The following is a 56,419-nucleotide window of genomic DNA, read 5'->3' as shown; positions in this document are numbered from 1 at the left end:
GGCGTTGATCTTCATGGCGAAGAGCAGCGTGATCATGAGCAGCCTGGTGCAGGCCCAGTAGCCGAGCGGCGCCAGCAGTTCGAGGGGCCAGGTCCGTGGGGCCCACAGCCAGGTCCGTGGGGCCCACGGGGAGAAGCCGGATGACCGGTGGTCCAACTCCGCCGCCCTCTCCGCGCCCGCGGGACCTGTCCCGACCTCGACGAACGAGTCCGACACCATGCTCCGCCCACCTCCCGAGCCTTGCATTCGAGACCGCTAGGAACCGGCGCCGCGCGGGTCGGCCGCCGGCTCGCACGTCAACGCGGCGGCCTTCGACCAGATCTGCTCCGGCTCCCCCGCGTCGATCCGGCGGGCCCGCTCCAGCGCCGCGGTCAACCGCCGCTTCAGCACGCCGGCGAGCGGCCGCTCGACCAGTCGGTGGACCAGCCAGGACGCCAGCAGCATCACCCCCACGAGTGACAGCACCAGCAGGTAGGGATTCATCCGGGTGTGCAGCTCGGAGATGACCAACCAGCCGATCTCCTCGTGCAGGAGGTAGAGCGGATAGGTGAGCGCGCCGGCAGCCACGATCCAGCGACCGCGGATCCGGTCGAGCCGGCCCAGTGCGGCCGCGATCATCACCAGGAAGCTCGCCGAGACGATGCCGAAGCAGAGCGTGAAGCTGAGCCGGTGACCCGCGTCGGTCTGATAGCCGGACACGATCTGCAGCATCCGGTGCTGGGCGAGGAGCCAGTTGAGGCCGACGACGCCCCAGAGCAGCAGGTCGGGCCCGAAGCGGTGGATCAGGTACATCGCGATGCCCGCGATGAAGAGCGGCGCGTACTCCGGATCGAAGACCAGGTCGAGCACGGCCCAGCCGGACACCGCCGCCGCCACCGCACCGAGGGTCCAGACCGCGCAGAACATGACGACCCGACGGTAGGTCAGCTGCCCCAGCGCCACCAGCACGGCGAACAGGACGTAGAACCGCAGCTCGATCCAGAGGGTCCAGTAGACCGGGTCGATGTCCATCGCCCCGCCCACGCCGTTCTGCAGCATGGTCAGGTTGGTCAGCACGTCCGTGTAGTGGAACCTGTCGATGTTCCACATCCAGGTCGGCCGCGTGGTCAGGACCACCGCCGAGGTGATCAGCAGGCAGACCCAGTACGCCGGGAAGAGCCGCACCACCCGGGAGACGAAGAACTCGCCGACCGTCCTGCCCCAGGCGGACATGCAGATGACGAAGCCGCTGATCAGGAAGAACAGCTCCACGCCGGACCACCCGTAGGCGGCCCAGGAGCTGAACTCCGGCACGATCCGGCTGGAGTCACCGCCCCACATGGCCGGATGCCGCTGGTAGCCGGTGTAGTGCCAGAAGACCACCGCGAGCGCGGCGAGCAACCGCAGACCGTCGAGCACGTAGAGACGGGGCTTCGCGCCCCGCTTCTCCGCCGCACGGCCGCCTCCGGCCGCAGGGCCGAGGCGCACCGTGGACAACTCGACACCAACCTGCTGCGTCGATAGTGGCGTTGGGCGCATGCGGACTCTCGCAAGGGGTGATCGACGGCGCCCGCGCGAGACCGCAGGACCCGGTGTGCATCAGGCACATTACCGTAGGTGTCGGCCTGATTACTCCCACGCGAGCCGCTGGCGCCGCCTCAGATCAGCCGTCGCGCCGTCGCCCAGCGGGTCAACTCGTGCCGGTTGCTCAGCTGGAGCTTGCGCAGCACCGCCGAGACGTGGCTCTCCACGGTCTTCACCGAGATGAAGAGCTGCTTGGCGATCTCCTTGTAGGCGTAGCCGCGTGCGATCAGCCGCAGCACCTCGCGCTCGCGCTGGGTGAGGCGGTCGAGGTCCTCGTCCACCGGCGGGGTGTCGGTGGCGGCGAAGGCGTCCAGCACGAAGCCGGCCAGCCGCGGTGAGAAGACCGCGTCGCCGTCGGCGATCCGGAAGACGGCGTTGACCAGGTCGGCGCCGGTGATGGTCTTGGTGACGTAGCCGCGGGCACCACCGCGGATCACGCCGATCACGTCCTCGGCGGCGTCGGAGACGGAGAGCGCGAGGAACTTCACCCCGCCCGGCTCGCCCATCACGGCGGCCGAGCGGCGCAGCACCTCGACCCCGCCGCCACCGGGCAGGTGGACGTCGAGCAGCACCACGTCGGGGCGGGTCTCGGCGACCACCTTGACCGCCGACTCGACGTCGTCGGCCTCCCCCACCACGTCGATGCCGGTGGTCTCGGTGCGGCCGATCTCGGCCCGCACACCGGTGCGGAACATCCGGTGGTCGTCCACCAGCACCACCCGGGCCACCCGGACGGGCCCGTCCGCCCCGGCTCCTGTCGACACGGCCTCAGTCATCAGCAGCTCTCTCCATCTCCAGTTCGACCTCGGTGCCGCCGTCCGGCGCCGGGCGCACCCGTGCGGTGCCGCCGTGGCGCTTCATCCGGCCGATGATCGACTCGCGGACGCCCATCCGGTCCCCCGGCACGGTCTCCGGGTCGAATCCGGGGCCGTGGTCGCGTACGAACACCGACACCGTCCTCCCCTCCACCTCGGCGTAGACCTGCACCGGTCCTCCGCCACCGTACTTGGCGGCGTTGACCATCGCTTCACGCGCTGCCTGCATCTGCGCCGCGACCTTCTCGTCCATCGGGCAGTCGCCCACGCAGACCAGCTCGACCGGGACGCCGTGCCGGTCCTCGACCTCGGCGACCACCTCGCGCAGCCGCTCGGCCAAGGTGTCGGGCGCGGCCTCGGCGGCCGCCTCCGGGCGGTAGAGCCAGAGCCGCAACTCGCGCTCCTGGGCCCGGGCCAGGCGCTGCACCTCCTTGGGGTCCTCGGACCTGCGCTGGATCAGGGTCAGCGTGTGCAGGACCGAGTCGTGGATGTGGGCGGCGATCTCGGCCCGCTCCTGGGCCCTGATCCGGGCGGTCCGCTCGGCACCCAGGTCCTGCCACATCCGCAGCGCGTACGGCCCGGTCAGCACCAGCACCCCGGCCAGCACCGCGAGCGAGGCCTCGATCACCGAGGCGACGGTGGAGCCGGTGCCCTGCAGGATCAGGAAGCCGATGATGCCCACCGTCACCAGCAGCACGCCCGCGCCGACCCGGGCGAACGCGCCGCGCCGCTTGCCGCCGCCCTCCAGCCCGAACCAGCGCTGCCAGCGGGAGTCGTCGGCCTGCCGCCAGACCAGCGCGACGCCGACGCCGATCGCCAGCAGCGGCCAGGTGTAGGGCTGCGAGGACTGGATGTTGAGCACGTTGAGCAGGGCCATCACGCCGACGACCAGCATCAGCAGCGCGGCGAGCTGACCGAGGTTCTGCCGGCTGGTCGCGCCGCTCTGGCCCCTCTCGGCGGAGGCCTGCTCGGGGACCACCGGCTCGCCCTGGAAGGTGCCCTGCAGCAGGTCGCGCAGCCGGCCGAGCCGGCCCGGCTGCCCCTTGCGCAGCGGCTGCGGCCTGGCCCCGACCGTGTCGGCGGGAACGAACTGCCCGTTCAGCCAGACATAGGTGGGGCCCAGGCCGCCGCGGGCCGGCTCGCCGATGCCGATCGGCACCACGAACCAGAAGGCCGCGTACAGCAGCACGCCGATGCCGTTGGCGAAGAAGAGCAGGACGAAGGCGGCCCGCACCCAGGTGACCGGCAGGCCCAGGTGCACGGCGAGCCCGTGCGCCACCCCGCCCAGCATCCGCGAGTGCGGGCTGCGGTAGAGCTTGCGGTAGGGCGGCGCGGCCGGACCCGGGGTCGGCTCGGCTCCCCCGGACGGCGGGCCGTCGGGGGTGGTCGTGCTCGGTTCGGGTTCGGTACCGGGGGCTGCCACGCCACCGATGGTCACACGCGCGCGGTTGCCGGCGCATCAGGGTCCGTCCCCTAGGTGGCGAAGATCGTCAGGCGACGGAGCCCGTCCGGTGACGAGGACCGTCCAGGCGGCGAAGACCGTCGGCTGCCGTCCGGAGGAGAGCTGGGCGTGTCGTGGCCAGGCTGATTGATCTTATGAACTTCCTATCTCACGGTAGCTGACACCACGTCACCTACCGGGAGGTACCTCTTGAAACGGATCATCTCCACGCTCGTGGCCGCGGCGCTCTGCGCGGGCGCCGTGCTGGCCGCCGGCCCGACCTCCAGTGCCGCCTCCACCCGCGCCGGCCGGCCGGCGCTGCGGATCATGCCGCTCGGCGACTCGATCACCGTGGGGGTGGGCAGCCTGCACGACACCGGCTACCGGCTGCCGCTCTGGCGACTGGTGAGCCTGCGCCCCGACGTCGCCGCCGAATTCGTCGGCTCGCAGCGCGACGGCGCCTTCGCGCAGCCGTGGCACGAGGGCCACAGCGGCTGGATGATCAACGACCTGCGGGGCCGGGTGGACGGCTGGCTCCAGGCCTCCCGGCCGGACGTGGTGCTGCTCCACATCGGCATCAACGACCTGGACCGAGGGGCGGACAAGGCGCACGCGGTGGACCGCCTCCAGCTGCTGCTGGACCGGATCTTCACCGACCGGCCCGGCGTAGCCGTGGTACTGCTCGGCCTGATCCCGACCACCGGCGGCCTCCAGCCGCTGGTGGCCGGCTTCAACGAGCGGGCCCAACTGCTCCAAGGGGTCGAGCGGCGACTCGGCCGGCGGCTGACCTACATCGGGCCGCCCGCCCTGACCAGCGACGAGTTCGCCGACCGGCTGCACCCCGACGACCTGGGCTACACCCGGATCGCGCAGGCCTTCTACACCGGCCTGCTCGGCAGCATCGAGCAGGCCGCCGCCACGGACCGTCCAGGGGACCGCCCGGCCGGCCGCCCCTGACCGGGCTCTCAGGGAGAGATCAGGGTCCGGGCAGGGACCGACCCGCTCCCGCCCGGCCCCTGGAACCCGCAGGATGGAGCCATGACGGAGGAGCAGAGCGCGGCCGCGGACGAGCGGATCGCCGAGGAACAGCCAGGGGACGGCCGGCCACCACTCACCCGGGACCAGGACCACCGGGTGGTGGCCGGGGTCTGCGGGGGGCTCGGCCGCCACCTGGACATCGACCCGGTGGTCTTCCGGGTGGTCACCGCGGTGCTCTGCCTGACCGGCGGCCTGGGACTGTTCCTCTACGGACTGGCCTGGCTGATCGTGCCGCTCCAGGTGCGGCCGGAGGGCGAGGAGGGCGGCCTCGGACGCACCGAGCTGCAGCGGGTGCTCACCGGCCGGGTGGACGGGCAGTCGATCGGCGCGGTGCTGCTCACCGTGATCGGCACCGGGGTGTTCTTCTCCTGGATGGGCAGCGGCGACTCGGTCCTGCCATTGCTGCTGCTGGGCGCGATGGTCTTCTTCGCGGTGCGGCACGACCCTGAGCGGCGCCGCCGGGCCCGCGGGCTCGGACGCCCGCCGCGGCCCGGCGGTCCGTACGACCGGCCGACCGGGCCGACCGGGCCGGCCGCCGCACCGGGCCGGGGCAGCGCCTCGCCGTTGAGCGACTGGAAGACCTGGCGCCAGGACTTCCACGAGGAGTGGGCCTCCCGCAAGGCCGAGCTGCGCGGGGAGTGGGCCGAGCACGCGGCGCAGCTGCGCGAGGGCTTGGCCACCGCCGCCGAAGAGCTGCACGAGCGGGTCGACCCGACCAGGGGCCAGCGCCCCCGGGACGCCGCCGAGCGCGCTGACGCCCCGTCGGAGAGCGCCGCGGACGCACCGCAGAACCGCACCGGCTACCTCTGGGACCCGCGCCACCCCGAGCGCGACCCGTACGGCGCGCCCCCGCCACCCGGTGCGCCGGCCCAGGCCTGGTGGCAGCGGACCGACCTGCCCGCGGGCGACCCGCTGCGCAAGAACGCGGCCACCCCGCCGCCACCGCCGCCACCGGAGCGCCGCGAGCGCCGGGCGCGCTCGGTGCTCGCCCCGTTCGGCCTGCTGCTCTCGGTGGGCGTGGCCTGGCTCGTCTGGTCGCTCAACGGGCACCTGGCCGGCACGGTGCTGCTCTCCACCACGCTCGCCACCGGCCTGCTCGGGCTCGGAGTGACCATCCTGGTGGGCGCGAGGTTCGGCCGGGCCCGGGTGCTGGTCGTCCCGGCGCTGCTGGTCACCCTGCTGCTGACCGCGGTCGGCAGCACGGCGGGCACGGCCGGCGCGGGCCTGGGCAACCGCAGCTGGGCCCCGGCCGGCGCGAGCGAGGTGCGGCACAGCTACGGTCTCGGGGCCGGCGACGCACGGCTCGACCTCTCCGCGGTCGACCCGGCGGGCCGCACCGTGGCCACCACGCTCCGCCTCGGCGCGGGCGACGCGACCCTGAGGCTGCCGGCCGACGTCACCGTCGAGTTGGACGCGCGCACCACGGTCGGCAACATCCAGCTGCCCGACCGGGTCCAGGAGGGCAACGTGGGCGCGCATGTCATCACCCGCCTGGACCCGGTCCAGGGCACGGCGAACAAGGGAACCATCGAGCTGACCCTGCAGGTCGGCCTCGGCGACATTCAGGTGGTGCAGGGATGAAGCGGCATCGGTTCGACCTCTTCTCGCTGCTGGCCGGCGGCCTCTTCACGGCGATCGCCGTGCTCTACCTGGTCGCCTCGCTGAACGGCGTCTCGGTGAACGGACGGATCGTCATGCCGGTCGCCTTCATCGTGCTCGGCGCGGCCGGCCTGGCCGGCGCGGTGGCGGCGATGTCCCGCCGCGGCCGCGGCCCGGACGCCTGAGCCCGAGACCGACCGGCGGTCGGCCCGAGCCTTGACGCGGCGTCGGCCCCGCTCCCCCCGGTGCGCCGGGGAAGCGGGGCCGACGGTGCGTCAGGACTGCAGCGGGCCCAGGTCGAGCCGGTCGCCCGCCTTGGTGACCGTGTACTTGGGCAGCGGCTTGACGGCCGGGCCGGTCAGCACCGCACCGGTCGCCGCGTCGAAGACCGAGCCGTGGCAGGGGCAGCTGAGCTGACCGTTCTTCGGCGGGTTCACGGTGCAGCCGGCGTGCGTGCAGATCGAGGAGAGGCCGCAGTACTGGCCGGCCTTGGGCTGCACGATGTAGATCGCGTCGCCGCTGCCCGGGTCGGTGACGGTGGCCGAGCCGCCGACCGGGACGGCGGCGACGGCGACCGAGGGCGCCGCCGCACCGCTCGCGGGCTGCGGCGCGGCGGGCGCGGCGGCGACCGGCTTCGGCTTCTTCCGGATGAAGGTGGCGGTCAGCGAGCCGACCAGCAGCCCGGCCCCGCCCAGCGCGACCGCCGCGATCGAGCCGTCCAGGACGGTGCGGCGGCGCACCGCCTCCTCCGTCAGACCGTGTCGGCGGTCCCGCGCGGCCCGGGAGGCCAGCAGGCCGTCGACCGACAGGTACGGCGTCCCGGCCAGCACCAGCGCGGTCCAGGCCATCAGGTAGGGCAGGTCGTTGCCCAGGTAGTAGGGCGAGACGTTGAAGCTGACGGTGAGGAAGAGGGTCAGGCTGAGCACCGCGCCGCCCAGCGCGGCGATCCGGCCCCAGAGGCCGAACAGGATGCCCAGTCCGACCGCCAGCTCACCGAAGGCGATCAGCAGGCCGAAGAAGGTGGGCGCGTGCAGCGCCGGAGCCAGCGCCCAGCCGACGGGGCTGTGCGGCTTGGCGGCCACGGTCTGCGCGTAGAAGGACTGCGGATCGCCGGCCCCCGCCAGGAAGTGGCTGTCCGCCAGCTTGTCCAGGCCCGCGTAGCTGAAGGTGACGCCGAGGAACAGGCGCAGCGGCAGCAGCGCGAACCGGCCGGCGAAGGCCTTGCGCCGGCCGGCGCGCTCGGCCCGGCCCGCCTTGCCCGGGGGCACCGGCCCGGCGACCGGCGGTGGCTCGGAGCCGGAGCCGGCTGCCTCGACCGAGTCCCTGGTGCCCTCCATCATCGCGTCACCCTCCATCGGTTCCCGCTCGGTTCTCGCACCGGTGCGCGGCCGGACCGCGACTGGTTCGATCGGCATTCTGCCCGTTTTTGACGGTAACCCGATCGCTGGGTGTCAGATCCGACCGCACCCGCGACCTGGCCGGATCTGACGCGAACGGCCGCACCGCCACCCACTGGTACGCGGATGGCGGTGCGGCCGTTCAAAGCCCGGGAGAGCGATTCCCGAGGCCTACTCCCATTCGATGGTGCCCGGCGGCTTGCTGGTCACGTCCAGCACCACGCGGTTGACGTCGCGCACCTCGTTGGTGATCCGGGTGGAGATCTTGGCCAGCACCTCGTAGGGCAGCCGCGACCAGTCGGCGGTCATGGCGTCCTCGGAGGAGACCGGGCGCAGCACGATCGGGTGACCGTAGGTGCGGCCGTCGCCCTGCACGCCGACGCTGCGCACGTCCGCGAGCAGCACCACCGGGCACTGCCAGATCTCGCGGTCCAGGCCGGCCGCGGTCAGCTCCTCGCGGGCGATCGCGTCGGCCTCGCGCAGCAGGTCCAGGCGGTCCTTGGTGACCTCGCCGACGATCCGGATGCCCAGGCCGGGGCCGGGGAACGGCTGGCGCTGGACGATCTCCTCGGGCAGGCCGAGCTCCTGGCCGACCATCCGGACCTCGTCCTTGAACAGCTGGCGCAGCGGCTCGACCAGCGAGAACTGCAGGTCCTCGGGCAGGCCGCCGACGTTGTGGTGCGACTTGATGTTCGCGGTGCCGGTGCCGCCGCCGGACTCCACCACGTCCGGGTAGAGGGTGCCCTGCACCAGGAAGTCGACCGACTCGCCGTGCTCGCCGGCCTCGGCGACGATCTCGGCCTGCGCCTGCTCGAAGACCCGGATGAACTCCCGGCCGATGATCTTGCGCTTCTCCTCCGGGTCGCTGACGCCCTTGAGCGCGCTCAGGAACCGCTCCTCGGCGTCCACCACCTTGAGCTTGACCCCGGTGGCGGCCACGAAGTCCTTCTCGACCTGCTCGGTCTCGCCCTTGCGCATCAGACCATGGTCGACGTAGACGCAGGTGAGCTGGTCACCGATGGCCTTGGCCACCAGCGCGGCGGCCACCGCGGAGTCCACGCCGCCGGACAGGCCGCAGATCGCGCGCTTGTCGCCGACCTGCGCCTTGATCAGCGCGATCTGCTCGTCCACCACGTTGTGGGTGGTCCAGGTCGGGGCGATGCCCGCGCCGCGGTAGAGGAAGTGTTCGAGGATCTGCTGGCCGTGGGTGGAGTGCAGGACCTCGGGGTGGTACTGGACGCCGTAGAGCCTGGCCTCGTCGTTCTCGAAGGCGGCGACCGGGACCACGTCGGTGGCGGCCGTGACGGTGAAGCCCTCGGGCGCGGCGGAGCAGGCGTCGCCGTGCGACATCCACACCGACTGCTCGTCCGGGGTGCCCTCGAACAGGGTCGAGCCGGACCGGGAGACGTGCAGCGGGGTGCGGCCGTACTCGCGCGCACCGCTGTTGTCGACGGTGCCGCCGAGGGTGATCGCCATCAGCTGGAAGCCGTAGCACATGCCGAAGACCGGCACCCCGGCCTCGAAGATCGCTCGGTCGAGCCGCGGCGCGCCCTCCTCGTAGACCGAGGACGGGCCGCCGGAGAGGATGATCGCCTTCGGGTTCTTGGCGAGCATCTCGGCGACCGGCATGGTGCTCGGCACGATCTCGCTGTAGACCCGCGCCTCACGCACCCGGCGGGCGATGAGCTGGGCGTACTGGGCGCCGAAGTCGACCACCAGGACGGTGTCGACCGAGGCGGCGGACTGTTCGGGGGTTGCTGAGGACACAGACGGCCTTCCGGCAGCGATGTGGGGGTGTCATCCCCGAGTCTACCGGGCACCCCGTTCACCCCCGTTCACCCCTTTGCCGACCGCCCGTGTCCGGGCCGGGCGCGGGCTCGTTCTCCTGGCGGCCGTACGACCGCGCCGCACCCCCCAGGTGCGCCGCACCTGGCGCCCGGGCCCGCGCCTGTGCGGCCGGCAGGACCACGCGTGGCAGTACCAGTCCGCCCGCGCGCGTGGCGCTCCACCACCGGTGGCATCGGTGGGCCGGAGCGCCGTGGGACCGCGCGCGGGTGGGGTGAACCGGCAGCAGGGGACAGCGGCCGGCTCACGACTGCGCCAGGAGGCGCGGCGGCGGCGCCGGGGACGCCCGGACCGTCGCCGCGCCACCCGGTGGCGATCGATTCAACTACTGAACGTCACCACGATGCCGCAGGTCGCCATGTTCGCGACAGGTATGGACCAAGCTGTTGACAGGGTGTCAGGGACGGTCGGCGCGGGGCCGTGGGGACGTCGCGAGGAAAACGGACTGTGCCGAAGTCGGCCGAATCGGTTGCAGAGCATGGCCTGTGTCCACCACGATGCTGGGTAGGGGGTTTCCGCCGGCCGATTCCGGCCGATGGGTCGCCTGCTTCGCTGCTCCTGCCCATCGGCGGTGACAGCGAGTATCACCTCACGCTCCGTGAGGACAGTGCCGTCGCCCGGCCGACCCCGGCCGGGGACCCGCACGAGGTGGCGCGCGACCCGCGCTCGCGCCCCGCGCGACTCGATGCCAACCGAATGGACGGCGCTCATCCCCCGGCGCCGTCACCCCAGCACCGGCGCTGCCCTGACGCCGCGTGCTGAGCGACAAAGGGCCCCGTTCCCCCGCGGGGCCCTTTGCCTTGCCCCCTGGCTGTCCTGCCCCCGGCTGCCCCGGCTGTCCTGTCCCCGGGCCCGCGCCACCGGGCGGCTACGGCGGAAAGGTCAGTTCGGCCGCCGCGCCCCCCTGCGGGTGGTTGGCCAGCCGCAGCCCGACCCCGAGCGCCGCCGCGTGCCCCTGGGCGATGGTCAGCCCCAGGCCGTGCCCGTGGCCACGCTCCCTGGCGCCGGTGCGGAACCGCTGCGGCCCGTGCTCCAGCAGGTCCGCGGGGTAGCCGGGGCCGTGGTCGCGAACGGTGACCACCGCCCCCGCCACCACCACCTCGACGGGGGCCGCGCCGTGCCGCTGGGCATTGGCCACCAGATTGGCCACCACCCGGTCGAGCCGGCGCGGATCGGTGGTCACCCGGGCGTCCGCCTCGATCCGCAGCTCGACGGCGCCGCCGACCGCCGCCAGGATCCGCCCCAGCAGCGGCCCCAGGGCAACCGGTGCCAGCTCCGGTGTCTCGGCGCCGGCGTCCAGCCGGGAGACCTCCAGCAGGTCCTCGGTGAGCCGGCACAGCACCCGCACCCGGTCCCTGACCAGCTCGGTCGGACGTCCCGGCGGCAGCAGCTCGGCGGCGGTGAGCAGGCCGGTGAGCGGGGTGCGCAGCTCGTGCGCGACATCGGCGGTGAACCGCTGCTCGCCCGCCAGCTTGCTGCTCAGCACCGCCGACATCGAATCGACTGCGGCGGCCAGCTCGGCGACCTCGTCGCGCTGGCGGCCCAGCGGACCGATCCGGGCGCTCAGGTCGCCCTGGGCGATGGTGCGGGCGGTGCGGGCCGCGGTGCGCAGCCGGCGGCTGATCCGGTGCGCCACCAGCACCCCGGCGAGCACGGTCACCGCCACCGACAGGGCGGCCGAGACCATGATGGTGCGGTCCAGCGAGGCGATGTCGCGCGCGTCGGCGGAGTAGTCGATCGAGACGGCGATCACGTGACCGTCGAAGCCGGCCGCCGCCCACATCCGGGGGCCGCTGGAGCTCGGGCCGAGCATCGAGCCCTGCCGGTCCTGCCGGGCCAGTCGGCGCAGCGGGTCGGGCAACTGCTGCGGCTGGTCCAGCTCGGCGTTCCAGGCCTGGGTCAGGAAGCCGGTGCGGCCGTAGCCGTCCAGGACGGCGGCCAGCGCGGCCTCGGCGGAGCCGCGCTCCTGGTCGACGTGCTGGCGGACCGAGGCCTGGTGGACCAGCAGGCCCACGGTCAGCGCCACCAGGCAGGAGACCAGCGCGACGGTGACGGCGATCTGGCGGCGCAGGTTCATCCGGCGCCGCCGCCCGCGACCCGCCGGTGCCGGAGCTTGTAGCCGAAGCCGCGCACGGTCTCGATCCGGTCCGCGCCGATCTTCGCCCGCAGCCGCTGCACATGGACGTCGACCACCCGGGTGTCGGCGCCCCAGGCGTAGTCCCAGACCCGCTCCAGCAGGGTCTGCCGCTCCAGCAGGATCCCGGGCGCGGCGGTGAACTCCAGCAGCAGCCGCAGTTCGGTGGGCGTGAGCGGGATCGGACGGCCGTCGACCCGCACGTCCATCGCGTCGGTGTCCACCTCCAGGCCGTCGACCACGCGCAGCGAGCGGTCGGGCACCGGGTCGGCGGCGGGCACCGGGTCCGCGGCCGGGCCGGGCACGGGAGCAGCGGCGGGCACCGGCGCGGGCGGCAGGCCGGTGCGGCGCAGCACGGTGCGGATCCGGGCCACCAGGACGGCCGTCTCGAAGGGCTTGACCAGGTAGTCGTCGGCGCCGGCCTCCAGGCCCGAGACCACGTCGATCGGGTCGGTGCGGGCCGACATCATCAGGATCGGCAGCTGGCTCTCCTCGCGGATCCGGCGGCACAGGCCGACGCCGTCCAGCAGCGGCAGCATCACGTCGAGCAGCAGCAGGTCGGGCCGGCCGGCCCGGAACCGCTCCAGGCCCTCCAGCCCGTCGGCGGCGGTGTCCACCGGGAAGCCGTAGCGCTCCAGCGCCATCCTGGTCGCCTCGCGGATCACCTCGTCGTCCTCGACCAGCAGGATCCGCGGCGTGGCCGGGGCGGAGGCGGGCGTGGGAGCGGTCATGACGTGCTCTCCGGTCCGTTGGGCGCGGGCGTGGGCACGACCGCCGCGGCGGTGGGGGCGGTCGGCGCGGGGGCCGTCGGCGCGGGGGCCGTCGCCGGGGCGACCGGACCGGCCGACGGGTGGGCCTTGGAGCCCGCCGTGGCGCTCGGCGAGGGGATCACCAGGGGGAGCTGGAACTTGCCGCCCGGGTACGGAGTGGGCGCCGGGCAGTCGTTCGGTCCGGGCGCCGGCGTCGTGTCGGGGCCGGTCGCGGTGGTGCGGACCAGTTGGGCACCGTTCCAGTGGTAGGTGCTGGTGGTGCGGGTCGCGGAGCTGGTCGGCTCGTGGACGACCAGGTCGGTGCCGAGCGTGTCTGCGGTGAAGCCGGGCAGCACGGAGAGGGTCAGCACCGCGAAGACCTGCTGGCCCCTGAGCTGGTACACGTGCAGGTAGGCGTGGTGGTCGGCGGTCACCACGGCGGTGATCAGCTCCGCCCCGCCGTCGCCGACCAGGTCGCGGTACTGCGAGGGGAGCAGCTGGCAACCGGTGCAGCCGCTGAGCGCGGTCCGCTCGCCCGGCTCGGTCTGCGGGTCCTGCCGGAGCAGTTGCTTGACGTCCACCGCCTGGAGGTCGCCGCCGGTCACCGTGACCCCGGGCAGCGCGGTCGGCGCCGCCTGCGGGGCCGCGGTGCCGGCCGGCGTGGGGGTGCCGACCGACGCGGCCCACACGGCCACCGGAGTGGGCTGCAGGGTCACCCTGGTCATCCCGTCGTCGTGCAGCTGACCGGTACCGGCGCACCCTGCCGCCGTCACCGCGGCCGCCGCCGCGAGCAGGACCCGCCAGCGGGCGGCGACGCGACCGAGCCTTGGACGCACAGGAGTGCCTTTCGGAGAGGGGACCATGGTGCTTCCACGTCGAGGACCGGCGGCCGGTTGCACACAGCCGCGCGGGAAGTCGACCGAGTCGACTTCCCGCGCCAGGTTCAGGACGTGATCAGGTCCGCGAAGACGACGATGTTATCGGAGTAGTGCCCGTCGCTCCGCAGCGTGCCGCCGCAGGTGATCAGCCGCAGCTGCGGGTTCGCGGTGTTCCCGTAGACGGTCTGGGAGGGGAAGCCGTCCTTGGGGTAGTCCTGCAGTTCGCGGACCTGGAAGGTCGCCGTGCTGCCGTCGGCGCGCCGGATCTCGACCCGGTCCCCCGGCCGCAGCTTCGGGAGCTTCGCGAAGACCGCCGGCCCTGCCTGGGTGTTCACGTGCCCCAGCAGCACCGCGGGCCCCAGGGCGCCGGGCGCCGGACCGCCGCTGTACCAGTCGACCTGGCCGGGCTGGTCCATCGGCGGCACCTGCACGGTGCCGTCCGCGTTGAGGCCGCCGGAGCTCACCGGCGCGTCCACCCCGATGGCCGGGATCACCAGCCGGGTGGGCGCCGCCACCGGGGCCGCCGGGGTGTTCGAAGGAGGCAGCGCGGCCTGGCCTGCTTCCGGGGTGGACCCGGTGGACGGGGCCGTACCGGCCGCGCCGGGCGCGGTGACCGGCACCGCCGCCACCGAGCTGATCCGCACCGGCGGTGGCTGCGAGGTGTGGCCGAGCACCACTCCTGCCAGCGCCAGTGCCAGCACGCCGCCCGCCGCGGCCGGTGCCCATCCGGGCCGCCGACCGTGGCGGGGGCGGTCAGCCCTCCGCGCCCGCACGGCGACGGCGCACGATGGCGAAGCCGGAGGCGCCCAGGCCGACGGCGGCGAGCGCGCCGGCCGCCGCCCAGGTGCTGGTGGAGCGCCCGGTGGTCCCTTCACCGGTCTGCGCGCCGCCCTTGGGCACCGCGGTCACCTGCGGCGCGCCGGGAGCCGTCGGGCCGGGCGTGTTCACGCCCGCCTTCGGCAGCACCACGGGATTGCCCGGCTTCGGCAGCACCACCGGACCGCCCGTGGCCGGCGTGGGCGTGGCGACCCCGGTACCCGCGGGGGTGGTGACCGCCGGCGCGGCGGCGGCCGCGGTGGGTGCGACGGGGCCCGCGGTGGGGGCGGCGACGGCCGGCGGGGTCGGCGTCGGGCCGTCCGCGAAGGCGGCCGTCGCGGGGGCGGCGAAGGCGGCCGCGGCGCCGAGGCCGATCAGCGCCATCCGCACCGATCCGCGCGAGGAGAGGATACGCGGGGAGAGGATGTGCGGGGAGCGGGTGCGTGACATGGGGATTCCTTCCGACGCGTCCGCCCCGGCCCGAGTGGCCGGAGCAGGCGTCGCCCACGCTATGAACCCCACCGCACGGTCGGCCGCCGACCGTGTAACACCCGACGCGCGACTCTGTAACGGTCGCCGCTACCCCGCCGCGGCCGCCCCCGCGCCGCCCTTCTTCGGCACCTCGGGCACGGCCAGCAGCGGCAGCCGCAGCTCGCCGAACGCCCCGCCCGGCACCGCGGGACGCACCGGCGCGACGGCCGCGACCCGGCGGTAGGCCTCGCCCTGCGCCGGGCGCGGGTCGGCCTCGCCCTTGTTGGGCCACATCGACATCGCCCGCTCGGCCTGCGCGGTGATCGTCAGCGAGGGGTTGACGCCGAGGTTGGCGGAGATGGTCGAGCCGTCCACCACGCTGATCCCCGGGTACCCGTAGAGCCGCTGGTACGGGTCGACCACCCCGTGCTCCGGGCTGTCCGCGATCGGACAGCCGCCGATGAAGTGCGCGGTCATCGGGATGTCGAAGACCTCGCCGACCGTGCTGCCGGCGAAGCCGTTGATCGAGTCCGCGATCGCCTGGGCGCCCCGCTCGGCGGCCGGGATCCAGTTCGGGTTCGGCTCGCCGTGGCCCTGCCGGGAGGTCAACTTCCCCTTCCCCAGGCCCTTCTGCTTCAGCGACACGGTGATCGAGTTGTCCAGCGACTGCATCACCAGGCCGATGATGGTGCGCTCCGACCACCGGTAGTTGCTCAACGAGCGGGCGAAGACCGTCGGGTGCTTGATCGCGGTGGCGCCGGCCCGCAGCCAGCGCGGGCCGCGGCCACCGCCGGGCACCTGCATGATCGACAGGAACCCCATCGCGTTGGAGCCCTTGCCGTAGCGCACCGGCTCGATGTGGGTGTTCTCGTCGGGGTGGATCGAGGAGGTGATCGCCACCCCCTTGGTGAAGTCCACCGGACCGCCGTAGCGCCGGGGCGTGGTCTGCGCGCCGACCAGCGCCTCGGAGTTGGTCCGGGTCAGCTCGCCCAGCTTGGCCGAGATGCCGGGCAGCCGGCCCTGGTCGCGCATCCGGTGCAGCAGCGTCTGGGTCCCGTAGGTGCCGGCCGACACCACCACCTTGGCCGCCGTCAGCGTCCGCGCCCCGGCCCGCTCGGCCGCCTTGCCCCGGGCGTTGGTGCGCCGCACGTCCACCGCGTAGCCCTCGCCCCGCGGGCGGATCCGGGCCACCGTGGTGAGCGGGTGGATCTCGGCGCCGTTGGCCTCGGCCAGGTAGAGGTAGTTCTCGGTGAGCATGTTCTTGGCGCCGTGCCGGCAGCCGGTCATGCACTCCCCGCACTCCACGCAGGCCTTGCGGCGCGGGCCGGCCCCGCCGAAGTACGGGTCCTCGACCTCGGCGCCCGGCACGGTCTTCGACGATCCGTCACCGTCGCGGCCGTCGCCGAAGTAGACCCCGACCGGTGCGAAGTGGAAGGTGTCGCCGACGCCCAACTGCTCGGCGGCCGCCTGCAGGTGGACGTCCGAGGGGGTGGTGGTGGGATTGGTCCGCACCCCGAGCATCCGCTGCGCCTGGTCGTAGAAGGGGGTCAGCTCCTCCTCCCAGTCGGTGATGTGGCGCCACTGCCGGTCCTCGAAGAAGGGCTTCGGCGGCACGTAGAGGGTGTTGGCGTAGTTGAGCGAACCGCCGCCCACCCCGGCCCCGCCGAGCACCAGCACGTCGGCCAGCAGGTGGATCCGCTGGATGCCGTAGAGGCCCAGCGCCGGTGCCCACAGGTAGTTCTTCGCGTCCCAGGAGTTCCTGGGCAGTTCGTCCCGCTCGAAGCGCCGCCCGGCCTCCAGCACGGCGACCCGGTAGCCCTTCTCGGTCAGCCGCAGGGCACTGACCGAGCCGCCGAACCCCGAGCCCACCACGATCACGTCGTAGTCGAACGTCTCCACAGCCTTCTCCCCGGTCACTTGAGCCCCAGTGCCTTCAGCGCCCGCAGGCCACTGGTGAAGAGCGCGGCGAACCTCTCGTCGCTGAGCCCGAAGGAGGGCGCGAGCGGCAGCAGCCGCTGGGTGGCGATGGTCTGCGCCTCGGTGAAGCGCAGGATGCCGTCGGCGCCGTGCCGCCGGCCCAGACCCGACTGGCCCATGCCGCCCATCGGCGAGGCCACCGACCCGTAGGCGGCCGCGTAGCCCTCGTTGACGTTGACCGTGCCGGTGCGCAGCCGCGCGCCCAGCGCCCGGCCGCGCCGCAGGTCCTTGGTCCAGACGCTCGAATTGAGGCCGTACGGCGTGGCGTTGGCCCGCGTGACGGCCTCCTCCTCGGTGTCGAAGCGGTAGATCGAGACGACCGGGCCGAAGGTCTCCTGGTCGCAGACCGCCATCTCGGGGGTGACGCCGTCCAGGATGGTCGGCTCGTGGAAGAGCGGGCCGAGCTCGGGCCTGGCCCGGCCGCCGGTCAGCACGGTGGCGCCCGCCTTGACGGCCTCCGCCACGTGCCGGGTCACCGTCTCCAACTGGCGGTCCGAGACCAGCGAGCCCATGTCGGCCCCGTAGGCCAGGCCTCCGCCCAGCCGCAGCGCCCGGGTCCGCGCGACGAACCGCTCCAGGAAGGCGTCGGCGACCGAGCGGTGCACGAAGAGCCGCTCGATCGAGACGCAGAGCTGCCCGGCGGAGGCGAAGCAGGCCCGCACCGCGCCCTCGGCCGCCTTGTCCAGGTCCGCGTCGGCCAGCACCAGCAGCGCGTTCTTGCCGCCGAGTTCGAGCGAGGCGCCGACCAGCCGGGCGGCCGCCCGCTGGGCCACGTCCCGGCCGGTGGGGGTGGAGCCGGTGAACGAGACGTAGTCCGCGTGCTCGACCACGGCCGGGCCGATCACCGGCCCGTCACCGATCACCACCTGCCACAGGTCGGCCGGCAGCCCCGCCTCGATCAGCAGCTCACGGGCCCAGAGCGCGGTGAGCGCGGTCTGCGTGTCGGGCTTGTTGACCACCGCGTTGCCCGCCGCGAAGGCCGGCAGCGCGTCGCTGACCGACAGCTCCAGCGGGTAGTTCCACGGGGAGATGTGGCCGATCACGCCCTTGGGGCGGCGCCCCTCCACCGTGTGGGTGAGCACCGGCAGTGCCCCGCCGCGTCGGCGGTCCCTGAGGTAGCCGGCCGCGGCCCGCCCGTAGTGCCGGGCCGCCATCGCGGTGGCGAGGATCTCGTCGAAGGCGTGCAGCCGGGCCTTGCCGGTCTCCGCCTGGATCAGGTCGAGCACCTCGTCCTGCCGCTTGAGCAGCAGGTCGTGGAAGCGCAGCAGCACCGCGGCCCGGCGCCGCACCGGCTGGGCGGCCCAGGCCCGCTGGGCACGCCGGGCCAGCTCGAAGGCGACCTTGACGTCCTGCGGGGTGGAGCGCGGCAACTCGGCCAGCACCTCGCCGGTGAGCGGCGCCAGGGTCGCGATGGTCTCGGCGTCACCGGCCGCGGTGACGCCACGGGCGAGCCTGGCGACCAGGGACTGAGGGACCGCCGAGGCGACCGTACGGCCGGCGCCGGGGGCCACGGGGTTGCGGCCGGTGCCGCGGCTTTCTGCCGTGATGTCCGTCATGGGCGCAGCCTAGGCCTTGGGCGGCCGGTTGTGTACCCGTCGGTAACAGCGAAAGGCGCTACTGGCTCACCGGGGTGAAGCCGTTCAGCAGCGTGGTGAAGCGGTTCTCGGTCAGCGTCTGGTCGTCACCGCCGGCCGGGCCGCAGACCAGCATCGCGTACGAGGTGCCCTGGCTGTCCCGGTACTCCTCCTCGATGGACCGGCGCGGTCCGCCGTTCCCGTCCTTGGAGGTGTTGGTGTAGGTGAAGACCCACCTGGCCGCCTCGTAGCCGTGCACCTGGGCGGCGGCCAGGGACTCCTGCTGGTAGTCCGCCGTCCCCGCGCTCGGGTTCGCGTTCAGGGACTGGTCCAACTGGGCGAGGTGCTCCAGCGGCGGGAGCGGCTGGCCGACCTGGATCGCGAACTGGAAGTAGTGCTTGTTGCCGTCCGGGCTGTAGAAGATGTTGTTGGTCTTCGGGTCCTGGTGGCGCTGCCAGTTGCCACCGGTCAGCGGCTCCGGGAAGCGGAAGCCGGCCGGGTCCGTCACCCACTTGAAGCCGGACGGCGCCGGTCCTGCCGGCACGGTGGCGCTGGGCGTGGTCGGCGCGGAGCTGGGCACGGTGGTCGGCGGGGCGGAGCTGGGCGGGGCCGAGGGCGAGGTCGAGGGGTCGGCCACCGGCGTCTGCGTCGAGCGTTCGAAACGGACCACGCCGAAGGCCACCGCACCGCTCAGCACGGCGGCGGTCAGCCCGAGCAGCGCCAGCCGCAGGCCGCGGCGGCGGCGCGCGGCGCGGGCGGCCGGGTCCGCGGGGGTCGGCCCGGTCTGCTGAGTGCCGAGCGCCGCAGTGGGGCCGGTGGGTCCGGTGGGTCCGAGCGGCGTGGTCTGCGCGCCGTACCCGGGCGGCCCGGAGTGAGCGGGCGGCTCGACGGGCTTTTGAGCGGGCGCGGCCGGCTCCGCCGGGGTGAGGGGCTCGGCCTGCGCCGGCCGGTCCACCACCGGCACCGACTGGGTGGGCGTGCGATGGATCACCGACGGGCGCGCGCTGATCTCCATGGTGTGCCCGGCCGTCACCTCGCGCAGCATCCGCAGCGCCTCGTCCGCCTCCGGCCGGTCCTTCGCGTCCTTGGCCATCAGCGCCGCCAGCACCGGCCCGAGCGCACCCGCGTTGCGCGAGTGCGGCAGCGGCTCGGAGACCACGGCGGCCAGCGTGCTCAACGGGTCGTGCCGGCGGAACGGGGACTGCCCCTCCACCGCCGCGTAGAGCGTGGCCCCCAGGCCCCACAGGTCGGAGGCCGGTCCGGGGCGCTCACCCTGGGCCCGCTCGGGAGCCAGGTAGTCGGGCGAGCCGACCAGGTCGCCAGGTCTGGTCAGCTCGGAGGAGCCCTCGAACTTGGCGATCCCGAAGTCCAGCAGCACCACCCGCCCGGTACCGCTCTCCAGCAGCACGTTGGCGGGCTTCACGTCGCGGTGCAGCACCCCGAGCTGGTGGCCCCGGTGCAGCGCGGCCAACACCTGGGTGCCCACCTCGGCAGCCTCGCGCGGCGAGAGCGGGCCGTCCTGGGCGACCACGTCGGCCAGCGAGCGGCCGTCGATCAGCTCCATCACGATCCACGGCCGGCCGTCCTGCTCCAGCACGTCGTGGATGGTGATCACACCGCCGTGCTTGATCCGGGCCGCGGCCCTGGCCTCCTGCTTCATCCGGGACTGCAGGATCGCCAGGTCCTCCTCGGGCAGGTGGTTGACGGTGAGCTCCTTGACCGCCACCTCGCGGTCCAGCATCAGGTCCCTGGCGCGCCAGACCGTCCCCATGCCGCCGCGGCCCAGCCGGTCACCCAGCTCGTAGCGCCCGGCCAGCATGCGGCGGGTCTCGGCGCCGCTGATCGGCTCGGCCTGGTCGGCGTCCGGCCCGGCCTCCGGCTGCTCCTGTCCACTCACGGCGACCGCTCCCCCTCTTCGGTGCACCACACAGCTGATCACCGCTCGGACAATGTTCCGGTCCCAGCCTAGGCGCCCGCCCCGGCCCGCTTCATCGCGACCCGGCCACGTGACCGGGCTGTGATGTCCCCCGTGCTACGCGTGTCACCCGGCGAGCGCCACCACCGCGGTGATGCCCAGCACCATCGCCAGCAGCACGCCGCCGACCAGCAGCACCGGCAGCAGCCGCGACGGCCGGTGCTCCCTGGCGTGGCGGGCGTGCTCCGGCGCCTGCGCCTGCGCCTGCGCGAGCGCCGCCGCCCGGGCCCGCGCGCCGCGCGGGCGCGGCACCAGTGGGCCGGCCCGGCGCAGCACCGGCAGTGCGGTGGGCTCGGCCTCCTCCTCCCGGAGCGGCTCCGGCGCCTGGGCCAGCAGCTCGGTCAGCCACTGCCGGGCCGCGCCGGCCGCGGGCCGCTCGGCCGGGTCGGTGGCGAGCAGCCGGTCCACCAGCGGACGCAGCGGTCCGCAGCCGGCGCTGTCCGCCCGCTGCCCGGCCCGGACGGCGGCGAAGAGCGCGGTGGGGCCCTGCTCCGGGAACGGCCCCCGCCCGGTCAGCACCCGCTGCAGCAGCACGCCCAGCGCCCAGAGGTCCGCGGCGGGCCCGGGCGCGACGGGCTCGGCCGCCAGCAGCTCCGGTGCCCAGCGCTCCGCCCGGGCGCCGACCAGCCCCAGCCGCGCCTGCCCCCAGCGCCGGCCGTCCGCGCCGCCCAGCGCCCGGGCCAGTGCCTCCTCGGCCGCGCCGACGGCCTGGCCGCCGAGCAGCGCCGCACCGTCCTCGCAGAGCAGCACCTGGTCGGCGGTCACGTTGCCGTGCGCCCGGCCGCCCTGGTGCACCGCGCCCAGCGCGCCGCACAGGTCGGCGGCCAGCTCGGCGGCCCGGTACGGGTCGAGCGGGCCGCTGTCGAGCAGCTCGGGCAGGGCGAGCGCGACCGGCCGCTCGACCGCGGCCCAGAGCACGCCGTCCTCCGCGAAGGCCGCGAAGGACTGCCGCAGCCTCGGGTGCTCGGGGGTGGCCGCGAGTGCCGCGCGCACGGCGGCGAGGATCTCGGCCGGGTCCAGCCAGCGGCTGCCCTCGAAGTCGGCGCTGCCGGTCAGCTCGGGCACCAGCAGTTCGGGCAGCTCCACCCCCTGCAGCAGGACGGGCGTGTTGCCGCGCAGATCCACGGCGAGCCGGCGTGGTCCGGCCGCGTCCGCCTCCGGCGGCTGGCGGTCCGTCACCTGGTACCGGTCGGCCAGCGTCTGGCCAGGGCCAGCTCGCATGGCCGCCCCCTCTCTCGCTATGGCGCGGGCTGGAAGCTCTGGAAGCCGGTGTCCCGGGCCTGGCTGATCGCGGGGGAGTTCCAGTCGCTGTCGTTCGCTGTCCAGTACAGCGCATAACCGTACTTACGGTCGTTCGTGACGAAGCCGCGATTGAGTGAGTGCTGCCGGGTGCCCGAGCCGAAGGTCCACTCCCAGTCGGCCGCGTTGGAGAAGCGCCAGCCGGTGACCGCCTGCAGCTGGAGCTGCTGGTAGGCGGTGATCGAGGGCGACACCTGCTTCTCCTCGATCTGCCAGTTGGTCAGCGCGCTGGCGCCCGGCGTGGTGGTCCAGTCGATCTGCAGCGTGATGCCGTCGCCCCGCAGCGTGTGGCTGCCGTCCTTCGAGGAGCCGGCGTCCAGGTTCAGCCCGTCGGGCAGCTGGATGGTGAAGCCTGAGGAGTCGGTGTAGAGGTGGTAGCCGGCCGGGATCGCCGCACCCGAGGAGCCGGCGGACGGCGCTGGGCTGCTCGGGGCCGCGCTGCTGGGGGCGGCGCTGCCGGCCGGTGGGCTGCTCGGGGCGGCGGCCGCCGCCGAGGAGGCCGGCGGCGGCACCGCCCGGTCGGCGGAGGCCGCGCTCACCGCGCCGGCCGCCGAACCGCTCGGGTTCGCCGCCGCACCGCCGCCCGCCGTGCCGGCGGGCGCCGCGCCCTTCTTCGCCGAGGACCCACCCGCGCCGCCCGTCGCCAGCCAGATCCCGCCGGCCACCAGCAGCAGCACGGCCACCAGCGCGGCCAGCAGCCGCCGTCGGCGCCGCCGCGACCAGCGCGCGGCCGTCCCCAGGGTGCCGCTGCGCGACCAGGTCCCGGTCTCCACCAGCAGCGGATCGGCGGCCGGAGCGGGCGCCGGCTCCGCCGCGGCCGGGGTCAGCTTGCTACCCACCCGCACCGTGCTCAGGCCCGGCACGCCCGGCCTGGCCTGCTTGGGCGGCCTGGGCCGCTTGGCCGCATCACCCCGGACGTCGGCCGGCCCGACTTCCGACGCCGCGGCGACCGGCGTGCCACCCACGAGCTCCGCCCCGGCCCCGGGCCGCGGCAGGTCGAGCCTGGTCCGGTCGGCGGCGGGCAGCGCCACCCGGGTGGTGGACTCCGCCCGCGCGGTCGCCTCCGCGACGATCCGCTTGAGCATCGAGCGGGTGGTCGAGGCGTCCAGCCGCTTCTCCGGGTCCTTCTCCAGCAGCCCTTCGATCACCGGGCGCAGCGGCCCGGCACTCTCGGGAACGGCGAGCTCCTCGGTCATCACGGCGGTCAGCGTGGCCAGCGCCGAGCCCCGGTCGTAGGGCGGCTTGCCTTCGAGCATCGCGTACAGGGTGCCGCCCAGCGACCACAGGTCGGCCGGCGGCCCGGGCTTCTGCCCGCGGGCCCGCTCGGGCGATATGTAGGAGGGCGCGCCGACCAGCATGCCGGTGGAGGTGACCGAGGTGTCGCCCTCCACGCTGGCGATGCCGAAGTCGGTGAGCACCACCCGGCCGTCCTCGCCGATCAGCACGTTGGACGGCTTGACGTCACGGTGCAGGATCCCCTGGCTGTGCGCGGCGCCGAGCACGCCGAGCAGTTCGAGGGCGATCTCGGCGGCCCGCGCGGGCGTCACCGGCCCGTCCTCCTTGACCACCTCGGCCAGCGAGCGGCCGTCGACCAGCTCCATCACGATCCACGGCCGGTCGTCCTCCTCGACCACGTCGAAGACGGTGACGGCGGCGGTGTGCCGGATCCGCGCGGTCGCCTTGGCCTCGCGCAGCGTACGGACGATCAGGCGGTGCCGCTCGTCGTCGTCGACGCCGCCGTGCATCCGCAGTTCCTTCACCGCGACGATCCGGCCGAGCATCTCGTCCTCGGCCCGCCAGACGGTCCCCATGCCACCGCTGCCGAGGACCGAATCGAGCCGGTACCGGTCGGCCAGGACGCGTCCGGAACTGCCCTGCGGCTGGGTCATTCGGGCGTTCCCCCATGTGCTGCTGCCGGTCAGGTGACGAACCGTCGGGTCGCTGCGCGCACCAGGCCGACGGTCAAGCCTCCATCATCCCCTGTGTGCGCGGCCGCTGTTCACTCGACCCCTGGAATTGTCGAGTCGTGACCTGAATCCGGTGTCCCCGAGCGGGAGGCCGCTGCTAGCGTTCGCCCCCGTCGCATCCGCTCCACCCCGGGGGAAGTTCCATGACCGCCCCGTCCCGCCACCGCCGTACCCGCAGCCACCGCAGTATCAGGAGCCCCAGCAGTATCAGGAGCAGCAGCCGCCCGCCTTCGGCCCGCCGCCGGCGTTCGGCCAACCCGCACCCTACGGCTACGCCCAACTCGGCGCTCCCCAACCGCGCCGCGCCAACCCGGCCGCCGGCGCCGCGGTCGGCCTGGGCGCCATGCTGGCCAGTGCCGCGCTCTACGGCTTCATCATGAAGGCCACCAACTCGCAGTGGAGTTACTTCGCCGTCGCGCTCGCGCTGATCGTCTCGTTCGGGCTCGGCAAGGTCGGCGGCCGCCACCCCGTGCTGCCGGTGCTCGGCTTGCTCCTCTCGCTGCTCGGGGTCTTCCTCGGCCAGCTCTTCTTCATCTACCTGGTGCTGCACCAGCAGTACGGCCTGGGCCCCGGCGACGTGTTCGGCGCGGAGCTCGGCGACACCATGCAGGGCTGGCGCAGCATGCTCGACTTCAGGGACGTCTTCTTCTACCTGGTCGCGGGCGTCGAGGGCTTCGTCTTCACCAAGCGCTTCGCCGCCTGACCGGACGCGTCAGGGCCGGGGCGCGCGCCCCGGCCCTGACGTCGACGGAGCGTCAGCGGTGGCTGACCGTCACCTCGACCCGCTGGAACTCCTTGAGCTCCGAGTAGCCGGTGGTGGCCATCGCCCGGCGCAGCGCGCCGAACAGGTTCATCGTGCCGTCGGGGGTGTGCGAGGGTCCGGCCAGGATCTCCTCGGTGGTGCCCACCGTGCCGAGGTTGACCCGCTTGCCGCGCGGCAGCTCCTCGTGCACCGCCTCCATGCCCCAGTGGAAGCCCTGGCCCGGCGCGTCGGTGGCGCGGGCCAGCGCGGCGCCGATCATCACGGCGTCCGCGCCGCAGGCGACCGCCTTGGCGATGTCGCCGCTGTAGCCGACGCCGCCGTCCGCGATCACGTGCACGTAGCGACCGCCGGACTCGTCCATGTAGTCGCGGCGCGCGGCGGCCACGTCCGCGACGGCGGTGGCCATCGGGACCTGGATGCCCAGCACGTTGCGGGTGGTGTGCGCGGCGCCGCCGCCGAAGCCGACCAGCACGCCGGCCGCGCCGGTGCGCATCAGGTGCAGCGCGGCGGTGTAGGTGGCGCAGCCGCCGACGATCACCGGCACGTCCAGCTCGTAGATGAACTGCTTGAGGTTGAGCGGCTCGGCCGCGCCGGAGACGTGCTCGGCGGAGACGGTGGTGCCGCGGATCACGAAGACGTCCACACCCGCGTCCACGACCGCCTTGGAGAACTCGGCGGTGCGCTGCGGGGAGAGCGCGGCGGCGGTGACCACACCCGACTCGCGCACCTCCCTGATCCGCTTGCCGATCAGCTCGGCCTGGATCGGCGCGGCGTAGATCTCCTGCAGCCGGCGGGTCGCGGCGGCCTCGTCGGTGATCGCGGCGACCTCGTCGAGCAGCGGCTGCGGGTCCTCGTAGCGGGTCCACAGGCCTTCGAGGTTGAGCACCCCGAGGCCGCCGAGCCGGCCGATCGCGATGGCCTGCGCGGGCGAGACCACGCTGTCCATCGGGGCCGCCAGGAACGGCAGCTCGAAGCGGTAGGCGTCGATCTGCCAGGCGATCGAGACCTCCTTCGGGTCCCGGGTCCGGCGGCTGGGGACGACGGCGATGTCGTCGAAGGAGTACGCCCGCCGGCCGCGCTTGCCCCGCCCGATCTCGATCTCAGTCACTTCGAGCCTCTCTGCTGCTTGCTGCTCACGATCGCCCCCAGTATCCCGGACACCCGGCCCGGCACGCACAAAGGCCCGCCACCCGGGACGGGTGGCGGGCCCCTGCGCACCGCTCGGCGCGTTACCGGCTGGTGTAGTTCGGTGCCTCGACGGTCATCTGGATGTCGTGCGGGTGGCTCTCCTTGAGCCCCGCCGAGGTGATCCGGACGAACCGGCCCTTGCTCTCCATCTCCGCGACGGTGGCCGCGCCCACGTAGCCCATGGTCTGCCGCAGACCGCCGACCAGCTGGTGCAGCACGGCCGACAGCGGGCCGCGGTAGGGCACCTGGCCCTCGATGCCCTCGGGGACCAGCTTGTCGTCCGAGGCGACCTCGGCCTGGAAGTAGCGGTCCTTGGAGTACGAGCGGCCCTGGCCGCGCGACTGCATCGCACCCAGCGAGCCCATGCCGCGGTAGGACTTGAACTGCTTGCCGTTGATGAACAGCAGCTCGCCCGGCGACTCCTCGCAGCCCGCCAGCAGCGAGCCGAGCATCACGGTGTCGGCGCCGGCCGCCAGCGCCTTGCCGATGTCGCCCGAGTACTGCAGGCCGCCGTCGCCGATCACCGGCACGCCCGCCGCCTGGCAGGCCACCGCGGCCTCGTAGATCGCCGTCACCTGCGGCACGCCGATGCCGGCCACCACGCGGGTGGTGCAGATCGAGCCGGGGCCGACGCCGACCTTGACCCCGTCCACGCCCGCGTCGATCAGCGCCTGGGCACCGTCCCGGGTCGCCACGTTGCCGCCGACCACGTCGACCCCGACCGCCGACTTGATCTTGGCGATCCACTCCAGCGCGTTGTGGCTGTGGCCGTGCGAGGTGTCCACCACCAGGAAGTCCACGCCGGCCGCGACCAGGGCCTGCGCGCGGTCGAAGGCCTCGGAGCTGGCGCCCACCGCGGCGCCGACCAGCAGCCGGCCCTCGGCGTCCTTGGCGGCGTTCGGGTACTTCTCGGCCTTGACGAAGTCCTTGACCGTGATCAGGCCCTTGATCCGGCCCTCGTCGTCGACCAGCGGCAGCTTCTCGATCTTGTGGCGGCGCAGCAGGCCGATGGCCTCCTCGCCGGAGATGCCGACCTTGCCGGTGATCAGCGGCATCGGGGTCATGATCTCGCGGACCTTGATGTCGCGGTTGGCCTCGAAGGCCATGTCGCGGTTGGTGACGATGCCCAGCAGCCGGCCGTCCGGGTCGGCGATCGGCACGCCGCTGATCCGGAACTTGGCGCAGAGCGCGTCCGCCTCGGCGAGCGTCGTCTCGGGGCCGACCGTGATCGGGTCGGTGACCATGCCGGACTCGGAGCGCTTGACCAGGTCCACCTGGTTGGCCTGGTCCTCGATGGAGAGGTTGCGGTGCAGCACGCCGACGCCGCCCTGGCGGGCCATCGCGATCGCCATCCGGGCCTCGGTGACCTTGTCCATCGCGGCGGAGAGCAGCGGGATGTTCACCCGGACGTTGCGCGAGACACGGGAGGAGGTGTCCACCTGGTTCGGCAGGACGTGGGACGCCCCGGGCAGCAGCAGGACGTCGTCGTACGTGAGTCCGAGCATCGCGAACTTCTCGGGTACGCCTGCGGCGTTAAGAGACATGGTGGGGACTACCTTCCCGTGGCCGGCCGGTCGATCGGATGCGCCCTGCTGAGGGGGGCGCGCACCGGCAGTGGAAGGACACCAAACCGCTGTTGGACGAAGCTACGAGGTCACGCCACTCGCCCGCACGGAACTTTGGCGACCTGTCCAGGCGCCGATACCCCATCGTACTGGCATCGGCAGAAGCCACGCCGCGACCTCTTGACAACGTGAGCGACCCCACACTCCGGGCCGGAAGCCGTCGGAAACTGCCCCACCCGGGCTCCTACGCGGACTCCTCCGCGAGCGCCCGCAAACGGCTGAGCGCGCGGTGCTGGGCGACCCGGACCGCCCCCGGCGACATGCCGAGCATCTCCCCGGTCTCCTCCGCCGAGAGCCCGGCGGCGATCCGCAGCAGCACCAGCTCGCGCTGACGGGCCGGCAGGTTGGAGAGCAGCTCGCGCATCCAGGCGGCGTCGCTGCTGAGCAGCGCGCGCTCCTCTGGGCCGAGCGCCTCGTCCGGCACCTCGGGCAGGTCGTCCGGCGGGATCACCGTGGAGCCGGGCCCGCGCATCGCGGCCCGCTGCAGGTCGGCGATCTTGTGCGCGGCGATGCTGTAGACGAAGGCTTCGAACGGGCGCCCCTCGTCCCGGTAGCGCGGCAGCGCGCAGAGCACCGCCACGCAGACCTCCTGGGCCACGTCGTCCACGTGGTGCCGGGCCCCACCGGGCAGCCGCACCAGCCGGCCGCGACAGTAGCGCAGCACCAGCGGATGGACGTAGGCCAACAGGGCGTCAGTGGCCGGACCCTCGCCCCGTACCGCCGCCGCCACCAGCTCGGCGACCAGCGGAGAGGTGCCGGGCGTACCGGCAGCCGAGGACGACCTTCGGCCGCGGGCCCCGGAGTTGCTGGGGACGGCATCGGCCGGTGCTGCCTCGCCGGAGTCGGCGGCCTCGTCGTCGCGCATCGGTCCATGGTGCCTGGTCACATCGGAAAACCTCGCACCGCGTCCGGACTTGTGCACCGGAACGTTATCCGCCACCGAGCCACCCCCGTTCCCACCGTCGCCGCGCTCCACCCCTCCATGGTGCAGCCTGACCGGCCCCAGGGCCTATGCCGCGCCCGAGGAAAAGCAGTCGCGCCCCTCCCTCCACCGAGCGGAGGAAGGGGCGCACCGGAAGTCGGCGGGGTTTCAGCGGACCAGACCCCAGCGGAAGCCGAGTGCCACCGCGTGGGCGCGGTCCGAGGCACCGAGCTTCTTGAACAGGCGCCGGGCGTGCGTCTTCACGGTGTCCTCGGAGAGGAAGAGCTCGCGGCCGATCTCCGCGTTGCTCCGCCCGTGGCTCATGCCCTCCAGCACCTGGATCTCACGCGCCGTCAGGGTCGGCGCCGCCCCCATGTCGGGGCTGCGCAGCCGGCGCGGCGCCAGCCGCCAGGTCGGGTCGGCCAGGGCCTGGGTGACCGTGGCCCGCAGCTCGGCCCGGGAAGCGTCCTTGTGCAGGTAGCCGCGAGCCCCGGCGGCCACCGCGAGCGCCACGCCGTCCAGGTCCTCGGCGACGGTGAGCATGATGATCCGGGCGCCCGGGTCGGCGGACAGCAGCCGCCGCACCGTCTCCACCCCGCCCAGTCCGGGCATCCGGACGTCCATCAGGACGAGATCGGAGCGGTCGGCCACCCAGCGGCGGAGGACCTCCTCACCGTTCGTCGCCGTGGTCACCCGGTCGACACCCGGCACGGTCGCCACCGCACGGCGCAGCGCCTCCCGGGCGAGCGGTGAATCGTCGCAAACGAGAACGGAAGTCATGATGACCGTCCTCCGCAGCTGATCCGCGTCACGTTGAGCCTCCTGGCTGGTACGAACTCTCTCCGCACTTCCAACGACCGTCACCCGAATGAGTTACGGCCTTCAGGGCCATCTCCACCACTGTACGTGGCCAACCCGTTACGGATCAGCCGCATCGCGGGGCGGACGCCGCTCTTTTGTGCTCAGCACGCGCGTCCGACGCCCGACCGGCGCGCGTCGCGCACGCCGGAGTACGGGCTGGTGGCAGCCTGGGCCGGGAGGCGCCGACACACCGCGCCACCCGATTGCCACGGCGCACCCAGGCAACTTCCTGCCCAGTTCGTCCGTTTTCAAGGCTTTTGTACGATCATTGACTGTTGGGTAACTCTGTGGGTGACTTGTCCCACAGCGTGCCGTAAGTCATATTTCCAGGTGTCCATCCCGGCACCTCGAAGCCTCGCCGAACGGCTGTCGGACGACTCGAAGGGAACGAGCCATGGCCGATTTCTCCCGACTCCCCGGTCCGAACGCGGACCTGTGGGACTGGCAGCTCTCCGCCGCCTGCCGCGGTGTGGACAGTTCGCTCTTCTTCCACCCCGAGGGCGAACGCGGCGCCGCGCGCAGCTCCCGCGAGCAGAGCGCGAAGGAGGTCTGCATGCGCTGCCCGGTACGCACCGAGTGCGCGGCCCACGCACTGGCGGTCCGCGAGCCCTACGGCGTCTGGGGCGGCCTCACCGAGGACGACCGCGAGGAGTTGCAGGGCCGTGCCCGCAACCGGTTGGCAGAGGTGCCGCTGACCATGCACCAGTAGGAGAAACGTTTCTCACCGGAAGTGCGCGGCCGCCCCGCGATCGGGCCTGCCCTCAACGACCGGCCGCCACCGTGGCGAGCCGGTCGAGCATGAGCCCGACGGCCGGCACCTCGGCCAGGTCCGGCAGGGTCAGCGCGACCACCTCGCGCACCGCCGGTCGCCCGGCAGCCGGGTGCACCGGGACGGTCGCCACCGCGTCGTGGCGCACCGCGGCCAGCGCCAGGCGCGGCAGCACCGCGACCCCCAGGCCCGCGGCCACCAGGCCCACCACCGCCGGGTAGTCGTCGGTGGCGAAGTCGATCCGGGGCGCGAAGCCCGCCCCGGCGCAGAGCTCGACCAGGTACCCGCGGCACTGCGGACAGCCCGCGATCCACTGCTCGCCGGCCAGCTCGGCCAGCCGCACCGGCTCCTCGGCGGTGCGGCCGGCCAGCGGATGGCCCGCCGGGAGCAGCCCGACCAACGGGTCGTCAAGGAGCGGGCGCACCACCAGATCGGACCAGTCCCCCGCCGCGGCCGTCTCGGCCGCGGCGAGCACCGCGGCGGCCCGCTCGGAACGCGGCACCGGGGCGCCGGCCGCCCCGGAGCCCGGGGAGCCGTGCGCCGCGGCGGCGGCCGGGTGCTCACCCGGGTAGCGGAAGGCCAGCGCGATCTCGCACTCACCGCCCCGCAGCATCGCCAGCGACTCCGGCGGCTCGGCCTCCACCAGCGACACGCGCACCCCCGGATGGCTGTCGCGCAGTCGGGCGACGGCGGGCGGCACCAGGGTGGAGCTGGCGGTCGGGAAGGAGACCAGCCGCACCCGGCCGGCCCGCAGCCCGGCGATCGCGGCCACCTCCTGCTCGGCCGCCGAGAGCCCGGCCAGGATCCCCGCGGCGTGCTTGAGCAGCACCTCGCCGGCCTCGCTCAGCCGCACCCCGCGCCCGGAGCGGGCAACCAGCGGCAGGCCCACCGCCTTCTCCAGCGCCTTCATCTGCTGGCTGACGGCCGGCTGGGTGCACCCCAGCTCCCGGGAGGCGGCGGAGAACGACCCGGTACGGGCGACCGCGCGCAGCACGCGCAGATGACGAGCCTCGATCATGCGCCCACGGTACGCCGCCGCGCCCGGCGCCCCGCACGCCGAAGGCCCGGCCGCTCCCGCGGTGCGGGAGCGGCCGGGCCTTCGGTGACCGCCTTCGTGCTACAGCCGGGTTCGCGTCAGTGCGAGTGGCCGTGGCCGCCGTGCGAGTGGCCGGCCGCGGCCTCCTCGTCGGCGGGCTTCTCCACCACGAGGGTCTCGGTGGTGAGCAGCAGCGAGGCGATCGAGGCGGCGTTCTCCAGGGCGGAGCGGGTGACCTTGACCGGGTCGATGACGCCGGCCTTCAGCAGGTCGCCGTACTCGCCGGTGGCGGCGTTGTAGCCGAAGCCCGCCTCCAGCTCGGCGACCTTGTGGGTGATGACGTAGCCCTCGAGGCCCGCGTTCTGGGCGATCCAGCGCAGCGGCTCGGCGAGCGCCTTGCGGACCACCGAGACACCGGTCGCCTCGTCGCCGGTCAGGCCCAGGCCGCCGTCGAGCACCTTCTGCGCGTGCACGAGGGAGGCGCCACCACCGGCGACGATGCCCTCCTCGACCGCGGCACGGGTCGCCGAGATGGCGTCCTCCAGGCGGTGCTTGCGCTCCTTGAGCTCCACCTCGGTGGCGGCGCCGACCTTGATCACGCAGACCCCGCCGGCCAGCTTGGCCAGGCGCTCCTGCAGCTTCTCGCGGTCCCAGTCGGAGTCGGTCGAGGCGATCTCGGCCTTGATCTGGCCGACGCGGCCGGCAACGGCCTCGCTGTCACCGGCGCCGTCGACGATGGTGGTCTCGTCCTTGGTGATGGTCACCCGGCGGGCGGAGCCCAGCACGTCCAGACCGGCCTGCTCGAGCTTGAGGCCGACCTCCTCGGAGATCACGGTGGCGCCGGTCAGCACGGCCAGGTCGCCCAGGATCGCCTTGCGGCGGTCACCGAAGCCCGGGGCCTTGACGGCCACCGCGTTGAAGGTGCCGCGGATCTTGTTCACCACGAGGGTGGAGAGCGCCTCGCCGTCCACGTCCTCGGCGATGATCAGCAGCGGCTTGGAGGTGCCGCCCTGGAGGATCTTCTCCAGCAGCGGGAGCAGCTCCTGGATCGAGGAGATCTTGCCCTGGTTGATCAGGATGTACGGGTCCTCGAGGACCGCTTCCTGACGCTCGGCGTCGGTGACGAAGTACGGCGACAGGTAGCCCTTGTCGAACTGCATGCCCTCGGTGAAGTCCAGCTCCACGCCGAAGGTGTTGGACTCCTCGACGGTGATCACACCGTCCTTGCCGACCTTGTCGATCGCCTCGGCGATCAGCTCGCCGACCTGCGGGTCCTGCGCGGAGAGCGAGGCGACGGCGGCGACGTCGTCCTTGCCCTCGATCTCGCGGGCGATCGAGAGCAGGTGCTCGGTGACGGCGGCGACGGCCTTGTCGATGCCCTTCTTCAGGGCGGCCGGGCCGGCACCGGCGGCGACGTTGCGCAGACCCTCGTTGACCAGGGCCTGGGCCAGCACGGTGGCGGTGGTGGTGCCGTCACCCGCGACGTCGTTGGTCTTGGTGGCGACCTCCTTGACGAGCTGCGCGCCGAGGTTCTCGTACGGGTCGTCCAGCTCGACCTCGCGGGCGATGGTGACACCGTCGTTGGTGATGGTCGGCGCACCGAACTTCTTGTCGATGACGACGTTGCGGCCCTTGGGGCCGATGGTCACCTTGACGGTGTCGGCCAGCTTGTTGACACCGCGCTCCAGCGAGCGGCGGGCGTCCTCGTCGAACTGCAGGATCTTCGCCATGATTCCGTTCCCTCGGGATATCTGCGTTACGTGACGTCAGGTGTACCAACAGCCGCGCCCCGGGCCCCTGTCACTGCTGACACGGATCCGGGGCGGGCTGGATGACGAACCGCGAGGCCCGCCGGACTGCTTACTTCTCGATGATGGCGAGAACGTCGCGAGCCGAGAGGACGAGGTACTCCTCGCCCGCGTACTTCACCTCGGTGCCGCCGTACTTCGAGTACAGGACGACGTCGCCGACGGTGACGTCGAGCGGAAGACGGTTACCGTCCTCGAAGCGGCCCGGGCCGACGGCCAGGACGACGCCCTCCTGGGGCTTCTCCTTGGCGGTGTCCGGGATAACCAGGCCGGAGGCCGTGGTGGTCTCGGCGTCGAGCGGCTGGACCACAATGCGGTCCTCAAGCGGCTTGATGGCAACCTTGCTGCTGGTGGTCACGTCCGAGCTCCCCTTCGGAGATTACGGGGTTGTCTATCAGGTAGGTGGCGACATCGGTGGCCTGCCGTCGCGGGGGTCAGACCGGTGTTGTCGCGTTAGCACTCCCCCTGGGGGGAGTGCCAGGAACGACCATAGGCCGCGGTTAGCACTCAGTCAACCAGAGTGCCAACGGCGCGCCCGCGGGACCGTCAGGAAGCCCGAGTATCCGTACTCATGTGCGGCAGCGGCGGGCAGGTCAGACTCGCCGGTATGACGATCCCCGAGCAGCAGCACCGGCCCGCCCCGACCCGGCAGCGCGACCGGCAGCTGGTCCTGGGCCTGCTGGCCCTCGACCTCGTCCTCGCCACGGGCTTCGTGCTGGCCGTCTTCTCGATGGCGAGCCGGGTCGGCGAGGACGGCCTCGACGGGCTGTTCCGCAAGGCCGCCGTCCTCTACTGGGGCTGCCTGGGCGTGACGGCCGCCAGCGGCCTGGTCTGCCTCTGCCTGCGGCGCCCGGGCGCCGCCGCCCTCCAGCTCGGCCTCTGCTGCCTCGCCCTGCTGCCGCTGCTGTCGTGATCGAATGGACGGGTGGAGACCGAGACCTTTGCGCAGCTGCTGACCGAGCCGGGGCGGCGGCTGCTGGACGAACTGCGCGCGTACGCCCCCGAGCAGGAGCTGGCCCTGGCCACCCGGCTGCGGCGGGAGCACCCGGCGGAGCTGGTCTCGGCGGCCCTGGGCCAGGCGCGGCTGCGCCAGCGGGCCGAGGCGAAGTTCGGGGACGACGCGCGGCTGATGTACTTCACGCCCAACGGGGTCGAGCAGTCCACCCGGCGCACCGTGGCCGACTGGCGGGCACGGCGCTTCGCCGCACTGGGGGTGCGGCGGCTGGCCGACCTGTGCGGCGGGATCGGCGGGGACGCGATCGCGCTGGCCAGGGCCGGCATCTCGGTGCTCGCGGTCGACCGGGACCCGCTGGCCTGCGCGGCCGCGGCCGCCAACGCGGCGGCGCTGGGCCTGTCCGAACTGATCGAGGTGCGCTGCGCGGACGTCGCCGAGGTGGCGCTGGACGGCTTCGACGCGGTCTTCACCGACCCGGCCCGGCGCACCGCGAAAGGCAGGGTGTTCGACCCCGCCGCCTACTCCCCGCCGCTCTCCTGGGCGATCGGGGCCGGGCGCGCCACCCGCTTCGGCGCGCTCAAGGTGGCGCCGGGGATCCCGCACGAGGCGGTCCCCGAGGACGCCGAGGCCGAGTGGGTCTCCGACCACGGCGAGGTCAAGGAGGCCGTGCTCTGGTTCGGCACCGGGCCGGCCACCGACGCGCCGCACCGCGCCACCCTGCTGCCGGGACCGCACAGCCTCACCGGCGGCCGGCTCCCCGATCCCCCCGCCGGGCCGGTCCGCCGCTACCTCTACGAACCGGACGGCGCGGTGATCCGCGCCCACCTGGTCGCCGAGGTCGCCGAGCGGCTCGGCGCCGCGCTGATCGACCCGATGATCGCCTACCTGGCCTCGGACCAGTTGGTGCCCACGCCCTACGCCCACGCGTACGAGATCACCGACGTGCTGCCGTTCAACGTCAAGAAGCTCAAGGCGCTGCTGCGGCAGCGGGCGGTGGGCACCGTGGTGATCAAGAAGCGCGGCATCGGGCTGACGCCGGAGGAGCTGCGCCGGCAGCTGAAGCCCGAGGGGCCGGGCTCGGCCACCGTCTTCCTGACCCGGGTCGCCGACGCCCCGACCATGCTGCTGGCTCAGCCGGCCGGCGGCGCCTGGATGTAGTCCTCCAGGCGCGCCACCGAGTAGCCCTGCTCCTGGATGCGGCTGAGCAGTTCGCCGAACATCTGGGTCATGGTCTCGCCCTTGAGGTCCTTGGGACCGCGGAAGTGGGCCAGGATGATGTCGCCGGGCTTCAGCTTCTTGTCGCCGGTCTGGTACTGCATGTCGTGGATCTGCATGGTCTCGTGCCACAGCACGATCGCCCGCGGGCCGCACTGCTGGACGGCGCTGTTCAGCGTCGGCGTGTTGGCGCCGTCGCCGTAGGGCGGGCGGAACAGGAACGGCGCGGCCCCGTACTGCTGGGTGAGCACCTGCTGGTCGCCACAGACCTCGCTCTTCTGCACCGCGGCGGACTTGGTGCTCATGGCCGGGTGGTGCAGCGTGTGGTTCTGGATGTGGTTGCCGGCGGCCTGCAGCGGCTTGAAGTAGCCGTAGTCGTTCTTGATCGCGTCGTCCATCAGGAACATGGTGACCGGGATCTTCAGGTCGCTCATCATCGCGATGAACTGGGGGTCCTTCTCCTCACCGTCGTCGATGGTCACGAAGACCACCTTGTCGGCGGTGGGGATGGCGCTGATCACCGGGACCTGGCCGGTCCTCGTGAGCTTGACCGGCTTGTCGGCGGGCGCCGCGGGCGCGGGGGCCAGCGGCTGCAGGTGCCACTTGGCCCAGGCGGCGGCGGAGACCTGCCCGTCGGCGGAGGGTGACGGTGAGGGAGAGGCCGCGGCGCCGGACGGGGCGGTGGCGGGCGGCACCGCCGCCGGCGAGGTGCTCGGCGGCACCGCCGCGCTCTTCCCGCCGCCACTACTGCCGCAGCCGCTGACCGTGACCGCCGCGATCAGGGCCAGGGAGCCCGCCGCGTACGTCGTACGCCGGCTCCTGTGGTTCATCTTCACGGCGTCCCGCTCCCCCACGTTGTTCTTCGCTGTTCTTCGCTGCTACTCGACCCGGGCTCTCGCCCCCGAACGCTACCGCGCTTCGACCACGTACTCACGGTGGAAGGCCCACCGGTGGACCGGGCGCGCCAGCAGCTCTGACGGCGGCTCAGGCGGCGCCACCGGCACGGCACCCGCCGGCCACCAGGTGATCAGCAGCACCCGGTCGCCCGGCGCGCTGAGCAGCTCCACCCGCTCCGCGGCGTTCGCGAGCGCCGGTACCGCGTGCTCGCGCACCCAGCCGAGCAGTTCCGCCCCGCGCCCCGCGACGGCCTTGGCCTCCCACATCGCGGCCTCGGTCACGCCTGGCCGCCGTCCAGCGCGCGGTAGGCCTCGCCGTGCACGTCGGCATGAGCGTGGCCGTGCGCGTGGCCGTGCGCGTGCGGCTCGCCCGGCACCGAGACCTCGGTGACCGGCAACGAGGAGTCCGCCGACAGGTCGAAGGCGGAGGCGGGCCGGTCGCGGCGGACCATCTCGGCGCCGAGTGCCGCGACCATCGCGCCGTTGTCCGTGCACAGGCCCGGACGCGGCACCCGCAGCCGGATGCCCGCCCGCTCGCAGCGCTGCTCGGCCATCGCGCGCAACCGGGAGTTGGCCGCGACCCCGCCGCCGATCATCAGGTGGTCCACGCCGTTCTCCAGGCAGGCCTTGACCGCCTTGCGGGTCAGCACATCGGTGACCGCCTCCTGGAAGGAGGCCGCCACGTCCGCCACCGGCACCTCCTCGCCGGCCCGCCGCTTGGCCTCGACCCAGCGGGCCACCGCCGTCTTCAGGCCGGAGAAGGAGAAGTCGAAGGCCGGGTCCTTGGGGCCGCTCAGCCCCCTCGGGAAGTGGATCGCCTTGCGGTCGCCCTCGCGGGCCATCCGGTCCACCACGGGACCGCCGGGGAAGCCGAGGCCCAGCACCCGGGCCACCTTGTCGAAGGCCTCGCCGGCCGCGTCGTCGATGGTGGCGCCGAGCGGGCGCACGTCGGCGGTGATGTCCGTGGTGAGCAGCAGCGAGGAGTGGCCGCCGGAGACCAGCAGGGCCATCGTCGGCTCGGGCAGCCGGCCGTGCTCCAGCTGGTCGACGCAGATGTGCGAGGCGAGGTGGTTGACGCCGTAGAGCGGCTTGTCCAGCGCCCAGGCGTAGGCCTTGGCGGCGCTGACCCCGACCAGCAGCGCGCCGGCCAGGCCGGGGCCGGCCGTGACCGCGATGCCGTCCAGGTCGCTCGCCTTGATCCCGGCGGTGTCCAGCGCCCGCTGGATGGTGGGGACCATCGCCTCCAGGTGCGCGCGGCTGGCGATCTCCGGGACCACGCCGCCGAACCGGGCGTGGTCGTTGACGCTGGAGGCCACCGCGTCGGCCAGCAGGGTGGTGCCGCGCACGATGCCGACGCCGGTCTCGTCGCAGGAGGTCTCGATGCCCAGGACGAGCGGTTCGTCAGCCATGGTCTTCCTCGGTCTCGTTCTCGGTCTCGTTCTCGGGTCCGGCGTCGTCGGGTCCGCCGCCGTCGGATCCGGCGTCGTCGTACCGGTGGTCGCGGCGCATCACCAGGGCGTCGATGTTGGCCGGCTGGTAGTAGCCGCGCCGGATGCCGACCGGCGCGAAGCCGAACCGCTCGTAGAGCCGCTGCGCGCGGAAGTTGTCGATCCGCACCTCCAGCAGCACCTCGGTGCAGCCCCGCCGGGCGGCCTCCTCGACCAGGTCGGACAGCAGCGCGGCACCCAGCCCCCGGCCCTGGTAGCGGTCGTCGACCCCGATGGTCTGCACGTCCGCCTCGCCGGGCCCGGCCATCAGGCCGGCGTAGCCGACGATGGCGCCGTCCTCGGTGGTGGCCACCGTGTAGTGGCGGCTGCCGCCCGGGTGGGCGTCGGCCAGCTCCGACCAGTACATCCCGGCCGACCAGGCCTCGTCGGGGAAGAGCCGCGGCTCCAGCTCCAGCACCGGCGCGATGTCCCACCAGCGCATCGGGCGCAGGGTGATCCGGGCGGTGCGCGTGCCGGCCGTCACGCCGGCAGCACCGCCTTGTAGCCCGCGGGCACCTGGGCGTCGGGGCGGCGCAGGTAGAGCGGCAGCGGCGGCAGCAGCTCGCGCCCCGCGGCGAGCGCACGCACCGCGAAGTCGGCCAGCGCGCCGGCCGACAGGTGCTCGGGGCCGTGCGCGCCCGGGAAGGTCTCGGGGTAGAGCAGCGCGCCGGCCCCGACCGAGACCTGGCGGACCGCCAGCTCACCGGGCCGGTCCACCGAGGGGCCCTCGACCCGGCTCCCCTCGGCGTCGTAGTCGGCCCAGTAGACCTCCTTGCGACGCGCGTCGGTGGCCGCCGTGAACGGCCCGGCCAGCCCTTCGGCGCGGGCCTGGTGGGCGATCGCGTCCAGTGTGCAGACACCGTGCACCGGCAGGTCGAGCGCGTGCCCGAGTGCGGCGGCGGTGGCCAGCCCCACCCGCAGCCCGGTGTAGGGGCCCGGTCCGACGCCGACCGCGAGCGCGGTCAGCGACCTCTTGTCCACGCCCGCCTCGGCGAGCACCCGCCCGATCGCGGGCAGCAGCAGTTCGCCGTGGCGCCGGGCGTCGACCTGGTAGGTCTGCGCCAGGACGGCCGTGCCGTCGTGGACGGCGGCGGTGACGGCGGGGGTAGCGGTGTCGAACGCGAGCAGCAGCACCCGTCCAGGTTAGAGGGTCGCGGCAGTCGACCCTCCGCTCCGGTGCCGTAGCCGGTGCGGAACACGGGTTCGCCGCATCCCGGAGCCCGCTCCCGAACCTGGCACGATGGGGCGCACGGCCCAACGAACGACGGGAGTGCGCGGTGGCGAAGAGGGGTCCTGCAGTCGCGGTCGCCGGTCTGACCCTGGGCGCCATGGCGCTGGTCACCCTGCTGGCCGTCCAGGCCGAGGGCTCCGCCCCCAGGGCCGCGGCCGCCCAGCCGCCGCCCAGCGCCGGCGCCTCGCCCGGTGACCAGGTCACGCCCAGCAGCACGCCCTCCCCCGCCGTGCCCGCGCTGCCCAAGGCGGCCGAGGGCGGCGCCCTGCGGGTGGTCTACTCGGTCAGTGCCAAGGAGGTGTGGCTGGTCGACCCGAAGAAGACCCCCGAGATCCAGGCCGCCTTCCCGGTGCAGCCCGGCTCGGCCAACCCGGCGCCGGGCACCTACACCGTCTACAGCCGGGCCCCCGCCGGCAGCGGGACCGACGGCAAGCAGATCGAGCACGTGGTCCGGTTCACTCAGCAGGGTGGTGTCGTCTTCGGCTTCAGCGCGGCGCTCGACGGCTCCACCGCGCCCCCCGACCCGAAGGTCAGGACCGGCGGCATCCGGACCACCAGGGCTGACGGTCAGACGCTCTGGGACTTCGCGCCGAACGGCACCCGGGTCCAGGTCGTCGCCTGAGACCGCTCGCCCGGCCGCGGCGGGGTGCAGACCGCCGCGGCCGCGGCGGTGGCCGCCAGCAGGCGGTTCATCGGCACGCGCCCAGCGACCTGGGCGGCTTCCTCGGTCGTGGTGACGGGGGTGCTGCTCTTCATGGCGGACTCCCTAGTTAGGTTCACCTAACTGCAAAGCCCATCCCATCACGTCGGCCCGCACCCCTGCAACATCGTACCGACACGGTGTCGGAAACCGTCAGCCCTCCAGCGCCGCCAGGTCGACCCCGGACCAGCGCCCGCCCAGCCCGGTCAGGCTCACCCGGCGCGGGTCGGCGTCCTCCTCCTCGGCGCCGCCGAGGGCGCGCTCGATCCGCACCTCCAGCCGGTCCGCCGAGAGGTGCTCGACCTTGCCCTCGCCCCACTCGACCACGACCACCGACTCGGGCAGCGACACGTCCAGGTCGAGGTCCTCCATCTCGTCCAGCCCGCCGCCCAGCCGGTACGCGTCCACGTGCACCAGCGCCGGTCCGCCGACGAGCGAGGGGTGCACCCGGGCGATCACGAAGGTCGGCGAGGTCACCGCGCCGCGTACCCCGAGCCCCTCCCCGAGACCGCGGGTCAGCGTGGTCTTCCCGGCGCCCAACTCGCCGGAGAGCAGCACCAGGTCGCCCGGCCGCAGCAGCCCTGCCAGCAGCCGGCCGAGCCCGGTCATCCGCTCGGGCGAAGGGATGGTGATGGTGGTGTGGACGCCCATGGTTCCTCTTGTTCTGCGGGGCTCTGCCGCCGCGCTGCCTGGTCGACTCTGAGCCAACCGTGCCACATCGCGGGCGGCGGGCGGCGCGAGGTGGTCGATTGGTCCGCGTACGGGTGGCGGTGCGGCTTTCCGCGCGGCGACAGCGGGAGACCCCGACGTGGCGGGGAGAGCCGTGGTCGCTATCGTCCGTGCAGCTCTTGCGAAACTTTCATGTAGCGAACCACCGGGGGGACTTCATGCGGATGCGTCTTGCCATGGCCACATCGGGCGGCGCCGTCCTGCTCGCCGCCATCGCCGGCCCGGCCGCCTTCGCCGACAGCGCGTCGCCGTCGCCGTCGCCGAGCCCGTCCACGGCCGGCATCTCACCCACAGGTACGCCCGGCGGCACCGTCGCACCGTCACCGAGCAGTTCACCGAGCGGCTCACCCAGTGGCTCGGCCGGCAGCTCACCGAGCGGTTCACCGAGCGGCGCGTCGAGCGGCGCGCCGAGCAGCCCGGCCGCCTCGACCACGAGCGGCGGCGAGCAGCCCGGCCCGGCCGACCAACCGAAGATCAGCTTCGGATCCACGCCGACCGGCGCGATCGTGTCCGGCGGCGATCCGGCCACGTTCGAGGTGACCTTCACCAACCCGAGCCGGCACGACCTGATCGCCCTGCCGGATCTCGTCCTGCTCGACAACTCGCAGAGCGTGGACCAGTTCAAGGTCGAGACCCAGGACGCCCAGGGCGCCTGGCACGAAGCCCTCGCGACCACCCACCACGGCGGGTTCCCGATGTGGTACCCGGTCGACCCGGGCCCCGCCGGAAAGCCGTGGCAGAACAGCCAGATCTTCCTGCCGCCCGGCGCCACCGCCACCTTCCGCCTCCGGCTGGCGGCCGACCAGGCCGTCCCGACCACCACCGCCGCCCTGCTGGTGGAGTGCTACGGGTCGCTGCTCGACTCCGACGAGAAGCCGATCGGCGAGGTGGGCACCAGCGCGACCACCACCTTGATGTTCAACGACCCGGACGCGAGCCCGACGGCCGCACCCACCACCACGGCGGCCACCGCACCCACCACCCCATCGTCGAACGCGCCGACGACCGCACCGGCAGCGCCGGCGGGCGTGCCGCTCCCGACCGCCCCGCCGACCACTCCCGACCCCGCCGCCATCGCCGCGGCCAAGGCCAAGACCGCCGTGCAGGCCGGCCCGACCGCCTCGCAGAGCGTCGGCGCCTCGCTCGCCTTCACCGGTGGCGGCGGCGGCAGCCTGCCGACCGCGCTGGGCGGCGCCGCCGCCGTGCTGCTCGGCATCGGCGGCCTGTTCCTGGTGCACCGCCGCAGGGGCGGCCACGCCTGACGGACCGTCACACGATGGAACCGCCGGCCCGGCGGATCAGCTCCGCCAGGCGGGCGTTCACCTCCTCCGGGCGCTCCAGCATCACCAGGTGCCCGGCCCCGGGGACCAGCACCAGCTCGGCCAGGGGCAGCGCCCGGGCGATCGCCTCGCTGTGGGCCACCGGGGTGAGCAGGTCCTCGGTGCCGGCCAGCACCAGCACCGGCACCCGTGCCAGCGCCGCCAGCGCCGCCGCCTTCTCGTGGCCGGCGAAGGCGGGGTAGAACTCGGCGACCACGTCGATCGGAGTGCTGTCCAGCAGTTGCTCGGCGAACCGGGCGACCGCCGGGTCGACCTCCCGGCCGTCGCCGCCGAAGGAGAAGCGGCGGTAGAAGACGGCGCTGACGTCCGAGCCCATCCGCCGGGTGGCCTCCACCAGGCCGACCTGGCTGCCCAGCAGCTTGACCACCCCGGGCCCCACCCGGCGCCAGACCTTCGTGCCGACCGGGGAGAGCCCGAAGGTCACGCTGTCCCACTGCCCGGCCGTGGTGCCGATCAGTGCCACCCCGGCGACCCTCCCCCGGCCTTCGGCCGGGGGTGCCCCCGCGCCGAACAGCTCCGGGTGCTGGTCGGCCAGCGCCATCACGGTCATGCCGCCCATCGAGTGGCCGACCAGCACGATCGGCCCGCTCGGGGCGACCGCGTCCAGCACCGCCTTGAGGTCGCCGCCCAGCTGGTCGATCGAGGCGGGCTGCCCGGCCAGGTAGGAGCGCGAGCGCTCGGAGCGGCCGTGGCTGCGCTGGTCCCAGAAGACCAGGCGCAGCTCACCGCGGAGCGCGGCCCGCTGGAAGTGGAAGGCGTCCTGGTTCAGGCAGTAGCCGTGGCAGAAGACCACGGTCAGCGGCGCGTCCTCGGGCCCGTCCAGCTCGACGTGCAGCGCGGTGCCGTCCGCGGCCGCCACGGTGCGCGAACGCCCGCGCAGCGAGCCGAACGGGGCGGCGGCGTCCAACCGCTCGCGGGCCCGTTTGCGGGCCCGGCCCAGGGTCAGGCGCTCGATCGCCACGCCCGCCGCGGCCCCGGCGGCGGCCATCCCGAGCGAGAGGCCGATCAGCCCGGCCCGGCTCACCGAGCCCCCGCCGGCCTCCTCGGTCACGGCCGCGCCCCGGACCCGCCCACGTAGCGGCGGGGCACCCGGGCGCTGATCCGGGTGACGATCTCGTACGCGATCGTCCCGCAGGCCCGCGCCCAGTCCTCGGCGGTCGGCTCACCGCGCTCGCCGCTGCCGAAGAGCAGCACCTCCTCGCCGACCTCCGGCACGTCCCCACCGAGGTCCACCACGAACTGGTCCATCGCGACCCGCCCGGCCACCGTGTACCACTTGCCGCCGATCTGCACCGGTCCGGTGCTGCTGGCGTGCCGCGGGACGCCGTCGGCGTAGCCCACCGGCACCAGGCCCAGCGTGGTCTCGCCCGGGGTGCGGTAGCGGTGGCCGTAGCTGACGCCGTGCCCGCCGGGCACCCGCTTGACCAGCGCCAGCCGGGCGGAGAGCGACATCACCGGGCGCAGCCCGAAGTCCGCCGGGGTGCCCGCCTCGGGCACCGGCGACACCCCGTACATCGCCAGGCCGGTGCGGACCAGGTCGTAGTGGCTCTCCGGCAGCAGCAGGGTGGCCGGCGAGTTGGCGAGGTGCCGGACCTCGGGGCGCACCCCGGCCCGCTCGGCCTGGGCCAGCATGGCGGCGAAGAGCTCCTGCTGGGCCCGGATCGAGGGGTGTCCCGGCTCGTCGGCGCAGGCGAAGTGCGACCAGATGCCGACCACCTGGAGCAACCCCTCGGCCTGCGCCCGCAGCGCGGCGGCCACCAGCTCGGGCCAGTCGTGCGGCTGGCAGCCGTTGCGGCCCAGGCCCGTGTCGGCCTTCAGGTGGACCCGGGCCGGCACGCCGGTGGCGCGCACCGCGTCGACCAGCTCGGTGAGCGCCCACAGTGCGCTGACGGAGATGTCGATGCCGGCCCGCACCGCCTGGGCGAAGGGGCCGCCGGGTGTCCACAGCCAGCACAGGATCCGGGCCTGCTCGGGGGCGATGCCGGCGGCACGCAGCGCCAGCGCCTCCTCGGGGGTGGCGGTGCCGAGCCAGCGCACCCCGGCGGCCAGCGCCTCCAGCGCGCAGGGCAGCGCGCCGTGCCCGTAGGCGTCCGCCTTGACCACGGCCATCACGGCGGCGCCCGGCGCCCGCTCACGCAGCGCGGCGAGGTTGCCGCGCAGCGCGGCCAGGTCGATGGTCGCCTCGGCGGGCAGTCCTTCGGCGAGCATGGTGGTCCCGGTCGTCTTCGCAGTTGTCATCGGGTTCAGTCTCCCAGACCTGCGCGCCGGGCCGCCCGGCCCCCCTGCGCGGCGTCCCGCCAGGCGGCGGGCAGCGCGGCCGCGATCTCGCTCGCGGTGACCGGCGCGCCCACCGGTCCGCCCGCCGGTCCGCCCGCCGGTCCGCCCGCCGGTCCGCCCGCCGCCAAGCGGCCGGCCAGCCCGTGCAGGTAGGCGGCGGCCGGCGCGGCGTCGAAGGGCGGCAGGCCGGCGGCGAGCAGCGCGCCGGCCAGGCCCGCCAGCACGTCGCCGCTGCCCGCGGTGGCCAGCCAGGCGGTGCCGGTGGAGTTCACCCGGGTGGTGCCGTCCGGCCGGGCGACGACCGTGGTCGAGCCCTTGAGCAGCACGGTGGCCCCGTAGCGGGCGGCCAGCTCGCGGGCGTGCCGCAGCCGGGCGGCGGCCACCTGGTCGGCGCTGACCTGGCCGCCGAGCAGTCGGGCCGCCTCGCCCGCGTGCGGGGTGAGCAGGGTGGGCGCGGTGCGGTCGGCCAGCGCCCGCGGCCCGCGGCGGGCCAGCTCGGTCAGGCCGTCCGCGTCCACCAGCACCGGCACGTCGGCGGCCAGCGCGTCGTCCAGCGCCTCGCCGACGTCGTCACCGGAGCCGGGGCCGACCACCCAGGCCTGCACCCGCCCGGCGGTGAGCAGGACCTCGGGGTGGCGGCGGACCACCTCCTCGGCCGGGCGGCCCTGGTAGCGGACCGCGCCGGCCCCGCCGTGCAGCGCCCCGGCGACGGCGAGCAGCGCGGCGCCCGGGTAGCGCTCGGAGCCGGCCAGCAGCCCGACCACGCCGCGCCGGTACTTGTCGCTCTCGGCCCCCGGCCGGGGCAGCAGCTCGGCCAGGTCGTCGTGCTGCAGGGCCTGGACGGGCGCGGCGGGCGGCCGCAGCCCGATCGGCACCAGCTGCACGGCACCGGCGTACTCGGCGCCCGGGTCGATCAGCAGGCCGGGCTTGCAGGTGCCGAAGGTGACGGTCAGATCGGCTCGCAGCGCGACCCCGGACACCTCCCCGGTGTCGGCGTCCACCCCGCTGGGCAGGTCCACCGCGACCAGCGCGCCGCGGCGCGCCGCGCGGGCGTAGGGCTCGGCGGCCGGGCGCAGCGGCCCGGTGCCGCCGATCCCGACGATGCCGTCCAGGATCAGGTCCGCGCGGCGGAAGGCGGCCAGGCCGGCGTCCTGATCGGCCGTCACCCGGCCGCCCGCCGCCCGCAGCGCGGCCAGCGCCGCGGGGTGCGCCCGCTCGGGGCTGAGCAGCACGGCGGTCACCGCGGCCCCGCGCCGGGCCAGCCGGGCGCCGGCGAAGAGCGCGTCACCGCCGTTGTCGCCGCTGCCCGCGAGCACCAGGACCCGGCTGCCGTAGACCCGGCCGCTGCCGCGGGTCAGCAGCCGGGCGCAGGTGGCGGCGAGGCCGGCCACCGCCCGGTCCATCAGCGGTTGCCCGGCGAGTTCGGCCTCGGCGGCCCTGACCTGTGCGACGGTGTGAGCTAGGCGCATACCCTCGAAGCTACCCCTCGGCGATGACCACCGCCGAGGCCACGCCCGCGTCATGGCTCAGCGACAGGTGCCAGGAGCGCACCCCGAGTTCGGCCGCGCGGGCCGCCACCGTGCCGCGCACGTGCAGGGTCGGCCGGCCCGAGGGCTCGCTGCGCACCTCGGCGTCGTGCCAGTCCAGCCCGGCCGGCGCCCCCAGTGCCTTGGCCAGTGCCTCCTTGGCCGCGAAGCGGGCGGCCAAGGAGGCGGCCGAGCGCTGCTGGCCCGAGGGCAGCAGCCGCTCGGCCGCGGTGAAGAGCCGGTCACCGAGGGCCGGCGTGCGCGCCAGTGCCTCGGTGAACCGGTCGATCGAGGCGACGTCGATACCCACTCCGATGATCACCCGACCGACGATAACGGCTGGCTACTCGACCGTGACCGACTTCGCCAGGTTCCGCGGCTGGTCCACCTCGTGGCCCTTGGCGGTGGCCAGCTCGCAGGCGAAGACCTGCAGCGGCACGGTGGAGACCAGCGGCTGGAGCAGCGTCGGGGTGACCGGGATCCGGATCAGGTGGTCGGCGTAGGGCACCACCGTTTCGTCCCCCTCCTCCGCGATCACGATGGTGCGGGCACCGCGGGCGCGGATCTCCTGGATGTTGGAGACGATCTTGTCGTGCAGGATCGACCGCCCGCGCGGCGAGGGCACCACCACCACGACCGGCAGGCCCTCCTCGATCAGCGCGATCGGACCGTGCTTGAGCTCGCCCGCCGCGAAGCCCTCGGCGTGCATGTACGCCAGCTCCTTGAGCTTGAGCGCACCCTCCAGCGCCACCGGGAACCCGACGTGCCGGCCCAGGAAGAGCACCGACTTGGCGTCGGCGAGCGAGCGGGCCAGCTCGCGCACCGGCTCCATGGTCAGCAGCACCTGCTCGACCTGCTTCGGCGCGTCGGAGAGCTCCTTGATGACGGCCGAGATCTCGTCGCCCCACTTGGTGCCGCGCACCTGGCCCAGGTAGAGCGCCACCAGGTAGCAGGCGACCAGCTGGGTGAGGAAGGCCTTGGTGGAGGCGACCGCCACCTCGGGTCCCGCGTGGGTGTAGAGCACCGCGTCCGACTCGCGCGGGATGGTCGAGCCGTTGGTGTTGCAGATCGCCAGCACCCGCGCGCCCTGCTCGCGGGCGTGCCGCAGCGCCATCAGGGTGTCCATCGTCTCGCCGGACTGGGAGATGGCGATCACCAGGGTGCGGTCGTCCAGGATCGGGTCCCGGTAGCGGAACTCCGAGGCGACCTCGACCTCGCACGGGATCCGGGTCCAGTGCTCGATCGCGTACTTGGCGATCATCCCGGCGTGGAAGGCGGTGCCGCAGGCCACGATGACGACCTTGTCGACCTCGCGCAGCACCGAGTCGGGGATCCGCACCTCGTCCAGGGTCAGCCGCCCGTCGGTGCCGATCCGGCCGAGCAGGGTGTCGGCGACCGCCTTCGGCTGCTCGGCGATCTCCTTGAGCATGAAGTAGTCGTAGCCGTCCTTCTCGGCGGCCGAGGCGTCCCAGTCCACGTGGTACTCGCGGACCTCGACCGGGGTGCCGTGAAAGTCCGTCACGGTGACCGCGTCGGCGTGCAGTTCGACCACCTGGTCCTGGCCCAGCTCGATCGCCTCGCGGGTGTGCGCGATGAAGGCGGACACGTCGGAGGCGAGGAAGTTCTCGCCCACCCCGCGCCCGACCACCAGCGGCGAGTTGCGCCGGGCGCCGACCACCGTGCCGGGCGCGTCCGCGTGCACCGCGACCAGGGTGAACGCGCCGTCCAGCCGGCGGCACACGGTCCGCATCGCCTCGGCCAGGTCGCCGTCGTAGGCCTCGGCCAGCAGGTGCGCCACCACCTCGGTGTCGGTCTCCGAGCGCAGCGTGTGGCCGCGGTCGGCCAGCTCGGCGCGGAGCTGGGCGAAGTTCTCGATGATGCCGTTGTGGACCACCGCGACCTTGCGGTGGTCGTCCAGATGAGGGTGGGCGTTGGCGTCGGTGGGTCCGCCGTGGGTGGCCCAGCGGGTGTGGCCGATGCCGGCGGTGCCGCCGGGAAGAGGGGTCTCGGCGAGGGCCTTCTCGAGGTTCACGAGCTTGCCGGCCCGCTTGTCGGTGGCGAGAGCCCACTGCCCGGTGGGGTCCGCCGTCAGAATGGCCACACCGGCCGAGTCGTACCCTCGGTACTCCAGGCGCTGCAGCCCTGCGATCACTACGTCGAGTGCGGGCTGAGAGCCCACGTATCCAATAATTCCGCACATAAATGTCAGCATAAGGGCGCTTCCTGATCAGAAGCGGCGCTTGAGTTTCACTGGGGCCACCCTTGGGGCAACAGCTCGTGACCGACACCACAGCGCCCGGGTGCCCCCGGACGGCCCACAATGGACCATGTGCTGACCGAACTCTGTAGCCAGGGCGCACCCTCGACGCCCAGCCCGTCGCCGTCGCCGTACGTCGACCTCTCCCGGGCCGAGTGGAGCGCCCTGCGCGACCGCACCCCCTTGCCGCTCAGCGCGGCCGAGGTGGAACAGCTGCGCGGCCTGGGCACAGCGCTGGACCTGGACGAGGTCCGCGACGTCTACCTGCCGCTCTCCCGGCTGCTCAACCTCTACATCCACGCCACCCACGAGCTGCGCGGGGCGCTGGGCACCTTCCTGGACGTCGCGGACACCGAGCGCACCCGCACCCCGTTCATCATCGGGGTGGCCGGCTCGGTGGCGGTCGGCAAGTCCACCACCGCCCGCCTGCTGCAGGCGCTGCTGGCCCGCTGGCCCGAGCACCCGCGGGTCGAACTGGTCACCACCGACGGGTTCCTGCTGCCCAACGCGGAGCTGCGCCGGCGCGGCCTGATGGCCCGCAAGGGCTTCCCCGAGTCCTACGACCGCCGGGCGCTGATGCGCTTCGTGGCGGACGTGAAGGCGGGCAAGGAGCAGGTCTCGGCCCCGGTCTACTCGCACCTGGTCTACGACATCGTGCCGGACGAGCGCCTGGTGGTGCAGCGCCCGGACATCCTGATCGTCGAGGGTCTGAACGTGCTGCAGCCGGCGCTACCGGGCAACGACGGCCGCACCCGGCTCGCGGTGGCCGACTACTTCGACTTCTCGATCTACGTCGACGCCCGCACCGACGACATCGAGAACTGGTACCTGTCCCGCTTCAAGAAGCTGCGGGACACCGCCTTCCTGGACCCCAGCTCCTACTTCCGCCGGTTCACCGAGGTGCCGCAGGAGGAGGCGATGGAGTACGGCCGCCAGGTCTGGCGCACCATCAACAAGCCCAACCTGCTGGAGAACGTGCTGCCGACCCGGGGCCGGGCCACCCTGGTGCTGCAGAAGGGCGCCGACCACAAGGTCCGCCGCGCCCTCCTGCGCAAGCTCTGAGCCGGCCCTGACGCGTGGTCAGCGACCGGGCCCGGAGCGGCCGGGCCCGGAGCGGCCGACTCAGATCGCCAGCTGCTCGCTGACCACGGCCGCCAGTCGCGCGGCCACCGCCTCGGCCCGGTCGTGGTCGGCCGCCTCGACCATCACCCGCACCACCGGCTCGGTCCCCGAGGGGCGCAGCAGCACCCGCCCGGTGCTGCCGAGTTCGGCCTCGGCCTGCGCGACGGCCGCGGCCAGCTCGGCGCAGCCGGCCACCGCGCCGCGGTCCACGCCCTTGACGTTGATCAGCACCTGCGGCAGCCGGGTCATCACGGCGGCCAGGTCGGCCAGCGGCTGCTTGGTGGCGGCCAGCCGGGCACCCAGCATCAGGCCGGTCAGCGTGCCGTCGCCGGTGGTCGCGTGGTCCAGCAGGATCACGTGGCCCGACTGCTCACCGCCGAGCGCGTAGCCGTGCTCCTTCATCGCCTCCAGCACGTAGCGGTCCCCCACCCCCGTCTCGACCAGCTCGATCCCCTCGCGCTGCATGGCGAGCTTGAAGCCCAGGTTGGCCATCACGGTGCCGACCGCGGTGTTGCCGCGCAGGGTGCCGGCCTCGCGCATGGCCACCGCCAGGATCGCCATGATCTGGTCGCCGTCCACCTCGTCGCCCTCGGCGTCGGCGGCCAGGCAGCGGTCGGCGTCGCCGTCCAGCGCGATGCCCAGGTCCGCCTGGTGCTCGCGCATCGCCTCGCGCAGCCCGGCCAGGTGGGTGGAGCCGACGCCGTCGTTGATGTTCAGCCCGGTCGGCTCGGCACCCAGCGTGTAGACCACCTCGGCGCCGGCCCGGGCGAAGGCCTCGGGGGCCACCCGGGCGGCCGCGCCGTGCGCGCCGTCGATGACCACCTTGATGCCGTCCAGCCGGTTGGGCAGCACGGCCACCAGGTGGGCCACGTACTTGTCGAAGCCCTCGGTGTACTCGTGCACCCGGCCGACCGCGCTGCCGGTGGGGCGCGCCCGCACCGGTTCGGCACCCGAGAGGTAGTGCCGGTAGTCCGCCTCGATCGCGTCCTCGATCGCGTCGTCCAGCTTGTGGCCGCCGCGGGCCAGGAACTTGATGCCGTTGTCGGGCATCGCGTTGTGACTGGCCGAGAGCATCACGCCGAAGTCGGCGCCGAGCACGCCGGTCAGGTACGCCACGGCGGGTGTGGGCAGCACGCCGACCCGCAGCACGTCGACGCCGGAGCCCGCCAGCCCGGCGATCACGGCCGCCTCCAGGAACTCACCCGAGGCGCGCGGGTCACGGCCGACCACCGCCACCGGACGCCGGCCGCCGAAGCCGCCCGCGTCGCCGAGCACGTGCGCGGCGGCCATCGACAGCCCGATCGCCAGTTCGGCGGTCAGACCGATGTTCGCCACACCGCGTACGCCATCCGTACCGAAGAGTCGTGCCACAGTCCCGTCCTTCATTGCCGGCACCGGCGCGGCCTGAGGCAGGGCCGACCGGTGGGGGAGGAGTCCCTGGCCGCCTGACCGGTCCAGGGAGCACAACGCCCCGGGGCACATGAAGTGCTCCGGGGCGTCGATCCCACCTGCGGGGTGCGCACCAAGGGCGGTACGCACCCCGGGGGGTGACTAGCGCTTGCTGTACTGCGGGGCCTTGCGGGCCTTCTTGAGACCGGCCTTCTTGCGCTCGACGGCACGGGCGTCACGCATCAGGAAGCCGGCCTTCTTGAGGGCGGCGCGGTTGTTGTCCACGTCCGCCTCGTTCAGGGCGCGGGCCACGCCGAGGCGCAGCGCGTAGGCCTGACCGGAGACGCCGCCGCCCGCGATGCGCGCGATGACGTCGTAACGGCCGTCCAGCTCAAGGAGCTTGAAGGGCTCGTTCACGGTCTGCTGGTGCACCTTGTTGGGGAAGTAGTTCTCCAGGGTGCGACCGTTGATCTTCCACTGGCCGGTACCGGGGACGATGCGCACGCGGGCGATCGCCTCCTTGCGACGGCCGAGGCCGGCGCCGGGGACGGCCTCGCTGAAGCGGCCGGCCAGCGACTCGGTGGAGTAGGACTCGGTGTCCTCGGAGGTGTACTCGGTGTACTCCTCGTCGACCTCGATGTCCAGGGGGGTCTCGATGGCAGCGTTCTCGGCCACGATGTTCCTCAGCTTTTCTTAGTTAAGGGGCTTGGTGGCCGGAATTACTGCGCGACCTGGGTGATCTCGAACGGCACCGGCTGCTGGGCAGCGTGCGGGTGCTGGTCGCCCGAGTAGACCTTCAGCTTGGAGAGCATCTGGCGGCCCAGGCTGTTCTTGGGGATCATGCCCTTGATGGCCTTCTCGACGGCCTTCTCCGGGTTCTTGTCCAGCAGGTCGTCGTAGCGCACCGAACGCAGACCGCCCGGGAAGCCAGAGTGGCGGTAGGCCAGCTTCTGGGACTTCTTGTTACCGGACAGGTGCACCTTGTCGGCGTTGATGATGATGACGAAGTCACCAGTGTCAACGTGCGGCGCGTAGATCGCCTTGTGCTTACCCCGGAGGAGGTTGGCGGCCTGGGAGGCCAGGCGGCCGAGCACGACGTCGTTGGCGTCGATGACGTGCCACTGACGCTGGACGTCGCCGGGCTTGGGGCTGTACGTACGCACGGTCGTAGCCTTCGCTTTTCAGTGAGTGAGTCCTGACAGGAGCACCTGGACGAGGAGATCAGCCTGGCTCCACTTGGACGCAATTCAAGGGGAGCCGCTGGTCATCGGCCTGGCATCTCCGGCGTACCGACCTCTCACGTGAGATGGAGCGAGCCAATACGCACAACAAGGGCCCACAGTACCCGCTACCGGGTGCGAGCTCCAAACCCGTGGAGGGTCCGTCAGCGCTCGCGGCGCACCCGGGCCTCGTCCCAGACCGGCTCCGGCGCCTCGTAGACCCGCCCGTCGGCGCCGAAGACCAGGAAGCGGTCGAAGGTCTTGGCGAACCAGCGGTCGTGCGTGACGCAGAGCACCGTGCCGTCGAAGGCCTCCAGCCCCTCCTGCAGCGCCTCGGCGCTGTCGAGGTCGAGGTTGTCGGTCGGCTCGTCGAGCAGCAGCGCGGTGACGCCGGAGAGCTCCAGCTTGAGGATCATCAACCGGGCCTGCTGGCCGCCGGAGAGCGACTCGAACTTCTGCTCCTCCTGCTTGTCCAGCTCGTAGCGGCGCAGCGCCCCCATCGCGGCGCCCCGGCTGAGCGCGTGCTCCTGCTCGATGATCGAGCGCACCGTGCGGCCGAGCAGTTCGGGGTGGGCGTGGGTCTGGCGGAAGTGGCCCGGCACCACCCGGGCACCGAGCTTGAAGCCCCCGGTGTGCCGCACCGTCGCGTCGCCGGCCAGCAGCCGCAGGAAGTGCGACTTGCCGGACCCGTTGGAGCCGAGCACCGCGACCCGCTGGCCGTAGTAGACCTCCAGGTCGAAGGGCCGCATCAGGCCGGTCAGTTCCAGGCCCTCGATGGTGAGCGCCCGCACGCCGGTGCGGCCGCCCTTGAGCCGCATGGTGATGTTCTGCTCGCGCGGCGGCTCCTCAGGCCGGCCGGCCTCCTCGAACTTCTTCAGCCGGGTCTGCGCGGCCGCGTAGCGGGTGGCCAGCGCGTGGCTGACCGAAGCCGCCTGGCGCAGGTTGACCACCAGCTTCTTCAGCTTGGCGTGCTCCTCGTCCCAGCGGCGGCCGAGCTCCTCGAAGCGGGCGAAGCGCTCCTTGCGGGCCTCGTGGAAGGAGTCGAAGCCGCCGCCGTGCACCCACACGCTGCTGCCACCACCGCCGAAGCCCGACTCGACACTGATGATCTTGTCCGCGGTCCGGGAGAGCAGCTCGCGGTCGTGCGAGATGTAGAGCACCGTCTTGGGGCTGGCCTTGATGGCCTCCTCCAGCCAGCGCTTGCCCGGCACGTCGAGGTAGTTGTCCGGCTCGTCGAGCAGCAGCACCTCCTCGGGGCCGCGCAGCAGGCACTCCAGCACCAGCCGCTTCTGCTCACCGCCGGAGAGGGTGTTCAGGCCGCGGAACTGGGCCCGGTCGAAGGGCATCCCCAGGGCCGCCATGGTGCAGACGTCCCAGTCGGTCTCGTAGTCGTAACCGCCGGCATCGGCCCAGTCGGAGAGCGCCTGGGCGTAGCCCATCTGCGACTTCTCGTCGTCCTGCGCCATCATCGCCAGTTCGGCCGCGTCCACCGCCTTGGCGGCCACCGCGATCCGCTGCGGGGCGACCGAGACCAACAGGTCCCGCACCGAGGCGTCCGGCGGCAGCGCCCCCGGCCCGGAACGCTCCTCGGCGTCCCGCGGGTCCTCACGCCCGGTGGTGCCGACGAACTGGCGCATCACGCCGAGCCCGCCGGTCACCGTCACCGTCCCGCCGTGCGGCTGGGTGTCCCCGGCGATCATCCGGAGCAGCGTGGTCTTTCCGGCGCCGTTGGCACCCACCAGGGCGACCGCGGAGCCCTCTCCGACCCGGAAGGACGCGTCGTCGAACAGCACCCGCCCGTCCGGCAGGTAGTACTCCAGATGTGAAATCTCGACGTGTCCCATGGGCCCGAATTGTGCTACCGACCACCGGTCAGGACCAAACGGATTACCCCTGGCCCGGCAGCGTCCGCATCCGCCGGGCCAGCCTGTTCCGCTCGGCGAGCTGGTCGTCGGCCGGGTAGCCGACCTCCTCCAACGTCAGCCCGTAGGGCCGGATCACATTGACCGCGCTGTTGCGCACCCCGCCGCGCAGCACCTCGCCGGGGAACTCCGCCGGCCGGTGCCCGTCGCCGACCAGCAGCATCGCGCCGACCAGGGCCCGGACCATGTTGTGGCAGAAAGCGTCGGCGCGCACGGTGGCCACCGCGAGCGAGCCCTCCTGGGCCGCGTACGGGTCCATCGGCACCCGGTCCCAGCGCAGTTCCAGCAGCGTGCGGATGGTGGTCGCGCCCTCGCGCTTCTTGCAGTACGCCGCGAAGTCGTGCTCGCCGAGCAGCAGCCGCGCCGCCTCGTTCATCTTCTCGATGTCCAGCGGCCGGTCGTGCCAGAGCACGTGGCCGCGCAGCAGCGGGTCCACCCCGCCCGGGTGGTCGGCCACCCGGTAGGCGTACCGCCGCCAGATCGCCGCGAAGCGCGCGTCGAAGCCGGCCGGTGCGCGGCCCACCCGGTAGATCCGCACATCCGCGGGCAGCCGCCCGGCCAGGCGCCGCAGCAGCTTCTCGGCGTGCGCGGCCCACACCTCGTGCGGCAGGTCGACGTGCGCGACCTGCCCGCGCGCGTGCACCCCGGCGTCGGTCCGCCCGGCCACCGTGAGCGGGAAGAGCTCGGGGCTGCGGGTGACGACCTGCAGGGCGCTCTCGATCTCCTCCTGCACCGTGCGCCGCCCCCGCTGGCGCGCCCACCCGGAGAACTCGGCGCCGTGGTACGCCAGATCGAGCCGGACCCGGACGTGCCCCTCGGCCGGTCCGTCCTTCACCGGCGCCTGCTCAGCGCAGTCGTTCACCACATACCTCCGTACCTCCGTCGACAAGGGAACGGGCCCGTTCCCCCGCCGAAGCGGGGGAACGGGCCCGTCAGGGTGCCTAGCGAGCGTCAGGCCTGCTCGTCCGCCGGGGCGGCGTCAGCGGGGGCCTCGTCGGCGACCGGGGCGGCAGCGGCGGCCTCGGTCTCCTTGACGGAGCGCTTGGTGGCGGCCTCGGCCTCGCCGACCGCGGTCTGCGCGACGGTCAGCGCCTCGACCAGCTCGATCACGGCCATCGGGGCGTTGTCGCCACGACGGGGACCGATCTTGGTGATGCGGGTGTAACCACCGGGGCGGTTCTCGTAGCGCGGCGCGATCTCGGTGAAGAGGGTGTGCAGCACCGCGATGTCGGTGATCGTCTTGCGGACGATGCGACGGTTGTGGATGTCACCGACCTTCGCCTTGGTGATCAGGCGCTCGGCCAGCGGGCGCATCCGACGGGCCTTGGCCTCGGTCGTGGTGATGCGGCCGTACTGGAACAGCTCACGGCACAGGCCGGCGAGCAGCAGCGGCTCGTGGTGCGGGCCGCCACCGAGGCGGGCACCCTTCGCGGGACGGGGCATGGTAGCTCCTTGAATCTCCGACTCCGGCCGGATCAGGTACCGGAACGGGCGGCCGGGCACAGTTGCCCGGACGACTTAGCTCATTGCATTGCCGGTGGGGGCGACCCGCTGGGAGTCGCCCCCACCGCACACACTCAGTACTGCTCGGTCTCCGCGTAACCCGCGTCGTCCAGGTCGTCGGCGCCGAAGGCGTCGGCGGCGGCGGTCGGGTCGAATCCGGGCGGGCTGTCCTTGAGGGCCAGGCCCATGCCGGCCAGCTTCGCCTTGACCTCGTCGATCGACTTCGCACCGAAGTTGCGGATGTCGAGCAGGTCGGCCTCGGAGCGCGCGACGAGCTCACCCACGGTGTGGATGCCCTCGCGCTTGAGGCAGTTGTACGACCGAACGGTGAGCTCCAGCTCCTCGATCGGCAGCGCCAGGTCGGCGGCCAGGGCGGCGTCCGTCGGGGACGGGCCCATGTCGATGCCCTCGGCGTCGATGTTCAGCTCGCGGGCGAGACCGAACAGCTCCACCAGGGTCTTGCCGGCCGAGGCCATGGCGTCACGCGGGCGCATCGCGGGCTTGGTCTCGACGTCGACGATCAGCTTGTCGAAGTCGGTCCGCTGCTCGACACGGGTGGCCTCGACCTTGTAGGTGACCTTCAGCACGGGGCTGTAGATCGAGTCGACCGGGATCCGGCCGATCTCCTGGCCGGACGCCTTGTTCTGCACGGCGGAGACGTAGCCGCGACCGCGCTCGACGGTCAGCTCCATCTCCAGCTTGCCCTTGCCGTTCAGCGTGGCGAGGACCAGCTCGGGGTTGTGCACCTCGACACCGGCCGGGGGCGCGATGTCGGCGGCGGTGACCACACCCGGGCCCTGCTTGCGCAGGTACATCACGACCGGCTCGTCGTGCTCCGAGGAGACGACCAGCTGCTTGATGTTCAGGATGAGGTCGGTGACGTCCTCCTTGACGCCCGGCACGGTGGTGAACTCGTGCAGGACACCGTCGACCCGGATGCTGGTGACAGCGGCACCGGGGATCGAGGAGAGGAGCGTGCGGCGAAGCGAGTTGCCGAGGGTGTAGCCGAAGCCCGGCTCCAGCGGCTCGATGACGAACCGCGAGCGGTACTCGTCGACAACCTCTTCGGTCAGCGAGGGACGCTGAGCGATCAGCATGTTTTCAGATCCTCCAGTTGTACTCGGCACCCACTATTTGATGCCGAACAAGAACCAGCGTACGGGGTCCCTCCTGGAAAGGACCCCGTACGTGGTGCAGAGCAGGCGTGCCCGAAGGCGCTGCGTCAGACGCGGCGGCGCTTCGGCGGACGGCAGCCGTTGTGCGGGGTGGGGGTGACGTCCTGGATCGAACCCACCTCCAGGCCGGTGGCCTGGAGCGAGCGGATCGCGGTCTCGCGGCCCGAGCCCGGACCCTTGACGAAGACGTCGACCTTGCGCATGCCGTGCTCCTGCGCGCGGCGCGCGGCGGCCTCGGCGGCCATCTGCGCGGCGAACGGGGTGGACTTGCGCGAGCCCTTGAAGCCCACGTGGCCCGCGGACGCCCACGAGATCACGTTGCCCGCGGGGTCCGTGATCGAGACGATCGTGTTGTTGAACGTGCTCTTGATGTGCGCGTGGCCGTGAGCGACGTTCTTCTTTTCCTTGCGGCGGATCTTCTTCGCGCCGGCAGCCTGACGACCCTTGGGGGGCATAAGTCTGTTTCTCCTACTGAGGTGGTCGGTCCGCTAACCCGCGGGCCGGAGGGATGTCCGGTTAACGGGCGGACTACTTCTTGCCCGGCTTCTTCTTGCCGGCAATCGCGCGACGCGGGCCCTTGCGGGTACGCGCGTTGGTGTGGGTGCGCTGACCGCGGACGGGCAGGCCGCGACGGTGACGCAGACCCTCGTAGCAGCCGATCTCGACCTTGCGGCGGATGTCGGCGGCCACCTCGCGACGGAGGTCACCCTCGACGCGGTAGTTGGCCTCGATCCACTTGCCGAGCTTGACGAGGTCGTCCTCGGTGATGTCGCGGACGCGGATGTCGGGGTTCACGCCAGTCTCGGCCAGCGTCTGCTGGGCGCGGGTACGGCCGATGCCGTAGACGTACGTGAGGGCGATCTCGATCCGCTTCTCGCGGGGGAGATCAACGCCGGCGAGGCGTGCCATTCATGGCTCCTGTGGTTCTTCAGAGGTCTTACGCGCCGCCACTCCGTCTGTTCGCA

55 protein-coding genes (1 of these 55 only partly in view) are annotated in these 56,419 nt (G+C 73.3%); 10 read left to right on the top strand and 45 right to left on the bottom strand.

The window, feature by feature from the left end; translation table 11 throughout:
- From OG455_RS24070 to OG455_RS24055, 4 genes are all read right to left on the bottom strand, one after another.
- Window positions 1-219, bottom strand: the start of a protein-coding gene (locus OG455_RS24070) for a glycosyltransferase family 87 protein (RefSeq protein ID WP_266296939.1). The gene continues 1,128 nt to the left of window position 1, outside the view; 219 of the gene's 1,347 nt are visible here — the first part of the coding sequence; its start codon is at window positions 217-219; its stop codon lies off the left edge, out of view.
- Window positions 220-255: 36 nt separating this feature from the next.
- A complete protein-coding gene (locus tag OG455_RS24065) occupies window positions 256-1,467 on the bottom strand; it encodes an acyltransferase (protein WP_266300932.1) in 1,212 nt (403 codons plus the stop codon).
- A 170-nt stretch (window positions 1,468-1,637) separates the two neighbouring features.
- A complete protein-coding gene (locus OG455_RS24060; RefSeq protein ID WP_323185562.1) occupies window positions 1,638-2,339 on the bottom strand; it encodes a response regulator transcription factor in 702 nt (233 codons plus the stop codon).
- Window positions 2,332-3,801, bottom strand: coding sequence for an ATP-binding protein (locus OG455_RS24055; RefSeq protein ID WP_266296937.1), 1,470 nt, complete (start codon window positions 3,799-3,801; stop codon window positions 2,332-2,334). Before OG455_RS24055 ends, OG455_RS24060 begins: the two co-directional genes overlap by 8 nt.
- Before the next feature lie 228 nt (window positions 3,802-4,029).
- Between OG455_RS24055 and OG455_RS24050 the strand changes: the two genes are divergently transcribed.
- The 3 genes from OG455_RS24050 to OG455_RS24040 all read left to right on the top strand — a co-directional run bounded on the left by OG455_RS24050 (window position 4,030) and on the right by OG455_RS24040 (window position 6,641).
- Window positions 4,030-4,776 carry an SGNH/GDSL hydrolase family protein gene (locus tag OG455_RS24050; protein WP_266296935.1) on the top strand — a complete coding sequence of 249 codons (747 nt, stop codon included), beginning with the start codon at window positions 4,030-4,032 and terminating at the stop codon, window positions 4,774-4,776.
- An 81-nt stretch (window positions 4,777-4,857) separates the two neighbouring features.
- Window positions 4,858-6,438: a PspC domain-containing protein gene (locus tag OG455_RS24045; protein ID WP_266296933.1), complete on the top strand. Its 1,581-nt coding sequence runs from the start codon at window positions 4,858-4,860 to the stop codon at window positions 6,436-6,438.
- Entirely contained in the window at window positions 6,435-6,641 is a 207-nt protein-coding gene (locus OG455_RS24040) for a hypothetical protein (protein ID WP_266296931.1), read from the top strand. The genes OG455_RS24045 and OG455_RS24040 overlap by 4 nt, the downstream gene beginning before the upstream one ends.
- A gap of 90 nt (window positions 6,642-6,731) precedes the next feature.
- Here the strand turns inward: OG455_RS24040 and OG455_RS42115 are convergent, their stop codons facing one another.
- The 12 genes from OG455_RS42115 to OG455_RS23975 form a co-directional block, all read right to left on the bottom strand.
- The gene (locus OG455_RS42115; RefSeq protein WP_323185561.1) at window positions 6,732-7,871 is read right to left on the bottom strand and encodes a Rieske 2Fe-2S domain-containing protein; all 1,140 of its coding nucleotides are present in this window, start codon (window positions 7,869-7,871) and stop codon (window positions 6,732-6,734) included.
- 153 nt (window positions 7,872-8,024) lie between these two features.
- Window positions 8,025-9,620: a glutamine-hydrolyzing GMP synthase gene (gene guaA, locus OG455_RS24025; protein WP_266296929.1), complete on the bottom strand. Its 1,596-nt coding sequence runs from the start codon at window positions 9,618-9,620 to the stop codon at window positions 8,025-8,027.
- Window positions 9,621-10,566: 946 nt separating this feature from the next.
- Window positions 10,567-11,775 carry a HAMP domain-containing sensor histidine kinase gene (locus tag OG455_RS24020; protein WP_266296927.1) on the bottom strand — a complete coding sequence of 403 codons (1,209 nt, stop codon included), beginning with the start codon at window positions 11,773-11,775 and terminating at the stop codon, window positions 10,567-10,569.
- Entirely contained in the window at window positions 11,772-12,563 is a 792-nt protein-coding gene (cseB, locus tag OG455_RS24015) for a two-component system response regulator CseB (RefSeq protein ID WP_266296925.1), read from the bottom strand. The genes OG455_RS24020 and cseB overlap by 4 nt, the downstream gene beginning before the upstream one ends.
- Window positions 12,560-13,306 carry a hypothetical protein gene (locus OG455_RS24010; RefSeq protein WP_266296923.1) on the bottom strand — a complete coding sequence of 249 codons (747 nt, stop codon included), beginning with the start codon at window positions 13,304-13,306 and terminating at the stop codon, window positions 12,560-12,562. Before OG455_RS24010 ends, cseB begins: the two co-directional genes overlap by 4 nt.
- Before the next feature lie 218 nt (window positions 13,307-13,524).
- Entirely contained in the window at window positions 13,525-14,160 is a 636-nt protein-coding gene (locus tag OG455_RS24005) for a class F sortase (protein WP_266296921.1), read from the bottom strand.
- Between the two features lie 52 nt (window positions 14,161-14,212).
- Window positions 14,213-14,725, bottom strand: a complete 513-nt coding sequence (locus OG455_RS24000; protein WP_266296919.1) for a hypothetical protein — start codon at window positions 14,723-14,725, stop codon at window positions 14,213-14,215.
- 129 nt (window positions 14,726-14,854) lie between these two features.
- Window positions 14,855-16,645, bottom strand: a complete 1,791-nt coding sequence (locus OG455_RS23995) for a GMC oxidoreductase (protein WP_266296917.1) — start codon at window positions 16,643-16,645, stop codon at window positions 14,855-14,857.
- Between the two features lie 14 nt (window positions 16,646-16,659).
- The gene (locus tag OG455_RS23990) at window positions 16,660-18,279 is read right to left on the bottom strand and encodes a succinic semialdehyde dehydrogenase (protein WP_266296915.1); all 1,620 of its coding nucleotides are present in this window, start codon (window positions 18,277-18,279) and stop codon (window positions 16,660-16,662) included.
- A 58-nt stretch (window positions 18,280-18,337) separates the two neighbouring features.
- A complete protein-coding gene (locus OG455_RS23985; RefSeq protein WP_266296913.1) occupies window positions 18,338-20,194 on the bottom strand; it encodes a serine/threonine-protein kinase in 1,857 nt (618 codons plus the stop codon).
- A gap of 144 nt (window positions 20,195-20,338) precedes the next feature.
- The gene (locus OG455_RS23980; protein ID WP_266296911.1) at window positions 20,339-21,493 is read right to left on the bottom strand and encodes a hypothetical protein; all 1,155 of its coding nucleotides are present in this window, start codon (window positions 21,491-21,493) and stop codon (window positions 20,339-20,341) included.
- Window positions 21,494-21,510: 17 nt separating this feature from the next.
- Complete coding sequence (locus OG455_RS23975) at window positions 21,511-23,460, bottom strand: serine/threonine-protein kinase (protein ID WP_266296909.1); 1,950 nt, start codon at window positions 23,458-23,460, stop codon at window positions 21,511-21,513.
- Between the two features lie 151 nt (window positions 23,461-23,611).
- On the opposite strand from OG455_RS23975, the gene OG455_RS23970 reads away from it, so the two are divergent.
- On the top strand, window positions 23,612-24,241 hold the full coding sequence (locus OG455_RS23970; RefSeq protein WP_266296907.1) for a hypothetical protein: 630 nt from the start codon (window positions 23,612-23,614) through the stop codon (window positions 24,239-24,241).
- 52 nt (window positions 24,242-24,293) lie between these two features.
- On the opposite strand, the gene OG455_RS23965 is transcribed toward OG455_RS23970, so the two are convergent.
- The 4 genes from OG455_RS23965 to OG455_RS23950 form a co-directional block, all read right to left on the bottom strand.
- Window positions 24,294-25,409, bottom strand: coding sequence for a GuaB3 family IMP dehydrogenase-related protein (locus OG455_RS23965; RefSeq protein WP_266296905.1), 1,116 nt, complete (start codon window positions 25,407-25,409; stop codon window positions 24,294-24,296).
- Between the two features lie 121 nt (window positions 25,410-25,530).
- Complete coding sequence (gene guaB / locus OG455_RS23960; protein ID WP_266296903.1) at window positions 25,531-27,033, bottom strand: IMP dehydrogenase; 1,503 nt, start codon at window positions 27,031-27,033, stop codon at window positions 25,531-25,533.
- Window positions 27,034-27,298: 265 nt separating this feature from the next.
- Window positions 27,299-27,979, bottom strand: a complete 681-nt coding sequence (gene shbA, locus OG455_RS23955) for an RNA polymerase sigma factor ShbA (RefSeq protein WP_266296901.1) — start codon at window positions 27,977-27,979, stop codon at window positions 27,299-27,301.
- Between the two features lie 225 nt (window positions 27,980-28,204).
- On the bottom strand, window positions 28,205-28,816 hold the full coding sequence (locus OG455_RS23950; protein WP_014136228.1) for a response regulator transcription factor: 612 nt from the start codon (window positions 28,814-28,816) through the stop codon (window positions 28,205-28,207).
- Between the two features lie 475 nt (window positions 28,817-29,291).
- Between OG455_RS23950 and OG455_RS23945 the strand changes: the two genes are divergently transcribed.
- A complete protein-coding gene (locus tag OG455_RS23945; RefSeq protein WP_266296899.1) occupies window positions 29,292-29,606 on the top strand; it encodes a WhiB family transcriptional regulator in 315 nt (104 codons plus the stop codon).
- Between the two features lie 52 nt (window positions 29,607-29,658).
- Here the strand turns inward: OG455_RS23945 and OG455_RS23940 are convergent, their stop codons facing one another.
- From OG455_RS23940 to groES, 3 genes are all read right to left on the bottom strand, one after another.
- Window positions 29,659-30,684: a LysR family transcriptional regulator gene (locus OG455_RS23940; RefSeq protein WP_266296897.1), complete on the bottom strand. Its 1,026-nt coding sequence runs from the start codon at window positions 30,682-30,684 to the stop codon at window positions 29,659-29,661.
- A 116-nt stretch (window positions 30,685-30,800) separates the two neighbouring features.
- Window positions 30,801-32,432, bottom strand: a complete 1,632-nt coding sequence (groL, locus tag OG455_RS23935; protein ID WP_266296895.1) for a chaperonin GroEL — start codon at window positions 32,430-32,432, stop codon at window positions 30,801-30,803.
- 130 nt (window positions 32,433-32,562) lie between these two features.
- Window positions 32,563-32,868, bottom strand: coding sequence for a co-chaperone GroES (gene groES, locus OG455_RS23930; protein ID WP_266296893.1), 306 nt, complete (start codon window positions 32,866-32,868; stop codon window positions 32,563-32,565).
- A gap of 249 nt (window positions 32,869-33,117) precedes the next feature.
- Between groES and OG455_RS23925 the strand changes: the two genes are divergently transcribed.
- A complete protein-coding gene (locus OG455_RS23925; protein WP_266296891.1) occupies window positions 33,118-33,423 on the top strand; it encodes a hypothetical protein in 306 nt (101 codons plus the stop codon).
- A 12-nt stretch (window positions 33,424-33,435) separates the two neighbouring features.
- Window positions 33,436-34,623, top strand: coding sequence for a class I SAM-dependent methyltransferase (locus OG455_RS23920; RefSeq protein WP_266296889.1), 1,188 nt, complete (start codon window positions 33,436-33,438; stop codon window positions 34,621-34,623).
- Here the strand turns inward: OG455_RS23920 and OG455_RS23915 are convergent.
- The 5 genes from OG455_RS23915 to tsaB form a co-directional block, all read right to left on the bottom strand.
- The gene (locus tag OG455_RS23915; protein ID WP_266296888.1) at window positions 34,596-35,510 is read right to left on the bottom strand and encodes a polysaccharide deacetylase family protein; all 915 of its coding nucleotides are present in this window, start codon (window positions 35,508-35,510) and stop codon (window positions 34,596-34,598) included. The genes OG455_RS23920 and OG455_RS23915 overlap by 28 nt on opposite strands.
- Before the next feature lie 78 nt (window positions 35,511-35,588).
- Complete coding sequence (locus OG455_RS23910; protein ID WP_266296887.1) at window positions 35,589-35,858, bottom strand: hypothetical protein; 270 nt, start codon at window positions 35,856-35,858, stop codon at window positions 35,589-35,591.
- Complete coding sequence (gene tsaD / locus OG455_RS23905) at window positions 35,855-36,985, bottom strand: tRNA (adenosine(37)-N6)-threonylcarbamoyltransferase complex transferase subunit TsaD (RefSeq protein ID WP_266296885.1); 1,131 nt, start codon at window positions 36,983-36,985, stop codon at window positions 35,855-35,857. Before tsaD ends, OG455_RS23910 begins: the two co-directional genes overlap by 4 nt.
- Window positions 36,978-37,505: a ribosomal protein S18-alanine N-acetyltransferase gene (gene rimI / locus OG455_RS23900; protein ID WP_266300929.1), complete on the bottom strand. Its 528-nt coding sequence runs from the start codon at window positions 37,503-37,505 to the stop codon at window positions 36,978-36,980. Before rimI ends, tsaD begins: the two co-directional genes overlap by 8 nt.
- A gap of 38 nt (window positions 37,506-37,543) precedes the next feature.
- Window positions 37,544-38,197, bottom strand: a complete 654-nt coding sequence (gene tsaB / locus OG455_RS23895; RefSeq protein ID WP_266296883.1) for a tRNA (adenosine(37)-N6)-threonylcarbamoyltransferase complex dimerization subunit type 1 TsaB — start codon at window positions 38,195-38,197, stop codon at window positions 37,544-37,546.
- A gap of 143 nt (window positions 38,198-38,340) precedes the next feature.
- Between tsaB and OG455_RS23890 the strand changes: the two genes are divergently transcribed.
- Entirely contained in the window at window positions 38,341-38,916 is a 576-nt protein-coding gene (locus OG455_RS23890) for a hypothetical protein (protein WP_266296881.1), read from the top strand.
- On the opposite strand, the gene OG455_RS23885 is transcribed toward OG455_RS23890, so the two are convergent.
- The 3 genes from OG455_RS23885 to OG455_RS23875 form a co-directional block, all read right to left on the bottom strand.
- Window positions 38,862-39,050, bottom strand: coding sequence for a hypothetical protein (locus tag OG455_RS23885; RefSeq protein WP_266296879.1), 189 nt, complete (start codon window positions 39,048-39,050; stop codon window positions 38,862-38,864). The two genes, OG455_RS23890 and OG455_RS23885, sit on opposite strands and share 55 nt — an antisense overlap.
- A gap of 97 nt (window positions 39,051-39,147) precedes the next feature.
- Window positions 39,148-39,645: a tRNA (adenosine(37)-N6)-threonylcarbamoyltransferase complex ATPase subunit type 1 TsaE gene (gene tsaE / locus OG455_RS23880; RefSeq protein WP_266296877.1), complete on the bottom strand. Its 498-nt coding sequence runs from the start codon at window positions 39,643-39,645 to the stop codon at window positions 39,148-39,150.
- 208 nt (window positions 39,646-39,853) lie between these two features.
- Window positions 39,854-40,252: a hypothetical protein gene (locus OG455_RS23875; RefSeq protein WP_266296875.1), complete on the bottom strand. Its 399-nt coding sequence runs from the start codon at window positions 40,250-40,252 to the stop codon at window positions 39,854-39,856.
- Here OG455_RS23875 and OG455_RS23870 point away from each other — a divergent pair.
- Complete coding sequence (locus OG455_RS23870) at window positions 40,230-40,985, top strand: hypothetical protein (protein ID WP_266296873.1); 756 nt, start codon at window positions 40,230-40,232, stop codon at window positions 40,983-40,985. The two genes, OG455_RS23875 and OG455_RS23870, sit on opposite strands and share 23 nt — an antisense overlap.
- Before the next feature lie 7 nt (window positions 40,986-40,992).
- Here OG455_RS23870 and OG455_RS23865 read toward each other — a convergent pair whose 3' ends face one another.
- The 5 genes from OG455_RS23865 to glmS are packed head-to-tail and all read right to left on the bottom strand — an operon-like array spanning window position 40,993 to window position 47,066.
- Window positions 40,993-42,051: an alpha/beta fold hydrolase gene (locus OG455_RS23865; protein WP_266300928.1), complete on the bottom strand. Its 1,059-nt coding sequence runs from the start codon at window positions 42,049-42,051 to the stop codon at window positions 40,993-40,995.
- A gap of 59 nt (window positions 42,052-42,110) precedes the next feature.
- Window positions 42,111-43,301: an alanine racemase gene (gene alr, locus OG455_RS23860; RefSeq protein WP_266296871.1), complete on the bottom strand. Its 1,191-nt coding sequence runs from the start codon at window positions 43,299-43,301 to the stop codon at window positions 42,111-42,113.
- Window positions 43,302-43,306: 5 nt separating this feature from the next.
- Window positions 43,307-44,809, bottom strand: coding sequence for an NAD(P)H-hydrate dehydratase (locus tag OG455_RS23855; RefSeq protein ID WP_266296869.1), 1,503 nt, complete (start codon window positions 44,807-44,809; stop codon window positions 43,307-43,309).
- Between the two features lie 10 nt (window positions 44,810-44,819).
- Window positions 44,820-45,188 (bottom strand): holo-ACP synthase, encoded by a 369-nt coding sequence (locus OG455_RS23850; RefSeq protein WP_266296867.1) that lies wholly within the window; start codon window positions 45,186-45,188, stop codon window positions 44,820-44,822.
- Window positions 45,189-45,209: 21 nt separating this feature from the next.
- Window positions 45,210-47,066, bottom strand: a complete 1,857-nt coding sequence (gene glmS, locus OG455_RS23845; RefSeq protein WP_266296865.1) for a glutamine--fructose-6-phosphate transaminase (isomerizing) — start codon at window positions 47,064-47,066, stop codon at window positions 45,210-45,212.
- A gap of 120 nt (window positions 47,067-47,186) precedes the next feature.
- On the opposite strand from glmS, the gene coaA reads away from it, so the two are divergent.
- Entirely contained in the window at window positions 47,187-48,185 is a 999-nt protein-coding gene (coaA, locus tag OG455_RS23840; protein WP_266296863.1) for a type I pantothenate kinase, read from the top strand.
- A gap of 60 nt (window positions 48,186-48,245) precedes the next feature.
- On the opposite strand, the gene glmM is transcribed toward coaA, so the two are convergent.
- From glmM to rpsM, 9 genes are all read right to left on the bottom strand, one after another.
- A complete protein-coding gene (glmM, locus tag OG455_RS23835; RefSeq protein ID WP_266296861.1) occupies window positions 48,246-49,616 on the bottom strand; it encodes a phosphoglucosamine mutase in 1,371 nt (456 codons plus the stop codon).
- A gap of 180 nt (window positions 49,617-49,796) precedes the next feature.
- A complete protein-coding gene (rpsI, locus tag OG455_RS23830; protein WP_266296859.1) occupies window positions 49,797-50,309 on the bottom strand; it encodes a 30S ribosomal protein S9 in 513 nt (170 codons plus the stop codon).
- Between the two features lie 44 nt (window positions 50,310-50,353).
- On the bottom strand, window positions 50,354-50,797 hold the full coding sequence (rplM, locus tag OG455_RS23825) for a 50S ribosomal protein L13 (protein ID WP_266296857.1): 444 nt from the start codon (window positions 50,795-50,797) through the stop codon (window positions 50,354-50,356).
- 221 nt (window positions 50,798-51,018) lie between these two features.
- Window positions 51,019-52,698, bottom strand: a complete 1,680-nt coding sequence (locus tag OG455_RS23820) for an ABC-F family ATP-binding cassette domain-containing protein (protein ID WP_266296856.1) — start codon at window positions 52,696-52,698, stop codon at window positions 51,019-51,021.
- Window positions 52,699-52,741: 43 nt separating this feature from the next.
- Complete coding sequence (gene truA, locus OG455_RS23815) at window positions 52,742-53,641, bottom strand: tRNA pseudouridine(38-40) synthase TruA (protein ID WP_266296855.1); 900 nt, start codon at window positions 53,639-53,641, stop codon at window positions 52,742-52,744.
- Between the two features lie 86 nt (window positions 53,642-53,727).
- Complete coding sequence (gene rplQ / locus OG455_RS23810) at window positions 53,728-54,219, bottom strand: 50S ribosomal protein L17 (RefSeq protein WP_266296854.1); 492 nt, start codon at window positions 54,217-54,219, stop codon at window positions 53,728-53,730.
- A gap of 134 nt (window positions 54,220-54,353) precedes the next feature.
- Window positions 54,354-55,376 carry a DNA-directed RNA polymerase subunit alpha gene (locus tag OG455_RS23805; protein WP_035800873.1) on the bottom strand — a complete coding sequence of 341 codons (1,023 nt, stop codon included), beginning with the start codon at window positions 55,374-55,376 and terminating at the stop codon, window positions 54,354-54,356.
- Between the two features lie 125 nt (window positions 55,377-55,501).
- Complete coding sequence (rpsK, locus tag OG455_RS23800; RefSeq protein ID WP_030232513.1) at window positions 55,502-55,909, bottom strand: 30S ribosomal protein S11; 408 nt, start codon at window positions 55,907-55,909, stop codon at window positions 55,502-55,504.
- A 73-nt stretch (window positions 55,910-55,982) separates the two neighbouring features.
- The gene (gene rpsM / locus OG455_RS23795; RefSeq protein WP_266296853.1) at window positions 55,983-56,363 is read right to left on the bottom strand and encodes a 30S ribosomal protein S13; all 381 of its coding nucleotides are present in this window, start codon (window positions 56,361-56,363) and stop codon (window positions 55,983-55,985) included.
- Window positions 56,364-56,419: the final 56 nt, after the last annotated feature.

This window comes from Kitasatospora sp. NBC_01287 (assembly GCF_026340565.1).
Classification (GTDB): domain Bacteria; phylum Actinomycetota; class Actinomycetes; order Streptomycetales; family Streptomycetaceae; genus Kitasatospora.
Note: the sequence above shows the minus strand (reverse complement) of the source record. Positions and strands in the feature narration are given on the sequence as shown.

Coding starts and splice junctions, on each gene's coding strand:
- groL (WP_266296895.1), bottom strand. CDS start 32,432: ATGGCGAAGATCCTGCAGTTCGACGAGGACGCCCGCCGCTCGCTGGAG.
- OG455_RS23805 (WP_035800873.1), bottom strand. CDS start 55,376: ATGCTGATCGCTCAGCGTCCCTCGCTGACCGAAGAGGTTGTCGACGAG.
- OG455_RS23865 (WP_266300928.1), bottom strand. CDS start 42,051: ATGGCCGCCGCCGGGGCCGCGGCGGGCGTGGCGATCGAGCGCCTGACC.
- shbA (WP_266296901.1), bottom strand. CDS start 27,979: ATGCGCGACGACGAGGCCGCCGACTCCGGCGAGGCAGCACCGGCCGAT.
- coaA (WP_266296863.1), top strand. CDS start 47,187: ATGGACCATGTGCTGACCGAACTCTGTAGCCAGGGCGCACCCTCGACG.
- glmS (WP_266296865.1), bottom strand. CDS start 47,066: ATGTGCGGAATTATTGGATACGTGGGCTCTCAGCCCGCACTCGACGTA.
- cseB (WP_266296925.1), bottom strand. CDS start 12,563: ATGACCGCTCCCACGCCCGCCTCCGCCCCGGCCACGCCGCGGATCCTG.
- OG455_RS24040 (WP_266296931.1), top strand. CDS start 6,435: ATGAAGCGGCATCGGTTCGACCTCTTCTCGCTGCTGGCCGGCGGCCTC.
- OG455_RS23820 (WP_266296856.1), bottom strand. CDS start 52,698: ATGGGACACGTCGAGATTTCACATCTGGAGTACTACCTGCCGGACGGG.
- OG455_RS24045 (WP_266296933.1), top strand. CDS start 4,858: ATGACGGAGGAGCAGAGCGCGGCCGCGGACGAGCGGATCGCCGAGGAA.
- tsaD (WP_266296885.1), bottom strand. CDS start 36,985: ATGGCTGACGAACCGCTCGTCCTGGGCATCGAGACCTCCTGCGACGAG.
- OG455_RS23990 (WP_266296915.1), bottom strand. CDS start 18,279: ATGACGGACATCACGGCAGAAAGCCGCGGCACCGGCCGCAACCCCGTG.
- guaB (WP_266296903.1), bottom strand. CDS start 27,033: ATGTCTCTTAACGCCGCAGGCGTACCCGAGAAGTTCGCGATGCTCGGA.
- OG455_RS24060 (WP_323185562.1), bottom strand. CDS start 2,339: ATGACTGAGGCCGTGTCGACAGGAGCCGGGGCGGACGGGCCCGTCCGG.
- OG455_RS23940 (WP_266296897.1), bottom strand. CDS start 30,684: ATGATCGAGGCTCGTCATCTGCGCGTGCTGCGCGCGGTCGCCCGTACC.
- OG455_RS23885 (WP_266296879.1), bottom strand. CDS start 39,050: ATGAAGAGCAGCACCCCCGTCACCACGACCGAGGAAGCCGCCCAGGTC.
- OG455_RS23950 (WP_014136228.1), bottom strand. CDS start 28,816: ATGACTTCCGTTCTCGTTTGCGACGATTCACCGCTCGCCCGGGAGGCG.
- OG455_RS24010 (WP_266296923.1), bottom strand. CDS start 13,306: ATGACCAGGGTGACCCTGCAGCCCACTCCGGTGGCCGTGTGGGCCGCG.
- OG455_RS24000 (WP_266296919.1), bottom strand. CDS start 14,725: ATGTCACGCACCCGCTCCCCGCACATCCTCTCCCCGCGTATCCTCTCC.
- alr (WP_266296871.1), bottom strand. CDS start 43,301: ATGACAACTGCGAAGACGACCGGGACCACCATGCTCGCCGAAGGACTG.
- rpsK (WP_030232513.1), bottom strand. CDS start 55,909: ATGCCCCCCAAGGGTCGTCAGGCTGCCGGCGCGAAGAAGATCCGCCGC.
- rplQ (WP_266296854.1), bottom strand. CDS start 54,219: ATGCCCCGTCCCGCGAAGGGTGCCCGCCTCGGTGGCGGCCCGCACCAC.
- OG455_RS23855 (WP_266296869.1), bottom strand. CDS start 44,809: ATGCGCCTAGCTCACACCGTCGCACAGGTCAGGGCCGCCGAGGCCGAA.
- OG455_RS24020 (WP_266296927.1), bottom strand. CDS start 11,775: ATGAACCTGCGCCGCCAGATCGCCGTCACCGTCGCGCTGGTCTCCTGC.
- OG455_RS23975 (WP_266296909.1), bottom strand. CDS start 23,460: ATGACCCAGCCGCAGGGCAGTTCCGGACGCGTCCTGGCCGACCGGTAC.
- OG455_RS42115 (WP_323185561.1), bottom strand. CDS start 7,871: ATGCCGATCGAACCAGTCGCGGTCCGGCCGCGCACCGGTGCGAGAACC.
- OG455_RS23915 (WP_266296888.1), bottom strand. CDS start 35,510: ATGAACCACAGGAGCCGGCGTACGACGTACGCGGCGGGCTCCCTGGCC.
- OG455_RS23945 (WP_266296899.1), top strand. CDS start 29,292: ATGGCCGATTTCTCCCGACTCCCCGGTCCGAACGCGGACCTGTGGGAC.
- tsaE (WP_266296877.1), bottom strand. CDS start 39,645: ATGGGCGTCCACACCACCATCACCATCCCTTCGCCCGAGCGGATGACC.
- OG455_RS23925 (WP_266296891.1), top strand. CDS start 33,118: ATGACGATCCCCGAGCAGCAGCACCGGCCCGCCCCGACCCGGCAGCGC.
- rpsM (WP_266296853.1), bottom strand. CDS start 56,363: ATGGCACGCCTCGCCGGCGTTGATCTCCCCCGCGAGAAGCGGATCGAG.
- rimI (WP_266300929.1), bottom strand. CDS start 37,505: ATGCGCTGGTGGGACATCGCGCCGGTGCTGGAGCTGGAGCCGCGGCTC.
- OG455_RS23980 (WP_266296911.1), bottom strand. CDS start 21,493: ATGCGAGCTGGCCCTGGCCAGACGCTGGCCGACCGGTACCAGGTGACG.